Genomic DNA, 57671 nt, shown 5'->3' on the forward strand with positions numbered 1-57671 from the left:
GAACACGGCCTTCACGCCTATCATCACTCATAAAAGCGCCGCGTCTTATGGCACCTTATCGGGCCTTGTTGCGTTGAAAACTAAAAGTGCTGAAGACGCTCAAGCAACCAAAGACTTCATTGAGTTTATGTACGATCCAGCCAGCTACATCACCTTCTTGCACATGGCGCCGGGTGGCATGAACCCTATGTTAAAAGGCATCGCTGAAGACCCAGCGTATTTAGACGATCCAAACGGCGTCTTCAAACTGTACGGTGCAGATAAAATGAAACAGATCGTTTCTGGTTTTGACGACATTCGCTCCTTTTCCGTTGTACAAGGCAAAACGTTTCCAGCATCGGGAGCCATCTTCGCCAAGTCCGTCATCCCCCGCATGATTTACGATGTCACCATTGAAAACAAAGATCCGCAACAAGCACTGAACAGTGCAGAAGCAGAAATGAAAACCATCATGGGTAAGTAAAGAACACACCCTGAGCTTTTTTCTATAGGGAGCTCAGGGGTTCTTAGTACCCTCATGAATAGTTTTCAAAGAAGGATGTAAACATGTCTTCAATACTGGTCAAAAACGAAGCCCAACTTGGACTTAAGCTTGTCGCGCCCGCTGTTGGTATTATCGGCTTGCTGGTAATTTACCCCATCTTATTCAACATTTACCTCAGTTTTTTTGATGTGCAACTCAATGGCAGTAAGACCTTTGTCGGGTTGGATAACTACACCGATTTACTTGGCAATCCGCGTTATTACCATTCGGTCGGTGTATCTATTGTCTATCTGATTGGTACGGTCGTTGGTACAACGGTGTTGGGGTTGGCCGCGTCGATTCTGATGAATCAAGAATTTCGATTTCGGAACCTCGCCCGTGGTTTGATCCTCCTGCCCTACTTTGCGCCCGTCATCAGTGTGGTGTTTGGCTGGCAGTTTATTTTTGATCCCGTAAACGGTATTTACAACCATGTGGTGGTCGATGTGCTGCATTTAACCAACGAGCGGGAAAACCTAATTGGCAACCCTGATTCCGCTTTGTTTGTGGTGATCTTATTCGATATTTGGAAGCATTTTCCTATCGCGTATTTATTGTTCCTCGCGAAGTTACAAAGCGTACCGAAAGACCTGTACGAAGCGGCCGCTATTGATGGACAAAATGCTTGGGGACGCTTCTGGCATGTGACTCTGCCCGAGCTCAGATTCGTCATCGCCACTGTGGTTTTATTGCGTATTATATGGAACTTAAATCGTTTTGAAGACGTGTACTTACTGGCACCAAACGTCGAAACTCTGCCTATTTTCACCTATTACCAAGCGTTTGCAGGAATCGTGGATCAAGGCGGAGCCGCGGCGATTTCGGTAATTCAGTTGCTGGTATTGGTTGGCTTAATTTGGTTATACGTTCGTAAAGTCCTCAAATGGTAGGAAAGACTTATGATGAATAAACGCACTCCCATTCAATCTGTGATCTTGTATTCTTTGGTACTCGCTTTGGTGATCTTTTGCGTATTCCCCTTTTTACAGATCCTTTCCACTTCCCTTAAACATCCTATCGATTGGGGCAATCCATCGCTGATTCCTCGCGTGCTGCATTTAGACGCTTACAAGGAATTGCTTGGTTTAATGCCAGCCAAAGAAATCGAGGTTCCCGCCAGCATTCAGCGCTTATTGGATAATCCAGCCTTATCAGAGGAAAAGAAACAAATGCTGCTGGCGAAGTTTAGCTCTGGTGGGGATGTCTTCCCATTTGGGCGCTATATGCTTAATACCTTTGTAATCTCCTTTATTACAGGTATTTGCTCCACTTTCTTAGCGTCGCTCGCGGCGTACGCCATTGCCCGATTACGTTTCCCTGCGCAATCACTAATGGCCAACGGCGTGCTGTTTGTCTACATGGTCGGTGGCGTTTTACTGATGGTACCGCTCTACCAAATGAGCGTAAACGTAGGCTTGGCATCGAGTGCTGGCGGCACAATTCTCAGTCTGTTTTTGATCTACCTAATCCAGACTTTACCCGTCGCCATGTACATGCTGGGAAACTACTTTCGTACCATTCCCTTCTCGCTGGAAGAAGCGGCGATGATGGACGGTTGTTCAAGGGTCGAAGCTTTCTGGCGCATCATCATGCCCTTGTCGAAACCCATGTTATTTACCGTGTTTATCTATTGTTTTGTGATCGCGTGGAACGAATATTTATTCGCGTCCGTCTTCTTAAAACAATACCAAGATTTCCAAACCTTACCACTGGCATTACAGACGTTGTTTACCTCCAAAAATGCCATATGGGATCGCATCATGGCCGCCTCCATGCTGACTCTACTACCCGTGGTGATTTGTTTCATGTTGGCGAATAAGCATTTGTCGGGCGGGCTGACTGATGGCGGCGTGAAAGGCTAGTAACATACATTAATAACAAAACGTAACGAGCGAAGGTCAGACAAGGAAAAAGTGAGCGAAAAAGCAGAGTTTATAGTTATAAATGAGCATTTTGAGCGAGCTTTTGACGAAGTATCACCGAGCGCAGTAGTTTTGAGGAGAAAGATATGAGTTCTGTGATCTTACGAAACGTCAACAAATCCTACGGCAACTTGCCGATAGTAAAGAACCTAAATTTGGAAGTAAAAGACGGTGAGTTTGTCGTGCTGGTTGGCCCAAGTGGTTGCGGCAAAAGCACCACTTTGCGCATGGTCGCGGGACTGGAAGACATTACTCAAGGGGAAATCCAAATCGGCGAGCGCACCATTAATGATTTGCCGCCTCACAAGCGTAACATCGCCATGGTGTTCCAGAACTACGCCTTGTATCCGCACATGTCGGTGCGAGATAACATTGTTTTTGGTTTGAAAAAATCTGGCGCAGACGAGGCAACGATGAAAGCGAAATTGGCCGATGTGTCGGACATGCTCAAACTCAATGAATACCTAGATCGTAAACCCGCTGACTTATCTGGTGGCCAGCGTCAACGGGTTGCCATGGGGCGTGCCCTTGCTCGTGATGCGGATGTGTATTTGTTCGACGAACCCTTGTCTAACCTAGACGCCAAGCTGCGCCACCACATGCGTACCGAAATCGCCCGCATTCAGCACCAATACAACATGACGGCGATTTACGTTACTCACGACCAGATTGAAGCCATGACCTTAGGTGACCGGGTCGTCGTCATGCGCGATGGCATCGTAGAGCAAGTAGGCACACCGATGGACATTTACCTGCAGCCCACCAACAGCTTTGTAGCCACCTTTATCGGCTCACCGGCCATGAATCTATTTGAAGCAAAAGTCCAAGGGGAAGAGTTAGTGTTCGATCACTACCGCATTCCAGCCTCAAAAATAGCCAATGTAGACATGCATGATCTCAGCTCTCATGACACGGTATTGGTCGGTATTCGTCCCGACTTCTTTGAAGACAGCGCTTTATCTTTAAAGAGATCACCCAGTGATCACTTATTTGAATTCAATAATATACAAGTCGATCTAGTGGAAAACCTCGGCTTCGATAAAGAAATCATGTTCAAACTCGGCGGCGAAGACGCCAAAGCCAGACTCGACCTACGCTCCCACGTAAAACGCCAAGAACTCATCTCCTTATCCGTGGATTTAAACCGCGTTTTGCTGTTCGACACCAGCACACAAGGCATGTTGATTAATGCTGGGGAGGTTTAAGGTATAAAGAATCAATATCGAAATACTCTATAAAAAGTTATTCTAACTTCAGTACTCAACGATTTAATTGGATTAGAGTTACAACAAGGAATTTATATGCATCCGACTTCGAGACTTATAGAGCAACTTCTGCAAGACGATTCATTTCCATCGATGGCAATACTTGATGGAGCATGGGGGGAAGGCAAAACTCATTTCGTCCGAAACACACTCTTAAAAGAATTAGAGAAAGATGACTACAAAACACTCTATCTGTCCTTAACTGGAATATCTAATATTTCAGAGTATCGAGACCGACTGCTATCTGTATCCTTCGAAAAATTGGAATCAACGAGTAGGTTTGTTAAAAATAATACCAAAACACTTAGTTCGCTGATTGACACAATATCTGAGCAAAAAAATAGCGGACTGATTGGGGGATTACTTTCAGGAAGCGCTGGAATTGTTAGAGAAAAGCTCCTTCATAAATTGGACAATATTAGATTTATCGTTGATGACCTAGACCGTATTGAAGACGAAAAAGTTGTTAATCTAATTGTTGGAGAAAGCCTACAGTTAGCAGACTCTGAATTTAAAAAAATACAATTTGTTTTTGTGGTTAATGAATCAAAATCTTGCTTGAGTTCAGACTTAAGAGAAAAGGCATTTAGTGGAAAAACTAGTCTGGATATGAAGGTTGAGGACCTTATTGGCATTGCTTTTAAAGATAAAGACATTAATAATCAGTTACTTAACTCTATAACTGAGACAGTGAAAGAAAAGGAAATAAAAAACCTTAGAGTACTTAAGCGAATAGCAAATAAGTCGATCAGAATTAATGAAATAATTGTTAATGACGATAATGTGAATCGGGAGTTATCTTTCTCATATCTTGGTAGAAATATCACCCTAATTTGTCACTACCTTTATGAAAAAGGTTATACCAGCGAAAAGGTTTGGAAGTCCATAAATGAGTCATCTCTTTTAGAGTACATTAAATCAAAAGATAATGAAGAAGAAAAAAGTCCCCATAGAGACTTACAGGAAATAGACAGTGGAATAAGTGAAATATTAGTCAGGTATTGCGCGTTTGAAATATCAGATAACTTAAAACTTACAGATTTAGGTCAACTACCTATTCAAACTTCAAAAATAGACACACTTCTTTTTTCGCCTGCAGGGAGCTTTGAAAAACAAGAATTTGAACAGCTAATTATTGAACTAAAAAAGTTCATATTTGATGATAAAAATGTTCCTTTACAGAAATGGTTTAAGGCATGCGACTACTACGATAAAAAACTTAGACATGATTATATTGATGGTGATGCGGATAATTTTATTGAAAATTTTGAAAAGCTCTGCTCAAAAAAACAGTTTTCTAGATCAGAGCATGAAATTGTTTGGCAAGAGCCAATTTTAAAAAGTGAAAATGATGTAATTCGTAATAACTATGAAGAGTTTTTTTATAGAAAAAAGGCTCAAGAACAAGAATCATCTAATGAAATAGTTGTAAAAGACATGGTCAATTCATGGAAAAATGTTGATATGAAAATTTATAGAGGCCATCACTTGAAACCTTTTTTTAATTTTATAGCTACTGAAACCTGGAACCAATGTCTTAACAATTGGACACCACATGACCTTGAGTGTTTCGCTGACTTTGTAAACAATAGATATAAAGAGTCGAATGTAAAACACTATCTAATGGACGAATACAATTCCCTAAATACTTTCAAAGGTCTAGTTGTATCTAAACTTCAAGGTAAACCTGCCGGTCAATATAAAGGTAGTTTAACCTTAGTAAAGATTTCTCTAGAAAAGGCAGTTAAGGCTTTAGAGAAGCAATCATTGAATAATTAATCAGTTCTTGATGGTTCCTTTTGACGATGTTTTCAGACTCTACTTTAAAGCCTCGTTTTTCAAAGAAGGGCTTAGCAAGCAGGCTGGCGTCCACGTACAGGGTTTTATATCCGCTCTTTATCGCTTCTTTTCTGGCATAGGTAAACAGCGCGTTGGCTATGCCTTGGCGTTGATAATCGCGGTGTACATACAAACAATCGATATGGCCATCGGCTTCTAGCTCGATGAAACCCACGATAATGTCACCTATTGTTGCCACAAAAGGCTGAGTTCGCTCTACTCTTTTTGCCCACATAGAATAATCTGGTGGCGTCGGCGCCCACGCTTCTAACTGTTCTGTTAAGTAAATATTGGGGCTGATGGAATGCACGGCACCGTGAAAAAGATCCGCAATGCCTTTTGCGTCTGTAGTTTTAAAAGGTCGAATTATCATAACGGTTTTATTGCGAGATACCAATCAGTTAGGGTTTTGAATTGAACATTTACGCCGTGACAACTTCCTAAGTAGGCTTTATTTTGCATTATTAACTTCCTATTTTGATTATATTATCAGCGTATTTGACGTATTTTTATACCTTAAATATCGTTAAATCAACCTTAATAGGCAGAACACTAATGCTAACAATTTATAACAAAAACGTCTCGCTCAAAGTAAAACAAGATGAAACGTCACTTTGAGCTAATGACATCGGTGTTATAAATCTAATCCAAATGTTGATAAGGTCTGATCGAGCTCATTCATAAAAACCTTGATGAGTGAATCCTAATGTGCTCAGGACGTTCCAAATCACCTACTTTTGTCCAAAGAACGACATCTCGCCTTGGCCCTAATGCGGCCTGTAAAGGCCTCACTATCAGTCTTTTGACCAATAGGTTTACCAAGGAAATAGAGAGTCCGGGTTCGCATCCGCAACCATCCAATTTTTTCTAACACCTCCTTAGATACGGTTTGATCAGAGTGGTAAAGAGAAGACTTTTTATCGACAAAGACGATGAATTGATTCATACAAAAATTTCACTCGGCTAAACCTTGATATCAGCGTTTTAATACTTAGCTCGCCAGCTGATCCTGATTATTTTGATGCTTTTTTCGACTTTCACGTAAAGGAGGTACACCAAACACGCGTTTATACGCTCTTGAAAAGGCCGCTTCTGAGGTATAACCGAGATCCTCAGCTAACTCTATTAATGAAACGGGTGCTTCCATGATCCTCAGTCTGGCTAGCCCCATGCGCCATTCAGTTAGGTATTGTTTAGCCGATGTACCAATGACGTCAGTGAATCGCGCCGAAAATCCAGAACGAGACATCCCTACTTGTGCAGCTAAACTGTCCAGTGTCCAGTCCAGCTCCGGATGCGCATGCATGGCCGTAAGTGCTTTGCCTATTTTGGGGTCTTTAAGCGCACCTAACCAACCTTTGTTGGCTTCTGGTGCGGTATCCAACCAATAACGAATCGCCTTAATTACAACAATATCCGCTATGTTTGCAACGATTGTTTCTCCTCCCGCGCCTAATGTTTTTGACTCCTCAGACATCAGCTCGATGAGTCCTTGTAGCGCCTTTGTTCGACCCTCTTCAGCTTTTAAATGAATAAGTGATGGTAATTGGGCGATAAGCTTTTGCCCAATAACATTGTCAAAACTTAACACACCGCACGTGAGTAAGGTTTTCTCACCCCCTCCACCATATTGTATCGATTCAAACCGGTTAGAAATGTGCGTTACGGGTAGGTCAAAAAACGGTTCACATTGCGTTTTTTTCTCATCAGAGATTAAGTGACCTTCCCCTCTTGGGAGCAAAGCAATGTCTCCCGGTTGCAGATAGGTGTCAGGGTAATCGAGAAAGCGTAACCAACAAGCGCCTTGAGTAATAATATGAAACATCATATTCCCTTTTAAAGGAGGCATATCCATCCCCCAAGGCGCCTTCAATTCAGACGCCGCATACATAACACCATTCAGTCGTAACGAATACAGCGTCTCTCCAAGAGGGTCCTGAGGCGTTGGCATCTGCCGTTGATGTGTCGTTTTCATAACTAACGCCTTTTTTGGACGAACTGCAATTAAATATAGATTTTTAAGCATTAAGCATCAAGCTTTTAGGGAATAAACTTGCTCTCATTCCTTAGAAATCTGTAAAGAATTAACGTTTAACCAATCGAAAAGGTGTATTTATGAAGACGAACGTAATGGCCGTTGTCGGCTCAACGGGTAAAACTGGCGAACGTGTTTTATCTCAGCTGCAAGCCCGAGGCTATAACACTCGGGGACTCTCACGTAACAGTGAATACGCCTTTGACTGGAACGATCAAAACAGCTGGAAAATAGCATTAGAAGGCGTAGAAACCGCTTATGTCACCTACTTTCCTGACCTAGCCCTTCCCAAGGCAGAGCATGATATTCGTGCTTTTGTTGATTTATCCAAAACGCTGGGGCTAAAACACATTGTACTTTTATCGGGTCGAGGTGAAGACGGCGCTCAGCTAGCCGAAAACATTCTCATCAATAGTGGATTGGAGTGGAACATAGTCCGAGCCAGTTGGTTTATGCAGAACTTCAGTGAAAGCGTTATGCTTGACGGACTGAAAGCGGGTGAATTGGTCTTGCCAGAGCCAAAAGCGAATGAACCCTTTATTGATGTTGACGACATCACCGATGTTGCCGTAGCCGCACTAACCCGTGCAGACCTTAGAAATCAAGTTCTGGAAATTACAGGACCTGAGCTGCTTTCTTTCGCGAGCTGCGTACAATCCATAGCGGAAGCAAGTCAACGCCATATTCGCTTTCAAACGGCTTCTATTGACGCGTATCTTGCGGCAGCAAAAGCTCAGGGGGTACCAGAAGACATGGCGTGGTTAATGAATGAATTATTTGTCCATGTTTTAGATGGTCGCAATGAAAGCACAACAAATACCGTGGCCGATGTGCTTGGTCGCCCTGCTAGGAACTTCAAACACTATGTTGAAAAAATGGCTGCCACAGGCGTTTGGAATGAATCGCTTTAAAACACGACATTCACCAATTTAACGAGGTATTACATGATCGTTTTACTGATGGTCATCACCGGTATCATGGCGGGTATTTATTTTGCTTTCTCGGTATTCATAATGAAATCGTTGAGCCAACTGCCGAATATTGAAGGCGCTAGGGCAATGAATAGAATTAATGATGTGATAATTAAGACCGTATTTTTGCCTCTTTTTTTAGGTTCAACTTTTTGGTATGCCGGTTTAATCATATGGTCATTCGTGAATTGGCAAAGTGGTCAATCCACGTTAATCATAAGTGCTTCTTTGGTGTACATAGTAGGCATGTTTTTAATCACTGTCATTGGCAACGTGCCACTGAATAAAAAACTGAAAGTAAGCGAAAATGACGAAAAAGAACTGAGCAAAACGTGGCCGTATTACCTTCAAAAATGGACACAGTTCAACCATCTTAGAACATTAAGCGCCATGATATCGTTAGCGCTGTTAATTCTGTCACAGACGTAACTCAACAAACCAGAAACAGATTACCTTACCAACATCACCTCGACCAAAAGGCAGCCGAGGTGATGGTCTTACATTATGGTCATGCAAGATGCATCATGCTGTCGAATATAAAGTCGTAACCTAATCGGCTTTATAGAAGCGTCATAAAAAGAAATTGGTCAATCTCGCCTCCCAGCACAAGAACACTAACGTAATCAGGCTTGATATCAAGAATGGCGTTAATGCTTTGAATATCTGCATGGGTGTTGCGCCAGTCATGGAGGACGCAATAAACAAACCCGCTCCGACTGGAGGGGTAAGTAATCCTAATACCAAGGTTAAACAGACCACCACACCAAACTGATAGGCATCAATACCGAACTGAGTTTGAGCTATTGGCAGTAGAATAGGCACCACCAATATCAACGCAGCAATTCCATCTATCACCATACCGACAAGCAACAAGACTCCCATTACCATAAGCAAAAATACAAACGGGTCTGAAGTTTGTTGCGCAATCCATGCGGCCGCGTTTTGCGGCACTTCTTCAAAGACAATAACCCAGCCAAACACACCGGCCGCCGCAATCAGCATAATCACCATACCTGAATTATAAGCCGTACTTTTAAGAATACTCGGTAACTGGCGAAATCGTAGTTCTTTATAGATGAACTTTCCAACTAACAAAGCCCCTAAAGACGCCAAGGCGGCCGATTCGGTTGGCGTTGCTAATCCTGTCAAAATTCCACCAATAATAATCACAGGAATCAAAATAGCGGGCAGTCCCATTATCATGTATTGCTTTGCTATTTCTCTCGTTGGCCACTCACCCTTTGGGTATTCGTACACGAGCCCCATGATAGTGATCGCTAAAAAAAATAAAAAAGCCATGAGCAAACCTGGAATGATACCGGCTATAAACATTTCTGAAATCGGTACTTGCGCCAAAACACCAAACAAAACAAATAACATTGAGGGAGGAATGATTGGCGATAAAAGCCCACCAGCGGCGGTGATCGCGGCCGCATAAGGCTTGTCGTAACCTTCTTTTTCCATAGCGGGTACCATAGCACGTGACATAATGGCGATCTGCGAAGCCGCCGACCCCATAATGGCGGCCATCATCATGTTGGCCACAAGGTTTATGTATGCTAAACCGCCTTTAAAACCTCCGACCAAGATTCTTGCTAAATTGATCAACCGTAACGTCAGCCCACCTTCATTCATTAACTCTCCAGCTAACATGAACAAAGGAATCGCCATTAATCCATAGCTTTCAATTGCGCCGAATAGCTGTTGTAAATAAGAGTCTAAAAGCACCATGTTACCGGACGAGTAAATATACCAAAGCGCACTTAACGCCAGCACCAAACAAATGGGCACAGCCATAAACAAAAGCCCCAAAAATACAAGCATAGTCATAAAGGTGCTTCCTTTTTTATTGTCGTACTGAGAAAAAGTTGAAGAATATTTGTGAAAGAATGGAGTAGCAGCGAGACAGAGAAAATAGGCAAGATTAACCATACCCAAAACTTACTCATGCCCAATGTACTCGTTTTTTCAGAGTACATAAAATTGAAGGTTTCGCCTTGAAAAGAGACGATATCAAACTTCTCCTGATACAATTCTATAGGAGCAAACCAGCGATAACATAACCAAACCATAATCACAGCAAACAGCAAAACCATCAGGTCACTTAACAAAGTAAGCCATACCTTTACTTTGTCTGAAACCAAGTCTGTCAATATTGTTACCGCAATGCTGTCACGTTTTTTTAATAAAACAGATGTCGCAAAAAACGTCATCCAAATCATACTGTAAATAGCTAGCTCATCTACCCAGTAAATAGCGTGCCCAAATGCACGACTTATGATGTTAATTAAAATAAGCAACGTGACAATAGCCGCCATACTGGAGGCGAGAACAACTTCAGCTCGAAAAATGAGGTTAGATAAATGCTTTAACATGATGTCATCCAAAGAGAAGTCGGCACAGTAGGTACCGACAACATAAAGTTACTGAGTTCTCAATTCCGCTGCCGTTTTACGCAAAGCACCTAAAGAAGGCGCTTTTGGAGCCCAGGTTTTTTCCCACTCTGTTATCGCATCAGATACTTGACCTTTAGTGGATTCCGTTACAACCACATCTAAAGAACGCAGTTTTGTTTCTAAGCCTTGTTCTTGGCCTTGGAAACGATCAATCACCTTATCCAGATGGGATTTCATTGTTTCTTTAATCAAGACTCGGTCTGCTTTACTTAGGTCTTTCCAAACACGACCGGAAACGACACCGACCATAGGAAACATCATGTGATTGGAAATAAGCAAGTTATTCGCTCTTTCGTAAAATTTCAAAATTAAAATGGAATCAAAATCCATATCAATCGCATCCACTTGGCCGTTCGCAAGGGCATCGTATACCGCAGGTAAAGGCAAAGGTGTCGGCGCAGCCCCAATTGCGTTGTAGAAGTCTCGTATTGGTTCAAACGGCGTAATACGAGTCTTTTTCCCATCTAGGTCAGCGGGAACACGTATTGGGTCACGGCTCAGCATTTGACGCATTCCTGCCATACCATAACCGACTCCAATTAAGCCAGTGTGTTGTGGCAATGTATTTAGTAGACCTAACGCTGTATCCGACTTAAGTAAAGCCGCCGCTTCGTCAATGTTATCTACAAGGTATGGCGCATACAGTGCGCCAAATTCAGGAACACGATTGGATAGTTCAGCAATGGTCAAAAAAGCCATATCAAGCGCACCGGTTTGCATTTGCTGTACCATTTGAGCTTCATTCCCCAACTGTCTTGATGGAAACACTTTTACGACGTGCTCTCCATTCGATTTTTGGTTTAATTCATCTGCAAAATTTTGCGCTTCTTGGGTCCAAATATGCGGTACAGGGGTAATCAGACCAAGTTTAAAATCTCTCGCTTGTGCGGACACAGACAGGGCTAAAATGCTGACACCAGTCATTATCGGTAAGGCAATACGTTTTAAATAATTCATTAAATTCCCTGCTCTCTTCAATGTGATTTTTTATTGATGGTTTATCAAGGTCATGTCTGGAAGATTAGGGGTCTCCCACACAGAAACAGCGTCATATTGCTGATAAATTCATCTAATCAGAGCAAGACCTACTGCGCTATCCGGTTAACTAGGACACACTATCCACATAATTTGAGGGTGTAATGTCATCATCATACTTAACGAATCACCCACTACAACCAGATCGAATAGAAGCGCATCCTCTGCCTACATCATCACAAAGCCTTACACGATCCATTGTTACCTGAATAAAACGCGTTTGTGGACAGAGGCTCTTTGTGAGAAGTCGCTATTTTTGTGGATAGTGACAGACAACGATATGGCTATTTATTTTTTCGTGTCGGGCTTTAAATAGAACGAATCAACAAAATAGGTGTGTTACGAGGTGTATATGAGCAAAGATAAGACTCTCTCTGAATGGCAAAATTACATTAAAAATTGTTTGGATTTTCGCGCTACTGACTCAGTATTTCGAGTAGCAAGAGACATATTCACCGAACCTGAATTATTTGATTTAGAAATGGAGAATATCTTCGAGAAAGTATGGATTTATGCTTGCCATGAAAGTGAGATACCGAATGCAAACGACTATGTCACCATGCAAGCTGGTCGTCAGCCAATGATCATCACCCGTGATGGCAAACATAATCTCAATGCCTTAATCAATTCCTGCCAACACAGAGGAACAACACTGACACGTATGTCAAAGGGCAATCAATCGACTTTCACCTGCCCTTTCCACGCTTGGTGTTATAAAAGCGATGGCCGCCTTGTTAAAGTAAAAGCCCCAGGGGAGTACCCAGAAGGGTTTGATAAAGCAACACGAAACCTTAAAAAAGCCCGTATTAAGTCATACAGAGGGTTCGTTTTCATTTCGTTAGATGTTCAGGGTACAGATTCACTCGAAGACTACTTAGGGGATGCGAAAATTTTCCTAGATATGATGGTAGCTCAATCGCCAACAGGTGAACTTGAAGTACTACCAGGAAAATCGACCTATTCCTATGAAGGTAACTGGAAGTTACAAAATGAAAATGGTCTCGATGGCTATCACGTGAGCACTGTTCATTATAACTATGTTGCCACAGTGCAACGCCGTAGCCAGCTTGATAACGAGAAAGGTGGTGTAGAAACCTTGGATTACAGTAAATTAGGTGCAGGAGACGCAGAAACAGACGATGGTTGGTTTGCTTTTCATAACGGTCATAGCCTTTTGTTTAGTGATATGGGTAATCCAACTGTTCGCCCAGGATACAGCGAGGTCATGCCGCGTTTACGAGAAGAGTACGGCGACCTCAAAGCCGAATGGATGATGCACCGTTTACGCAATTTAAACCTTTATCCTTCGCTGTTTTTTATGGATCAGATCAGCTCTCAACTGCGTATTATTCGTCCTGTTGCTTGGAACAAAACCGAGATTGTCAGCCAGTGTATTGGTGTCAAAGGCGAGTCAGCTCAAGCAAGAGAAAGTCGTATCCGCCAGTTCGAAGATTTCTTTAATGTTTCTGGTATGGGAACGCCTGACGACTTAGTTGAGTTTCGTGAAGCTCAACGTGGGTTCCAAGCGAAATTAGAACGTTGGAACGACATCAGTCGTGGTTGTCATACTTGGACATCAAAACCCACAAAAAACACCCAAGATCTCAACATATCCCCAGCGATGACAGGGGTAGAGTTTACCCATGAAGGACTATTTGTAAATCAGCACAGTACTTGGCAAAAGCTTATGATAACGGGCTTAGATAAAGCGGAATTAACATTAAAGGAGGTTGAATAATGTCTGAACTTCAACATCAAATAGAACAATTTTTATATTATCAAGCCGCTCTTTGTGACAACAAAGAATGGGATGCTTACCTGGATACTTATACCGAAGACAGCACTTTTTGGATACCTCAGTGGGAATCTGAATACACTTACGTTGCTGACCCCAAAAAAGGGATGTCACTCATCTATTATGCATCTCGCTCCGGATTAGAAGACAGGGTATACAGACTGCGCACAGGAAAGTCGTCCGCATCGAGTCCTCTACCTCGTACTCAGCATCAACTGTCTAATGTTAAGTTGAGTGATATCAGAGATAACAGCTTGGAAGTGACAGCCGGTTGGCAAACTAACTATACCCGAATGGGCCGTACAGAAATGCTTTACGGTGAAGTTAAGCTGAGCTTAGTAAAAGTCGACCTTGATTGGAAAATCAAAAGAAAACACTGCGTGGTGAACAACGACATTATTAATTCTGTCATGGATTTCTACCACGTTTAATTCTGCATTATATATTAAATTTACCACGAATCGGCATGCTCTTGCTTTGCCGATTGATGTTTGGAGAGTAATCCTATGAATCATCGAGTTGCTTTAAACTTTAGTGACGGTAATAGCGTTTTTTTTGAAGCAAAACACAATGAATTATTGCTAGATGCGGCTTTTCGCAACGGCGTTGCCCTACCAGTAGATTGCCGAGAAGGGGTGTGCAGCACCTGTAAAGGTCTATGTGAATCTGGCAAATATGAACAAGATTATATCGATGAAGACGCGTTATCAGAAGAAGAGATTGAAAACCGTTATATCCTTTCTTGCCAAACACGCGTTCAGTCACCCGCTTCGTTTTATTATGATATAGACTCAGGTCTTTACTCTAACCTTAAATTAACCCGCTTTGAGGCTAGAGTGAGTAATATAGAAAACGTATCAGACAGCTCAGTTAATCTGCATTTAACCCTCTCAGACCAGAGCGTAAAATTGGATTACCTAGCAGGACAGTATGCCAAAATACACATTCCTGACACCGATCAAAAACGTTCTTACTCCTTTGCTACATCCAGTAATAATAATGGGGAGTTACAGTTTTTGATTCGCGTTCTCCCTCAAGGAATCATGAGTGATTATGTTAAAAATCGCTGCCAAGTGGGCGATACACTAACCTTAGACGCGCCGCTCGGATCTTTCTATCTGCGCGAGGTACAGCATCGCCTCATCATGGTGGCCGGTGGGACAGGTCTGTCTGCTTTTCTTTCCATGTTAGATGAACTGATTACGGCAACAAGATTCAACCCTGAGCTAAAAAACGTTCCGGTTGAATTATTTTATTGCGTTAGCCGTGAAGCGGACTTGTGCGAGTTAAGTAGACTGGATGCTTATAAAACCTTACTACCTAAATTCAGTTACCAGCTTATTATAAGTAATCCAAGCCGCACATTTACTGGACATAAAGGTCGAATAACCGATGTGTTAAATGCTCAAGACCTGCAATCTTCGACATTCGACATTTATGTTTGTGGACCCCCTCCTATGATAGAAGCGGTTAAAACATGGCTTACAGAGGAAGGCGTTAATAACGGAACATTGTATTTTGAGAAATTTGTTGCAAGCACTTAATCATACCCAATGAAGGTATGTTAAGCACTGTTAAAGCGCACTGTAAGGATTATATTGCGCCTTGCAATGCGCTCACTTACCCCACTATTCAAGTAACACAAACGCCCTGATTACTTAATGACTATCCAGTTAATAGATAAAAGCACTTTCTACCACCATTTAAGCAAAAAAATGAATCTGGTATAAGTATTGCTTTGTTTTACTACTAATTGATTATTAAGAACGCGCTACTGTCGGCCATCGAGCTTTATTTAATGTAGTTTGAGCAAGATGAAGCGTATCAGTATTACAACTCAATTTTTTAAGTTTATAAATATTCAATGTTCCTCTTTCCTCTGGAGAACAGCATGTTGTTACCTCAAATTGAGCTAGAAACCCACTGTTCTAGTGCAAAGTATGCCAAACAATGGATGGATGATATTTGTGGCCCCCACGCACTGGATATATGGGGGAGTAAACCTTTAGACTTTCACCACAAGGGCCATCGCCTCCCGAAACTTGGCATAGTAGCAGGGTCTCTTTCCTATGGAAGCAACGTTACTATTGGTGTCGATTCTGATAATAGCCTCAAAGGGTACAGTATTAGCTTGCCTCTACATGGCTATCAAAAACTTCGCTCGGCCGGATCAGAATTCTATTCCAATGAAAACAATGGGCTCATTGTTTCACCAACATCTCAACAAGAACTCGAAATTAATGATAAATGTGAGAAGCTCCAATTATTGATTCCCTCTAAAGCCATGACCAGTGTCGCTGAAAGGTTAATTAAAGAGCCCATAAATGACTCAGTTCAATTTGATCCAGAAATGGATTTAATGCGCCCAGAAATGAAGGCATGGTGGTGCATGTCACAAAAAATAGTGGAAGATTGGGGCTGTATCAGTGCACTATACAGCCAGCCAACAATGATAGATCACCTCGAATCTATGATTATAGAAGGATTGCTATTATCCCAACCAAATAATATCAGTCAAAAAATTCAACACGCCGAACATCCTTTCTCTCCAAGTATACCGGCCTATTTATTAAGGTCCTGTCATTGGATGAAAAAAAACGCACAATCAAAAGTCACCGTAGACGACGTAGCGGCTCACGCTGGCGTAAGCAAGTTCACCTTATTTGCGGGTTTTAGAGAGCATTTGCAAACCAGTCCATTAGAGTGGTTAAAACACCATCGAATGCAACAAGTGAGATACGCCTTAATGCAATCCAACAGTCGAACTAAGGTTTCCAGTGTCGCCATGGAGTGGGGGTTTAATCATTTTGGTCGTTTCTCTCAACAATATCAGCAGGCCTTTGGAGAACTCCCATCTGAAACGCTGGTAAAAAGCCGACCATAGCAGCAAGACACCTTGTCAATCGAGGTTATCATCAAGCATTAAGCCGCACCTATGCTGATTATTTTTCATACTATTTATTAAACAGACTGTTTTCTAGATAAGGATATGAAACAACTAAAATCCATTCACTATCACTGTGGCCTGCTCTCTCTCCAGACCACTATGAGTTTTCTATACTCCAAAAATTAATTGTCTTCACACTCATTTAAACAACATTCCTCTTTAAGAAACGAGATAAGGCTATCCAGTTCTTGATATTGAGGAACACAGTAGAGCGTTCTACCGTCTCTTTTTTGGGAGACTAAACCGACCGATACAAGACGCGTAATATGGTGAGATAAGGTGGACCCTGGGACATTTAAAGAGGATTGAAGCTCACCAACAGGGACGCCATTTTTTCCACCACGTACTAGATAACGAAAGATGTTTAAACGTGTTGCATGCCCTAATTCAGCTAAGCATTTTGCCGCTATTTCTGTTTCCACAATGTTTCTCCTTATAAAAAATTAATTCCATAATACTAGAAATATATTGACACAACAAACAGTGCGGAGCACTATATTTCCATATTATTAGAAATATAGTGAGAATTTTATTATGGTCACCTACTTATCAAGCTTAATTGAGAACCCTGATATTCAAACAATGCTAATTGACACGGCAGAAATGTTCATGCAACTGTTTGTTGAATTGACTCTGCTTTTCCTCATCATTAGCTATGGGGTTGCGTTAATAAACCAAAAGTTACCCGCAAAAAGAATTCAAGCCCTTTTAGGAGGGCGAAAAGGACGGGGTTACTTAACCGCTGCGGGGCTGGGGGCCATAACCCCCTTTTGCAGCTGTTCAACGATTCCGATGCTGATTGGATTATTAAAGGCGCATGCTGGGTTTGGCCCCACTATGACCTTTTTATTCACATCACCACTGCTGAATCCGATCGTAATTGCGCTCTTTATTCCTGTCTTAGGCCTAGAAGTCACCCTGTGGTACGCCGGGTTAGCATTAACAACATCTATCTTTGCAGGCGTTGCATTACAACACTTTGGTTTTGATCGATATATCAAACAGGAAATGCTGGCGACGAAAAAGTCAACTTGCAACACGGGTTGTGACAGTGTTCAAGAAACATCGTGTTGCGGCAGCGCGGTTAAATCAGAGCCAACAATATGGAACGAAGCCTGGAACGAAAGCTGGACGCTATTTCGCTCTATGTTCCCTTATATGTTCATTGCCATGTTAATAGGCGCTTTTGTTCATGGCTTTGTGCCCGCCGATTTCTTTGCCGATGTCGCCAGTGCGGACAACCCAGCCGCCGTACCGACAGCCGCATTAATAGGTATACCACTTTATATTAGAGTGACGGCACTACTTCCCTTGATGGCCTCTTTTATCGCTAAAGGAGTAAGTATTGGGGCTATTATTGCACTGGTTATTGGAAGTGGTGGTGCGAGTTTACCTGAAATGATCTTGCTGAAACGCTTATTCCACTGGCCACTTATGTTTGCATTTTTGATGGTAATTTTTAGTATGGCGGTGATCGGTGGCTATGCTTTCAACCTATTCCTTGGATAAAGATCCATTAACTTATTTGCACTTTCTACACAAAGCCAAGGCCTCTTCTTTTAATACATTAAGACAATGCTTTGGCGTATTTTCCTTCCAACTATGCCATTTTCGAATACACTTTTGAAAAAACTTATTCGGCTTCTAGGACTCAATCTTCTACTATATTGTTGGATAGCTAAACAATAATAAATAAGGAACCCATCAATGACTCCACTATCATATAAACGTAACCTACTCGCTGTCGCGATCGGCGGTATCGCTTTTTATAGCCATGTTGCAAATGCCTCTTCTCCTTACACTCTTCCGCTTATTGGAGAAGCTAAACCTTCAGTTCTGACTACTCAATGTGAAGATATGTCGTTACGACTAACAGCAAATCACACCGTCATTACCTCGGTTGAAACGATCAAAAAAGGCACTCTTACTCTGGGCAATAATGAGATTGAGGCGCATTGCTTAGTAAAAGGAAAAATGCATGAACGCATTGGCGAGGTTGATGGAAAGCCCTATTCGATAGGGTTTGAATTAAGGTTGCCTAAGCATTGGAATGGCCGCTTTCTTCATCAAGGCAATGGTGGTTTAGACGGAGCCGTAAGAACCGCTGAAGGGGCATTGGGCGGAGGGCCATTGACAGGAGCATTGATGCAAGGGTTTGCAGTCATCAGCTCTGATGCTGGACACGATCGCGGCTTACCCACATTTGCTTATGACCCACAGGCACGTTTGGATTACGGTTATCAAGCGGTCGCTAAATTAACACCTATGGCAAAAGGACTGATTAGTCAGGTGTACGGAAGACAACCTGATAGCAGTTATTTTGCTGGTTGCTCGAATGGAGGTCGCCATGCGATGGTTGCCGCAACGCGATACGCTAACGATTATGATGGCATTTTAGTGGGGGCACCGGGCTATCGCTTGCCATTAGCCGCCGTCGCCAGTATTGCAGGTGCTCATGTCTATGCCTCTGTACCTGGTACAGATAAATCGAACCTCGAAAGCGCCTTTACATTGGCTGAGCGCAAAACGGTTTCAAAAGCCATTCTGGCACAATGCGACGCACTTGATGGACTAAAAGATGACATGGTTCAGGATGTAAAGGCATGCCAAACGACCTTTAATCTACACAAAGACGTTCCAACCTGTGAGTCAGAGCGCACAGGCCTATGTCTAACCCAGCCGCAAAAAGACGCCATTGCAACCATCTTCAACGGTGTCACCACCAGCAAGGGGACGCCCTTTTATTCTGCCTTCCCATACGATGCGGGCATCAGTAACAAAGACCAATTAGGTTGGGAATACTCGGCCCCCATTAAACGTGATTCTGGCGCAGTTGCAATGATTTTCAATACCCCACCAGTCGACCTGAAAGGCTACAGCATACGTAACTTTGATGGTGCACGTTTCGTTTGGGAAGCAAACATCGATGAGCTAGTCGATCGTGTCAACACGGTTGATGGCGTTTACCAAGAGACAGCCATGTCTTTCATGGCACCACCTTCCCCCGAGAATATGTCAACCTTACGTGATCGCGGTGGTAAAATAATGGTCTATCATGGTGTGTCTGACGCCATTTTTTCGATGGAAGATACTGAAAAGTGGTACCAAGCGTTAAACGAAAAAAATATGGGCCGAGCGGATGAGTTTGCGCAATTTTATCCTATTCCAGGCATGGGACATTGTCGTGGTGGCCAAGCGACGGACCAATTCGATATGCTAACGCCATTAGTCGCATGGGTTGAGAAAGGAGAGAAACCGCAGCAAGTCGTTGCATCAGCTCGAGGAGAAGGTAACCCGGGAGGAGTCAATGATGAGCTCCCCGATTCTTGGAGTGCAACACGAACTCGTCCACTGTGTCCATATCCCTCCACAGCAACCTACAATGGTAAAGGCGACATCGAAAAAGCGACGAGCTTTGCTTGCAGAATGCCTGCGAAATAACATAATTAATTTAACAGTATTGACTTAATAAACCATAGGGTAAAAGTAAGTATTCACAAATAATATTATTAGTCTACGCAAGAAAAATAAAGCCAGCCTAAAACTGGCTTTATTTGGTTAGGCGTACAAGAAAATAGGCCTCCGTCATTCTGCTCATACAGGCTTAACGGTCGTTGTTTACTTCAACTTTAAACGACGTATCTATTTAAAGTCAGCCCCCCCATTTCTTAGAGAGATATTCCATTTTTTGGAACGACAACCTTATTAACATGACTAAATAGCTAGTTCACCAAAACATCAAAAGTTAGATTCATTAAGGTGCTCAGCTAAAGTATTACCTTGATATTCTCGTCGAAACCAACCTTGCTCGGCTAAAACGGGAATAACGTTTTTGAAGAATAAGTTTGCCGAATGTATGCTACCACCAGGAATAGCAATGAATCCGTCAGCCCCACCTCCTAAGAGTCTTTCTATAATGCTATTAATGGCATCTTCAGGTGTCCCAATAACCAACCAATGGGATGAATTACACACCTCAGGTCGATTCATAAAGGTATCCACACTCGGATTCTCCCGACAAATGTACTGTTTCATTAAATTGCTATGGGTTTGACTCCGCACTTGCCTGTCGAGTTTAGGAAGATCATTTTCTGTCAACATTCTATTTTTATCGAATTGCCTTAGATTTAACCCAATCGCTTCTTCTACATAAGCATAACGACGCTCCCAGTCTGAGTTAGAATGAGTCTCTCTATAAAGCTCTTCCGCTTCTGATTTTGTATCGGCTAAATAAAGGTTTAATCCAGGTAACAATTTAATGCTATCTGGGTCCCTTCCCTGTTGCTTAGCTTTGGTTCGTAAATCGTTTCGAAGCTCAATACCAGACGCCATATCGGGTGTAGCAGCGAAAACAGCCGAAGCAATTTTTGCTGCAAATGTACGTCCAGCCTCGGATGCCCCCGCTTGAAAAAGTGGAATTTCACCAAAGGGTGTTTGAGGCGTACTAAGAGGCCCTTTGACTTTAAAAAAGCTTCCTTGATGATTGATTGGCCGAATTTTTTCTATATTAGCAAACGCCCCCTTTTTCTTATCTAAGATCAAACTATCACTAGGATAGCTTCTCCATAGCTGCTTCGTTACAGACAAATACTCAGCGGATTTCTGATAGCGCTGTTTTGCGGGTAATAATATGTCTTCCCCAAAGTTCTCTTGCCCTTCAATCGCCGTGACGAGATTCCACCCGACTCGCCCCTGACTCAGCCAATTCAGTGATTGCAGCTGTCTGGCTACAACATAAGGCGGCAAAAAGGTAGTTGACGCGGTGGCGACTAAACCAATTTTTTTGGTATGACTGGCAATGGCAGACAATAAGACAAAAGGGTCGAGATTACTAAAGCCTGGCTCAGTGGCTAAAGGCTCAGTTTTTAAAAAAAGCGTATCGGGGCGAAAAACGAAGTCGAGTTTCGCTTGTTCAGCTTGTTTGGCAAGATCAAGATACGGTTGGAGATTGAACAGTTGCTCGACTTGACTATCGTTACGTCGCCAGCCATTAGCGCTTAGCCAGCCCATGACTAAGGCTAGACCGATATGAATGTTAGATTGACTCATAATGCCATTATCGGCCTCATATTTCCCTATGAGACCGATACCTTAGTAATTAAAATTGATAGCGGATAGTGGCTTTTGCTGAACGCTCTGCACCAGGAATATTGAATTGCCCAGAATCTCCAACGCGAGCGTAATACCTCTCATTGAGTAGATTATCGATATTCAGCTGTGCGCTTAGTTCAGGAGTAAATTGATAAGACATCATGGCGTTGACCACTTTGTAAGCACTGGCATCAGCACCGGAATCGTTTTCGATTTTACTCAAGGTGTTCAAGCCAAGACCCATATTTACTGTCTCATTTACTTGATAGCTTCCCCATAAATTGAACATATGTTCAGGCATATAGCTAATCAGCACGTCATATGAGCTTTCTTCAATAATGTCCGTATCAATATAGCTGTACCCAGCGATGACTTTAAAGTCCTTGGTAATCTGACCAATGACTTCAACTTCAGCACCTTGCATGCGACGCTTACCTGTTGCAATGAATTCACGTGAAGAATTGACGCCCCACGCATTTTTATCATCAATTTGATATAGACTGATTCGTGCCTGTAACGCATCGTTTAAGTAGCTCGATTTGATGCCCAGCTCGACTTGCTTACCTTCTCGTGGGTCAAGTACTTCACCGTTTCCATCAACATATTCTTGAGGAATATACAATTCGGAAACACTGGCGTATAGGCTATATGAATCATCCAGATCGTATACGGCGCCACCGTACCAAATGGCTTTATCATCACTCCGTGTCGTGGTTGAATTGGTTCGTTTATTGATAGTAGTAATGTCCCATTGACTGGCTCTGGCGCCTGCAATTAATGCTAAATTTGAGACAGGACGAAGCGTTATCTTGCCGTATAAACCCGTTTCCTCTCGCTCGACATTACTATACGAACTTGAACCATTGGCTGAGAAAATGTCGTAGTAGGCGATGTTACTGAGATTGGATACTGAGACAGAAGTACCAGTACGGCTTTTGTACTCACGTCGGTCATCTTCAAATCTTTTATAATCCGCCCCGAACACAAATTCAGAGATGCTTCCCATAAAATCAAAGGGTTGGCTGTAGCTTGCATCGGCGACAAAGGCTTTTTGTGCAACATCGCTAGCGTAAGGCAACATGATTACTGAGTCTGTCGGGCTGATGGCAGAACCAGCATACATGTAGTTCCAATCACTGCTATTTTCTCGGTAACGAATGCCGACCTTACCGTAGCCACCGTTTGTAAAATAATGACTTAAATCAGCAAACAAGTCATCGCTTTGCATATTAAAGCGGTTCCAGCTGGGGGCGTAGTAATCGTGATTTGGCAGGCTTAATAAATTGCCCTCAGAGTCTAACGGAAGCCCATTATTCGGTGTAAGATCTCGTTCTTGATGTAAAAAACCCAAACCCAAGGTTGTGTTGTTGTCTAAATCCACATCGAAAGCCGCGTAAACAGTTTCGTGGTGCTCAGCCTTGCCCGTTTCCTCAGGGGTTTCACCAAAACCATTAATAACCAGCCGACCACGAATGCGGCCGTCTTCATTCAGTGGTGACCCTATATCAAGGCCAGCTTCATATTGCTTATTTGTTCCTAGACTGACTTCTGATTTGCCTTGAAATTCATCTGTGCCACGCTTTCTAATAAGGTTAATAATGCCACCCATTTCCCCGCTTGCATCGAATAGACCAGAAGGGCCCCGCATAATTTCGATACGGTCAAACGCCGCTAGGTTTGGCATGGTTCCTAATCGGCTTTCCATCTGTGCAGGAAGACCGTCTACATTGTATTCAGAATATTTATAGCCACGAGCAATGACCGATGAACGGCCTCTTTCGTTTGGAAGCATTCTTAAACCTGGGGTATTTTCTGCGATTTCTTCCAAGGTATCGGCATTTTGATCTTCAATACTCTGATGGGCAACGACACTCACAGATTGAGGAATATCGCGTAAGGTTGCAGGGGTTTTACTGCCGACTGTCGCGCCATCCATAGTATAGGATTCTGATTCTTCTGAGGCGGCTTCTTGATAAAGCTGATTCCCCTCAACGCTAAGAGTTGATAAGCGAATCTGGTTTTCGGCCCAAGAAAATGAGCTAAAGGCCATACACGAGAAAAGCGTAGTAAATGCAAACTTAGGGTATCTTGACATTTTGACTCCTTATAGAGTTTTCATTGTAATTTATATTGATAATGAGAAGGGTTATCGTTTACATTTATTGTATGCCAAGTGCATTTTGGTCTGATGTCGAAATATTGCCAATCTACTTGGAAAACCTGCCAACACCTTTAGAAAGGGAACAACAGTGCTCTATACTGGCTCACAACACGATAATGATTCTTATGACGAGGCGCTAATTCGCGACTATTACTCAGGAGATTACCGCTTTGATTCGTTAAGAAGTGGTGTGGAAATTCATGGTGGACGCAACATTTATCGTCGTAGCGTGGATAACACCGTACAGGTAAATCCACACATCACCTTCATTTTTTTACTTAAAGGTGAGTTGCAATTCTCATTAGGAAGACAGGACTATCATTTTTCGACGGATCAAGGCCACTGCATAATGATTAGCTTAAATGACCAAACGTTGTTTCGTCGAGTAACATTTGCGGGTCAATGCGATGAGAAAGTGGTCTTGCGAGGGATGGAACGCTGGTTAAAAGACAATAATACACAAGACGCTTTACCTGTCGATGTTTACCGCCAAACGGTTAGAGATTGGCCTTTAACCCAGACAATGCAAACAGGTTGTGAGCAATGGTTAGCCGCTTGTGATGATGACAATTTACTGCATAAAGACATGTTAGGGTTATTGTTGCTAAACACAACATGGCAGCATTTTATGAATTTAGAGGAAGGTATAACTTCGGCGTTACAACATAGTCTAGAGCGGCTTTTAGATCAGGGTATTTTTGATATTCAGGCCATGGCTGAGACCTTACATATGAGTGTCCGTACCCTTCATCGCCGTGCTGTTGATCAATTAGGAAAGCCCCTAGGTAATTGGGTTACGGAACAACGTTTAGCTCGAGCAAAATGCATTATGGTAAAACAGAAAAAGTCCATTTCGGAAACCGCGTGGTTAGTTGGGTATCAACATGCCTCAAGTTTTATCCATGCTTTTCGTCGAGCTTATGGTGTAACACCAAAGGCCTATCTAGAAGCTCATCAGGGGCAGAGAAAATGTTGAATGATATAGGGATCAAAACATGTTTTTAACAATGCCGTTACGAGTGATTTTCGTTGTGTTAATTTTCGCCTCAGCGAGTTTGAACGCTGTTGAGATCAAAACTTATCGAGGACTCGTTGACGTACCCAAGAAACCGCAACGGATTGTCGCGTTTCCGGCTGGGGTCGTGGACACACTGGATGCGCTTGGCGTCAAATTAGTCGGAATGCCAAATGGAATACACCTCAACTACATAAATCAAAGCCAGGCCTCTGTGGTTGGAACCTTATTCTCCGCTGATTTGGAAGCGATTCACCGTCTGCGGCCTGACCTCGTTGTGGTTGGGACTCGCTCAGCAAAACAATTTGATTCGGTCGCCGAGTTTGCTCCCACAGTGGACTTATCTTTAACCAGAGGCAACACATTTCAAGCCGCCATTGAGCGTATGAACGATTTAGCGCGGCTATTTGATAAAGTGGCGCAGGCTAAGGCAATCGAGCATGAATTAACACAATTGCGCGATGAGGTTGCGGCATCCATATCAAATACGGGCTCTATCATGGTCGTGATGGTGATTGGACGTTCATTAAATATGCTAACCACTAAAACTCGCATAGATTGGTTTCAGACAGAATTAGGTATGACACTAGTCGGCGACGACAGCAAACAATTAGGGGAGTTAGCGCCTATTTCCTTCGAGTATATTCTAGATAAAAATCCAGACTGGTTAATTGTTCTGGACCGTGATGCCGCGGTCGGCAAGCCGTCTTCAAATGCTCAGCAACAAATGAATAACGCTTTAGTGATGGCTACGACGGCCGCTCGAAAAGGACAGATTGTGTATTTAGATGGTGTCGGAACATTGAATGCTGTCGGTGGTGTGAAAGGGCTGAAAAACACATTACAACAGCTTAAAAAAGCCTTTAGCTCCCCTTCCCGATGATAGATTGATTGATAAATGAGTAAAGGAAGATGTTAAAAAATATTAGGATTGAAATCCCTCTTAAGCCACCGTCTTCCAAAGTCGTAAGGGGAATGGACCTTTCACCAACGATAATACGCGTTAGATTGCAAAGTCCTGAGCTAGAAGGCTTTGGTATGCACTTATTATCGTCTAAAGCGCATGTCATCACACAAATTAAGCGTCGCTTGATGAACGTAAATTCGATCATTAACCCTGCAGCCTATCTTGATGTAGTGTCTTATTGGAAAACCAACTTATGACAGTGTTCGATGGTTTTAAGCCTGTATCTTTGGAGCCGTATGAAGTCATTTAGTTATGGTTTTTTGGCGCTTTCAAGCTTGTTGGCACTGACTCTTTATAGCCTGTTGGTTGGTGCCTATTCCCTCTCGATAATGGACATTTGGCGTCAGCCTGACATGACAAACGTGATGATCTCGAGCCGAATAGCCAGAACGCTATCCGTGTTAATTGTGGGCGGCATTTTAGGCATCATAGGCTGCTTATCTCAATCGGTCATGAACAATCATTTTGCAGAGCCAACCACCTTAGGTACACCTCAAGGTATTGCTATTGGATTGTTACTCTCCCATGTTATTTTTCCTGAGATGGGGCTGGTTGGACACATGCTGCTTGGTGCCAGCATGGGTTTTTTGAGCTTGTTGCTGTTCTTCGCATTATTACAAAAACTCACCTTATCAGACCCATTGCAACTGCCGTTAATTGGTTTGGTTTACAGTGCCATTCTTGGTGCAGGTGTGACATTTTTAGCTTTTGAGTTTGATCGAATGCAAATGCTAGCGGTATGGCTCAACGGTGACTTTGCCACCATTATTCAAGGACGTTATGAACTGCTATGGGGCGCTTTAATCATTGGCATCATGGCTTATTGGATGGCCAATCAGTTTAGTATGCTAGGTATGGGTGAAGATCTGGCGAGAACATTAGGTGTGCCTTATCGCGCGCTAGTATTCATGGCTTTATCCATGATTGCTCTTGCCACTTCCTTAGTCGTCGCCACGGTCGGCATGATCAGCTTTCTTGGGCTCGTGATCCCGAATATCGTAAGGCCGTATTGCGGGGATAATTTACAACATAGCTTACCATGGTGTGCCTGGATGGGTGCCAGTTCTTTGCTGATTTGCGATGTCATTGGTCGCTTGCTCACTCACCCATTAGAAGTACCGGCTAACTTAATATTTGCGGTATTCGCTGGGACGATTTTTTTAGTAATGTTATGTCGAGGCAATCAACGTGCCCTCTAACCCGTTGCAGAAGCGTGTATTCAAAGGCGCCATCAGTGTTTGGCTTTTGTCTTCTTTCTTGTTTATCACTTGGGGATTAACGCCAGATGATCATTTCTTTCTCGTTTTGCGTTTTGAAAAATGGCTGGCTCTCAATGCGGTCGGTGTGGCCGTAGCCGTATCAACCTATATATTTCAAACCCTGACTCACAGTCGCATCTTGACCCCATCGATTATGGGACTAGATTCCATCTATTTATTGATTAGCTTAGTTATTATCTCAATCTTAGGCACAGGGAGCTACTTAACTATTAACGCCACTCATTTGTTTCTGATAAACAGTATTGTGATGATGGGGTTTGCATTACTTATTTTTGGCGGATTGATCCTGCACTTCAGCCAAGATATGAATAGATTACTATTAATTGGAATTGTGATTGGGTTATTAGTACAAGCGGCCAATGAGTTTCTCGGCCGGATGATGTCGCCTGAAGACTTCGTTGTTTTTCAAGGAGCCGCCTTTGCTAGATTCGATCTGCTTGATCGCCAAGTACTTTGGGTTGCTATTGCCTTACTATTCATTTGTTTAAGCGTTGTTTGGCGCTTTCATACTGTATTGGATATTTTCCGTTTGGGACGCTGTCATGTGATCAATTTAGGGATCGCATATGTGCCAATGACCTGTTTATTTCTGATGCTTGTGTCTGCATTAGTAAGCCTTTCAACAGCACTGGTGGGGCCAATCTTATTTTTCGGTTTATTGGTTGTCGCCTCAGTCCAACAATATTTTCCTGCTAGCAAATCTGGTGATCACTTATTAATGGTGTCTATTGTGGGGGCATTGATTTTGGTGGCAGGGCAGACTTTTTTTGAGCATGCCTTAGCTATGAAGGCAACGCTGAGCGTGGTGATTGAAGTCATTGGCGGTAGTGTGTTTTTTATTCTGTTATTAAGGAGAAGTCGGCCGTGATACAAATTCAAGATGTGAGTTTTAAACGAGCAGAAAAAACCATATTAAAAACAACTCAACTTACATTAGGAGCCAAGCAGAGCATCGCATTGATTGGCCCAAACGGTGCTGGAAAATCGACCCTGTTATCTATTATGGCCCGCTTGCTACCTTTGCAAACGGGTCAAGTTAGCTATGACAACCTGGACATATCAACGACACCTAGCCAAATAATGGCTAAGAAGGTGGGGATTTTACAGCAGCATAGCCACTTTATGAGCCGACTGACGGTAGAAGATGTATTGCTCTACGCGAGGTATCCATATCATAAAGGCAGACCAAAGTCGGAGGATCACGAAGTGGTTGAACAAATGCTGGCGTATTTTGAACTGTCAAAATTCCGCGCTACTTTTTTGGATGAATTGTCAGGCGGTCAGCGTCAAATGGCACTGGTTGCCATGATTTTTTGCCAAGGAACAGACTATATCCTTCTGGATGAACCTTTAAATAATTTAGATATGTATCATGCTCGACATTTGATGACGACTTTACGGCGAGCCATCGTTGATTGGAACAAAACCATTATTGTTGTATTACACGATGTCAACTATGCCAGTCACTATGCCGATAGGATCATCGCGTTAAAGCAAGGATCTATATTGTTCCAAGGCACACCGGAGGAAGTATTAACACAAGAAAATATTCAGGTTCTGTACGGGGTAGAGGTTGATATACTTGAACACCAAGGAAAACGCTTCTGTCAGCATTTTTAAGGCATGAGGTCATTTAAAAGAATCATATTTGAATTCGATTTCGGCCAGATTGTTTAGCGCGATACATTTTCTGGTCTATTTCGACCAAAATACTCTCTAAAGAATGGTTTGTTGTAAACTCTGAAAGACCGAGGCTAACCGTCACATTAATGTCCAATGGGAAAATATGTGACTGGATAGCTGAAAACACTTTTTCAGCGATATCTAGCGCCATTTTGTGGTCTGTATTTGGACACACAATAACAAATTCTTCGCCACCCCATCGTCCTAATGTATCCGTTTTACGAATAGCGTCTTTGACAACGTCAGCAAGCCTCATCAGAACCTGATCACCCACTTCGTGTCCGAACGTGTCATTAACACGCTTAAAATGATCTATATCAAACATAAGCACACTAAAGGGGTGATTGTGTCTTTGGAAATTACTGACTTCAGCATGAAGCACTTCCATCATCTTGCGGCGGTTTGCGATCGAGGTTAACTGATCCGTATGGGAGAGAGCACTGAGCAAAGCATTCTTGTCTTTCAATTCAATGGTTTTCTGAATTAACGCTTTTTCAGTAAGTTTTTCAATGGCTTCTGAGATCTTACCGATTTCATTATTGGGAAAAACGTATTTGCCTAACTCATCTTTCCCTTCGGTCAGTTCTTGTACTCTTTTTTGTAATTTTTTTAGTGGTAAAATCAGTTTCCTACTTAAGATGTAACTCATCAACCAGGTCGTAAATAGAGACCCTAAGATGATCATCAATAACGTTGATGTAATGGTTTTTACTATCGGTTGTCGAATATCCGCCAAATTTACCTCGGTAACAACAGTCCAACCTAATGCATCAATTCGATTAAAGTGGGCCAATTTTTGATGCTCTCCATCTCTGTAGGAAAGGCTTCCCGAAGTATTCATTTTCGTTGGTAAATGAGAAAAAATCTGTTGGTTAAGTGTATCGGGGAGCGTTTCATCAGGATGAATAAGTACCTTCCCCTGAGGATCCATGACAAAGTTGTATATAGTCGGATATTTTTCATCTTGAACGGCCAGAGCTTTAACAATAGCATCCATTCCTGCATCAATGGATATGACACCAATAACCTCATTATCGGCGTCTAATAATGCTTTCCCAAACGAAACCAACCACTTTTTAGAATTAATATCTTGATAAGGAACCCCATCCGATATCGATGGCGACGATTTGATCGCCGCTTGATACCAAGGCCTTATGACAGCATTAAAATCGGCAGGTGGAGTGTAATCATTAATCAACAAAGAACCGTCTTCATAACCAGAAAAAATGAAATGTATGTTAGGTATTGTGTTTTGCAATATATCAAACAGACTTAGAATTTTTTCTTGTGTTTCTGGTTCTCGAAAACGACTATGGTCAAGGGTTGCAGTATGGCTGCCAGTGTATTCAACCGCTTTGCGTAAAGGCGCAACATACCCTTCGATAAGCGTTGTGACAGATCTATTTTTGTTACGAAGCACTGACTCCGCGTTATCTATCCCCTGTGTATACAAAAGAGCGGCAATACAGACACTGATAATAACAATGGTTATCAAAGCTAACGCAGTGGTAATAGAAAAAATTTGGCGCTGTAACTTTGAAAACTGTTTCATATGAAATGTCAAACAAGCTCGATCGTTTGCTTCAAAAATAAAGCGTTATTTATAGGATCATTCGATTAAAAATCGATCGATTTTATCAAAAATGACTCAAGTTATCCACTCAATCTTTCAAGTGACTTAATTGTTTCAGCTATGTTCACACTTTTAGGCACTTAGTTGAAGCGACTAAACTTGGCGCCTATTGATCAACCTAATCCAATGTTACTAGGTGACTTTTTCAATTAATACTTAATAATGTTCTTATAAAAATTGGCTCTTTGAAGGACAGAGATGAAGTTATAGGTGTTTTAGACTCATGATTCATACAATCCGGTTATCTAACCACTCTCTCTGAATTTCAGTAACGTATAAGGTTTTTTGTCATATTCTGAGCTACCTTAGTAAAGGTAGCGAGATCCTCCGCTTCAATACCTTGAGTCATTTTACTTTCCATTTCATCAGAAAGTGTTCGTAATATCTCCTGTAGCGCTTGACCTGATGAGGTCAATTCCAGAAGTTGACTTCGCTTGTCATCAGGGTTCGGCTTTCTTTGCACAATCCCTTGGTCAATCAGCTGATTAATTAAGCGAGTAATTTGAGCTTTATCGCGCTTAAATAGCTCTGCAATCTCTTTTGCTGTAGAAGCGTTTGATTTACCAATAACCTTTAGGACTCTGACGTGCATAGAAGCAATCCCAAGATCTTGGCTTTCCAACTGATGGCTAAGTTGTTGCTTGATTGCGTGGGCTAAATGAAAAGTCGCTTCGACTGTGATGGCATTGAACATAGAAAAACCTCAAATTAAAGTAGTTGACATTATCAATTAAAATCATTATAGTTGCAATTATCAATCAAGTAACTATCAAGTTCAATCTTTAGAGAAAAAACCTATGTCAGATAGCGTCACAAAAATGAATACACCTAAACACCCCCTGTATCAGAAAATACTGATATTAGTTTGTCTTATCAGCTTCGTTGTTGGTTCTTTAACAGGGATCATGACTTACATGAATGTAGGCTATAGAGAAAGTTTCTGGTTAGATTGGCTTTCTTCATTTGCAATTGCCGTATTACTCATAGCGCCAATTGGTCTATTGTTTATGACACTCATGACTAAGCTCCTTAAGAGAGTCTTGCCTAATGGTCATAAAATTCTCCATCAAATTATTACTGGCGTTTGTATGGCGTTCTTTATGGAGTCAATATTAGCAGCCAGTACTACAGTAAATTTAATCGGATTTACAAGCTCGGCCGCTTTTGTCAGTGCATGGCTACCCGCTTTTATGGCGGCTCTGCCTTTTGGGTTATTCATGGCATTAATGATGTCACTGGTGCTAAAACCTAAACTTGAAAAATTTATGGTTAGCTAAGTAACGTCCTGCGGATAAAACCTATGTAAAAGATGAGGATGACACAAGCCAACCCATTTTTGGATTTGATTGTGTCAGTTTGGTTAGTATTACCAACAAAGTTTCAGAAGTATCCTGCCGTTCTTATCAGCTCATAAGACGGCCAAACCTGTAAAGAAACAACCTATATAAGCGATGAAGGCCTTCTAGTAAAGCCGTCCGATTCTCTTTATCGTTTCCATCATTTCTTTTGGTAAATGGCGATAGGCCAGTGCTGTAGAGAGTTTAATGGGAACTTTAAACGAGATCGAAAGGTATTTTAAGCCACTCTCTTGTTGAATGTATGATTCAGGTATCAACGCCACCCCTACCCCTAACTTTACTAACGCTTGAACTTGTAAGTCATGTATCGCTTTGCCTTTGTAGGTAATCGTAATTTTATTTTCATTAATAAGGCGTTCAAACGCTTTCTGATTGGTACAGTAAGGTCGGGCAATAAAAGTAAGTGTCTCGAAGTCGTTTAAGGTAACTACTTTTTGCTTTGTTAAAGGGTGATCCGGCCTAACCACCAGCTTATATTCTTCTTGAGAAAGTAATTTGAATTGAAACTGAGCAGGTACACTGTCTTCATCAATGATCGCTAATTGGGCTTGCTCAATCTGATTAACGATCACTAGGTCGATGAAGGATGACGAGCCTCGTAACAAATCAAAAATTTCCTGGTAGCGCTCAATGTTTATATCGGATTGTATGTAGATTGAGATTTCAACTCTATTATCTGGCATGAAAGCAGATTCTATTTGTTGGTTCTGTAAGAGAAAATCTACGGCTAACTTATAGAGCTTTTTTCCTTCTGATGTGGGCTTTATTCCTTGTTTGCTTCGTTCAAATAACGTTGCCCCCAAGCGAGTTTCTAGTGATTTAATCGCATGAGTGATTGATGGCTGGGCAATGAAACAGCGTGAGGCGGCCGCCGTGACAGACCCTTCTTCATAGGCCGCCACAAAGTAGTAAAGAGGTTTTACTTCTATCATATAATTTATCTATAGATGAATAATAAAAACCATATTATATCTTTGGACTGACAATCGATACCCTAGATGCATAAAATGAAAAAACATCAGGTTTAAAGTCAATGCTAAATGCAAGGAGTCAGAATATGTTTGATCGTTCCAGTGATATTGCCATTCATCGAGTGCTAAATTTATTTGAAGCAGGAGATATGACCTTGTTAACGTTTTTTGCTGATGATATAGATCTACGTATTGACCATTATAAAGAGACTACAGACACCCGTTGGCAAAGCTGTAAGACTAAAGTGGAGTTGATGACTGTTCTTAGCCGTTTAAGCAAAGAGGTGTTTCCTAAAGGTACACAAGTCACCCGTCTCACTTCGGAATTATTAGGCGACGGTTGGTTTATCACAACATTTGAACAATCTTTTTGGTATGGGTTAGAAAGGCGAGATGTGGACAGCCGTACTTACATTCTGTCTCATGAATCGAATGGCCAGGTCGACTACTTTAGAGAAAACGTCACGACTCTGGTTTATCGATAGTAAATGAAAAAAGAGGATACCTTTTTTACAATTGCTATGTCCTTCAAAGTTTTTATTTGCCTGTCCCATGGTTTTATCTAACAATGGTTTTATCTAACAACACTTAGGACTAAAAACCCGGCCCGTACAAACATGGTCAATATGAGTTTGTCGGGCAATGGTTTCACTTAACGCTCGGATAAATCAGCGTAGTATGACTTTGACACAGCAATCAAAGGACTAAAAAGCAAGTGTCACCACGCCAAATGACACGACACCGCATAAAGTGGGCAAGCCCATAGATCGAGTACGGGTCCAGACTCCAAAAGTAACCAATATACCGATGCCAGTTGCTAACCAAGACACAGTATCAGGTTGAGTCGGTACTAAAGACGTACCAAACATGGCCGCAATCATGGTTGGCCCCAGTATGGTTAACCAAGTAGGCATTGAGCCCACACCGTCCTCGGTTTGCCTTTTAGCCAAACGTCGCTTCATCCACAGATACGGTACAAGACGCAGTAAATACGTGCCAATGGCAATACTGACAAGCGCCAGCCACATAGAGATATCCATACTTAGTATACTCCCAAAACGCGTTGATTTTTCAAGATGTAAAACAACACCGCGCCACTCATAGCCGCCAATGGAATAGCCATATTAGGGTAACCAGACATTTTCAAAATAACAGCGCTAACAGCGGATAAAGCAATGGTCAACGACCACAAACGATTATTACAACGTGGAACAATTAAGACAAAAAACAGAGCCGGTAACGCAAATGGCAAAATATCATTGATTAACGGCCAACGCCGTGTCAATTCTCCGCCAGCAATAGCACCCACTGCCGTTCCCGCAACCCAACTCAACCAAGCTAACACCGCCGCGCCTGTATACCAGCCTATCCGAGCCTGATCTGGCAATTGAGGCAAACGGACATGAGCCAGCGCAAAAATTTGATCCGTCAAACCATGCATTAATGGAAGCCACTTCTTATCATGGTTTAAGTAAGGAGAAAGGTTGGGGCCATAAACGACATGTCGAGCATTGATTAACAGCGTCATGATAACCACCAACCAGAGCGGAGCTCCAGAAGCCGCCATGGCAACAAAAAGAAACTGTGACGCGCCAGCATAGATAAAGACAGAGATAAGAACAGTCTCTAACACGCTAAAGCCAGACTGTACGGAAATCAAACCAAAAGAAATGGCTACCGGAATGTATCCACCAAGCAGAGGAATCGCGTCTTTTACGCCTTGTTTCCAAGGTGTTCCAGCAAGGGATTTCGCAGAAGTACTCATAATGAAACATCCTGTTTAGTATTGTCTTGTTTAACACCTGTCTGTATAGCGGAGTCATTTTTAACATAGGTAATGACCACCATTAAAGTCGCCCATGAATCATCGGTTTGATAACTGTGCGGCACATCGGCCGCAAAAGTGTGTGCTTTTCCAATGCTCAAATGATGCAGATCATTATTTTCACCCGCTAGCAACTCCCCACTGATTAAAGTAATGGTCTCGGTTGTGCCTGCAATATGGGGTTCCGATTGCTTAATCGTGTTCGGTGCACAAGACATCCAATACACATCGACGCGAGGATTGTCCCCTCCTTGATCGATCAGCCTTACCTGAACACCGTTTTCGCCGAGTGGAGATTCGACCGTAGCAACAAGATCCCCAAACGGGACACCCAGTTGTACCGCCAAACGCCAAATCGTCTCTAACGTCGGATTGCCCTCACCCTGCTCAATGCGAGACAAGTTAGACTTCGCAAGCCCTGCATCCTGCGCAAGCTGAGACAAAGACAAGCTCTTTGACATACGCAACTTTTGTATATTCCGCCCCAATGAACCGAAAATGGGTTTATTCATTATGCACCTATAATTGTTCTTTATATAGAACGTTCTATATAAAGAACAACCAAATGTCAATAAAATTGTAGAAAATAGAGGCTCCTCGCTCTATCGGCTAGCGTAAAATAAAAAGAAAACGAGTTATTAACGATTGAATAGTCACGCTAAAAAGTCAGTGCTTTAGATGGGGTTACTGGTTGTCTTTGCTAGCGACGGCTCATTAAATGGCTAATATGGCTTCCTGAGCACTTGAAATAGATGAATTAAGAATAGGGAAGCTTATATTAGAATAGAGCGCATCGCGCTATTGGTTAGTTTTATTCATGTATAGGTGTATTTTTTGTCGTTTGTCTTTTGAAGACTCAATTTTTATTATATACCCATCGAAGCGAAATCAGTTTTCTAAGAGGAAAAATCATGAAAAACACACAAGCAATGTCTCAAATGATGGATAAAATTGATGCAGCGTACATTTCAGATGCAGAAAGATATGAAGCTATCGCACGTGCTGAACGTGGTGCATATATCCTTGAAGGTATAACGTCTTTAATTAAATCAGTTGCCCATCTAGCGGCTAAGCTAAAATCTTCATTTGCATCGTCACCAGCTCAACATGCTTAATTAACTGGTAAAACAAAATATTTTTGAGTAAGCATCTACTTTAGTAAAAGCAGACAGTGTGGCTTACTCTTACTGCGATTGAAGCGCATTTTTTCTTTTAAGTAACCATTGTCACGCATTTCATTACCATCATGTAATGTCCCATAATAAAACCTCCTATTTATACTCATTTTTCATTTATCAAAATAAATCGAGCAACAACTCTACGAGCGGCCTATATTTTTATTCAGACAGAGATTTGAATCGCTCCTAGTTTCCTAAACAATGTTTTTTTCTGTATTTTACGATTTTTCTAAAGAATGAATTCTCTCTAAAAAGCAGGTAGTCTTGGATCAATAAGATCAACAAGTAAAAGACAAAAAAGGAAATCATTATGTATTTAGGTGAATGCCTATGTAAGGCGGTTCAAGTTCAAATTAAAGGTGAAATCCGTAATATTATTCACTGTCATTGTTCACTTTGTCGTAAAAACAGTGGTACGGCATTTGCGACAAATGGCTTTATTGACACCTCTGATTTTCAAATAACCAAAGGAAAGCAAGTACTCAGTCGCTTCTCATTTAAACCAGGGAGATATAGACACTTTTGCTCTCAATGCGGTTCACCAGTTTATAGTTCAAGCGAAGATAATCCAAATCAACTGAGAATACGTTTGGGAATCATCGACTCAGACATTGATGAGCGCCCAATGTCACATAACTTTATGGGTTCAAAGGCTAACTGGGAAGACCTTGATGCAGGCCTACCTAGATACGATGGTTTTGAACCCGGAAGGATGATTAATAACAAAAGTGAAACTAACCGTTAGAACCCTATTCAATAAATAAGCTCACTGTTTATAAGACTGAATTCAGATCTAAATTCAGACAATCAATGAGCTTATAAGGATTAAGATTAGAATTTAATATTCAGCCCCAATGAAATAGTATCAGCCGAGAGAGAATCCAACTCAAATCGTTGATACTCTAACGCAAGACCAATGTATTCCCCCACTCGATAAACGGCGCCAATACCAGCACTCACATCATGACCATCTTTTCTTATTGAAGAACCAGCACCATCATTTAAGCTTGAGTCCCAATTAAATACACCCAGCTTGCCAAACAAATCCAATTGGCTATTTAAGGGTATAAAACCCACCACAGCAAGATTGAAACCTTCCACATCGAAAGTCTGAACTGTCGATGAAACACGGCGCTCCAAACTTCCTAAATCATAATAAGAGAGTTCCACTCCAACATAATCGTTGTATTTATCCGCTATAGTAACGCCGTAAGACGTATCCTCGAACCCCCAATTTTCATAATCAGTTTGCCCTATGGACGCTCGAAGGTAGCTATCAGCGCTTGCAACTGTAGCGAATGCAATCAGTGATGACGCTATTACTAATTTTTTAAACATACAAAATTTCCATTTTTTAATGATAGTCGCTTTACTAATTAGGTAAAGAGATCAACGAACTTACACACATCGAATACTAGTTTAGTAGAAAATACGTTTATTAATCAATGGTTAGCCATGGCCGTATTAAAACCGATTGACGACCTTTTACGTGCCACCCATTGCCCCCTAATAAATGCAGCCGACGACTTATCTTATTTCATGCAACAAAGGATATATCTAGAAAATAGCAAATTTTTTAAGCCATACTCTTACTTACACGGTATAAGTAGTAAAGAATTACACATTGGTTTTTGCACCATCACTTACTAAAATCCATTGTATCGGATCAAAGGCGATAAAAATGCATACTCTCAACGTTGTTGTTGGTTCAACAAACCCAGTCAAAATAAATGCCGTCAAACAGGCGATGTCTCAGCTCTACCCAGAGTCTGATATTGATTGCCAAGGCATGAGAGCGCCTTCCGGCGTGCCCGCTCAACCGATGACAGAAAAAGCCACCCGTGATGGTGCATTAAATCGAGCTCGCTATTGCAAAGAACAATCTCATGCCGAAGAGAATATTCACTATTTTGTTGGGTTCGAAGGTGGCGTTGACTTGTTTGAAGACGGACCCGCGACATTTGCTTACGTGGCTATTTTAAACAACAGACATCGCAGTATCAGTTGCAGTGCCAGACTGCCTCTACCACTGAGTATTTACCATGACCTTTCCAATGGAAAGGAGTTAGGCCATGTAATGGATGCACGTTTTAATACACAAAACATTAAACAACAAGGCGGAGCGATTGGCCTATTAACCAATAACCACGCCACACGCACCAGCACTTATACTGAAACCGTCATTCTCGCTATGGCACCTTTCCTTCATCCCGACCACTACGAAACATGATCGATTACAGAAGTAGTACGCCCTAATTTGGCTTCTATAGCAAAAGGCTGAGGCAGATTATTCCTATAAACATTAGAATAGAATACAGGCCATACCATGAAATTATTCCCTTCACTCATAACAGTACTGATTAGCGCTCTACTAATCAATCAAGCGTTTGCCAAACAACCTGTAAGTACGGGATTGTGGTCAAATACGGCTATTGGTGGACATGATACAACGGCCTATTATGAAACTGTTGACGGTGGACACCCTCCTATAACAAAAGGAACGGCACGGTATACCGTAGAATGGGAAGGAGCCGAATGGCATTTTGCTTCACAAGCATCGGCTAATAAGTTTTCCGCATCGCCTGAAAAATTTATTCCCCAATACAATGGTCATTGTGCAAACGCTCTTAGCCTTGGAGAAGGCTTAATCAACACAGATGGTTCCGTTTGGGAGTTCTTTGATGACACTTTATACCTATTTTATGCCGAAGGAGGTCGTCAACGCTGGTTAAAAGGAGACTGGCACACGTTCCAAAATCAGGCCAATATGGCTTGGGCTCAAGAAATAAATTCAGCATTAAATTAACGGTATAGCCTACTGTAATACAGAAATGGAATTATCTTGTCTTTCTTGCTTTTCAATCGAATTGAATTGTGTTTTTATCAAATGTGGAACGTTAAAAACAAAAGAAAAAAGGAAGCGTAAAATGACATTACCTTTGAAGAAATTAGTAGCCAGTATCAGCTTCACTAGCCTCATATTAAGTTTATCTTCAGCCGTATTCTCGGCCGCTCAGACCGCGGATTCTGTGTCACCTGAAGCCGCGAGTGGCGTTATCGAAAAGCAACTTGTTAAGTCTAATAAATTTATGGTTGCGGCCGCTAATCCACTTGCAACCCAAGCAGGTTATGATGTACTTAAAGCTGGCGGCTCTGCAATCGATGCCTTGGTTGCAGTACAAATGATGTTAGGCTTGGTTGAGCCGCAATCATCTGGACTCGGTGGCGGTGCATTTGTCGTCTATTACGATGCCAAAGCCAAAAAAGTCACCACCTTTGATGGGCGTGAAACAGCACCTATGGAAGCAACGCCAGAATTGTTTCAAGATGAAAACGGCCATCCATTAAAGTTTTATGATGCGGTTGTTGGTGGTCGCTCAGTTGGTACGCCGGGAACAGTAAAACTCATGGGAGATTTACATGAAAAATACGGTCGTTTGTCTTGGCATCACCTATTGCAACCGGCGATGGAAACGGCCAAAAATGGCTTTTCAGTGTCTGCCCGTTTATCAAGCTCCATTGAAAGCAGTAAAAGTCGGTTAAGCCGCTATCCTGATACACAAGCGTATTTTTTTGATGCGGAAGGAAATGCATTAAAAGAAGGCTATCTTCTTAAAAATCGAGCCTATGCGGAAACTCTGGCTACGTTAGCAACACAAGGGGCAAACGCCTTTTATACCGGCTATATTGCTGACGATATCGTAAAAAAAGTTCGTGGTATTAGCGATAACCCAGGCATGTTATCCAAGGCAGACTTTACCACTTATTCTGTAAAAGAAAGGCCCCCTACTTGCCTGCCTTACAAGCAATTTGATATTTGCGGAATGGGGCCACCGAGTTCGGGAGCACTTACTGTTGGGCAAATTTTGGGGATCACAAGTCATTTTGACTTAGCCAGCATGGGACCAGATTCCGCTGAAGCATGGCAAATTATTGGTGATGCATCACGCTTAGCCTTTGCGGATCGTGGACGCTATATGGCCGATACAGACTTTGTTCCTATGCCTACAGGTCTTCTAGATCCAACTTATTTAGAAGAGCGCGCTAAGTTAATTACACCAGGCAAAGCGCTAGAGTCCGTTTCAGCAGGTGAGCCTGAATGGGCTAAGCCGATCGCAATGGCGGATGACATCTCGATTGAGTTGCCTTCTACCAGTCACATATCTATTGTGGATGCCGATGGTAATGCCGTTTCAGTTACAACAACAATAGAAAATGGCTTTGGCTCAAACGTAATGAGTAACGGCTTTTTGTTGAACAATGAATTAACCGACTTCTCATTCAAAAGCTATCAAGATGGTTACCCCATTGCTAACCGTATAGAACCCGGTAAACGACCACGTTCTTCCATGTCTCCAACGATAGTGATGAAGGATGGAAACCCTTATTTAGTTGTTGGGTCGCCTGGAGGTTCTCGTATAATAGGTTATGTCTCCAAAACCTTGATCGCTCATATGGAATGGAATATGGACGTTCAATCCGCCATAAGCTTACCGAATATGTTGAATCGTTTTGGTACTTATGACTTAGAAAAAGGCACTTCGGCTGAATCTTTTGAGGCGCCATTATCTACCATGGGATTCAAAGTAAATGTGCGTGATTTGAATTCTGGCATTCAAGGTATTTTAGTTCAAGACGGTACGTTATTAGGCGGTGCCGACCCACGTCGTGAAGGTATTGTATTAGGCGATTAATTAAACGCTTTAACAAGAAAAAACCGAGTGTATTCATTAAATCAATTCACTCGGTTTTTTTGACCTCTTTTAATTCATAACCCCAAAAAATGTCAATAAAAGACTCATTTCAGTGCACTTCATCAGATCATTTGTCAACAAGTTGTCAGATAAATTCTTAAAGTTGAATTAATTAATCAAGTTTAAGTTTAACTAATGCAATATAAAAAAAATCACATAAACTGTGAATGACATTCAATCGTAATATCATCCAAATAACCTACATTAATAATACAATATGACTTTTATAAAACATTACAAAAATACGAAAAAGCAATTTGGCTGGGGAAGCATACTTCTCCATTGGTTAATCGCCTTTCCTATTATCGGTTTGTATTTTCTGGGCGACTACATGATGGGGTTGACCTATTATGATTCTTTTTACGTACTGGCTCCAAAGATACACGAAGCAATTGGAATCACAGTTCTTCTACTGATGCTCTTCAGAGTGGTATGGAAACTGTTAAATGTTTCTCCTAATCCACCTGCAAGCAATTCAAATTTCATCAATAAAGCAAGTACATTGGCGCATTTATCCCTGTATTTTATCACTTTTGTGATTTTAATAACGGGGTTGCTGATTTCATTTGCTGGTGGACAAGGTCTTGAAATCTTCGATTGGTTTACCATTCCAGGTCCCGCAGAGCTATTTGAAAACCAAGCCACTCTAGCTGGCATTATTCACGAATGGGGGGCTTTAGGTTTAATAGCGCTTGTCGCGTTACATACTTTAGCCGCTTTAAAACATCACTTAATAGATAAAGACACCACATTAAAAAACATGTTAGGTGTCGAGGAGAAATAATGAAAACATTACTTAAAAGCACGTTATTAGCCACAATGATAGCGGGTAGTGCGATCGCTAGCGCAGCAAGCTACGTAATCGATGACTCTAAAGCGGGAGCGCATTCTCAAATTGACGTGAAAGTTTCCCACCTTGGTTTTAGTTGGGTAAAAGCTCGCTTTAATCATTTCTCTGGCACATTTGAATACGATAGCAGCAATGTTGACGCCTCAAGTATTGAAGTATCAATTGACACTTCAAGTTTCGACTCTAATCATGCCAAACGTGATAAGCACATCATGAGCGATGATTTTCTTGATTCAGGTAAATACCCTACTGCAACATTCAAAAGCTCTAACATTAAACGTTTGGATGATGGCCAATTGTCTGTTACTGGTGATTTAACTCTTCACGGTGTGACTAAGCCCATCACATTCGATGCCAACTTAATTGGTGAAGGTAAAACACCTTGGGGAGATTATCGTGCAGGATTTGAAGGCAGCGTAGACCTTAAGTTTGCTGATTTCAACATTGATGGTTCTCAAATTGGTACAGACGACTTCACTGTAAACATGTCTTTTGAAGGGATAAGCAAAGGTTAAGATTACCTAATATAATGAAAAAATATTGATAAGCGATATACTTCGCTTATCAATATTCTAGTTCTTCACGCCGTCTCTTATTAAAAACAATGACTTCTCAGACCTATAAATTTTGATTACTCACTATTTATTACCTTGGCCTATTTATTACCTTAGCTTGTTGTTTACGCCACTTCTGCGGCTTTATTAGATACAGAGGTACGAATTAAATAATCAAATGCCCCTAAAGACGCTGTCGCTCCAGCTCCCATAGCGATAATGATTTGTTTAAAGGGTACTGTTGTGGCGTCCCCTGCGGCAAATACCCCCTCCATAGAGGTTGCACCTCGTGTATCAATTTCTATTTCACCATGATGGCTTAATTCAATATCACCTTTTAAAAAGTCTGTGTTGGGTAGTAAACCAATTTGAACAAAAATACCCGCTAATTCAATCGAGTGGTTTTCACCGGTTAAACGGTCCTGATAAACCATGCCAGTTACCTTACGGCCATTGCCAAGGACTTCCGTCGTCATGGCATTTTTAATAATGGTCAGGTTATCGAGTGAATTCGCTTTACGAATCAAGACCTCGTCGGCTCTTAGTGTATCGGCAAATTCAAACACAGTTACATGCTCAACGATGCCCGCTAAATCAATGGCCGCTTCAATACCCGAATTTCCTCCTCCTATGACAGATACCCTTTTTCCTTTGAATAGAGGTCCATCACAGTGAGGACAGTACGCCACACCTCGTCCACGGTATTCTTGTTCTCCGGGCACATTCATTTCTCTCCAACGAGCCCCTGTAGCGACAATAATCGAGCGACTTTTAAGAATTGCGCCACTTTCCAGCTCGACTTCAATTAATCCACTTGCCGATTGGTCTGCTGAAATCACTTTTTTTGCTCGCTGATTTTTCACAAGATCAACATCATAATCCAATACATGCTGCTCTAAATTCGCCACTAACTTAGGACCTTCAGTCGCTTTTACAGAAATAAAATTCTCTATTCCCATGGTATCGCTCACTTGTCCACCAAAGCGTTCTGCTACAACCCCCGTACGAATGCCTTTTCGTGCAGAGTAAATAGCCGCGGCCGCACCAGCAGGACCACCACCCACAACTAAAACGTCGAATGCTTCTTTTTCAGACAGACTGGCGGCTTGTTTCTCACTGGCACCATCATCTACTTTATTGACAATGTCTCCTAAGCTCATACGCCCTTGTCCAAGTAGTTCGCCATTTAAGTAAACAGCAGGCACAGCTAAAATATTGCGTTCCTCTACTTCTTTTTGGAAGAGTGCACCATCAATCATAGTATGCTGAATGTTTGGATTAAGAACCGACATCAAATTCAATGCTTGCACAACTTCGGGACAGTTTTGGCAAGATAAAGAGATGTAAGTTTCAAAGACACATTCACTCTCCAATGCTTTAATTTGTTCTAAAATAGCCTGCTCTTCTTTAGCTGGATGGCCGCCTGATTGCAACAAGGCTAACACGAGCGAAGTAAACTCGTGCCCCATAGGTATGCCGGCAAAAGTAACTCTTGCCAGTTCACCTTTCGCACCAATACTCATTGAGGGCACTTTCAGTCCAGTATCATGAGTTTGGGTAAAAGCGATTTTTTCTGATAAAGAGGCGATATCCTCAGCAAGACTTAGCAACTCTTGTGATTTTGCCGTTGCATCTACGTTTACTTTTAGCTCAATAGGATTAACCAGTTTCTCTAGGTAATTACTTAACTGGGCTTTGATATTTGCATCTAACATCTGTTGTTCCTCATCGTCTGTTTTGTTTGTTATTTACTAAACTAGTAGGTTTAATAAATACCCTAACCAATGCAGTTATATTAATAAAAACAATCTAAATAATAAAATTGATAGTTTTAATGATTTAGATATAAAAAACCTATGATCATCCAGTAAACAGCCTTTTTTCAATTAAGCAGTAGCCAGTTCGGCAAAGTGTTAAAAGCAAAAAAAACCAGTATAGAATCGCTCCATACTGGTCTTCATTTCGCTCTTTTTTGTTTCAGGGTTTAGATTTTTCCGACTAGATCTAAAGAAGGTGCCAAGGTTTCTTCACCTTCTTTCCATTTGGCTGGACACACTTCTCCAGGGTGAGCGGCCACGTATTGAGCGGCTTTAACTTTACGCATTAAATCTTCTGCATCACGACCAATGCCTTCCGCGGTAATTTCCATTGCTTGAATAACGCCTTCTGGATCCACGAGAAAAGTACCACGATCGGCTAAACCTTGATCTTCGCGCATTACTTGGAAGTTACGTGTAATTGCGCCCGTAGGATCACCAATCATGGTGTATTGAATTTTACCAATAGTATCTGAAGAATCATGCCACGCTTTATGAGTAAAATGGGTATCCGTTGATACAGAATAGATTTCGACACCGCGCTTTTGGAACTCGGCATAATGATCCGCAATATCACCTAATTCAGTTGGGCAAACAAACGTAAAGTCAGCAGGGTAAAAGAAGAATACGGCCCACTTGCCCTTTAAGTCGGCTTCAGATAGCTCAATGAATTTACCTTCTTTAAAAGCGGAGGCGTTAAAAGGCTTAATTTCAGTGTTGATTAAAGACGTTGTCATAATTTTTTCTCCAATTCAGTATTTGATGTAACGATTCTATAAATAGCTAACGAGTATGTGATTGGTCTCGTTTCGACAAGAGAAATATTAACCAAAACAATTAAAATAATGAAATTGATAGTTGTTATGACTTCAATATAGCGTTCCTATCAGCGTTTAGCGATTAATGAACCGCGTAAAATCACGCCATTGGATGCGTTTAAAAAGTTTGCTTTTGAGATAATCTATAAAAAACGGGCTCAAATGAGCCCGTTATGATTACCAACGGCGAATTAGCCTTGCTTTTTTTCTATCCGGTATGCATGCAATAAAGGCTCTGTGTAACCCGAAGGTTGTGCTTTGCCTTTAAACACTAAATCACACGCGGCTTTAAAAGCAATGCCATCAAATTTGGGCGACATTTTTTCATACTCCTTATCCGCCGCATTTTGCTTATCAACAATCTCAGCCATTCGTTTCAAAGAAGCCATGACTTGTTCTTCAGAACACAGTCCATGTTCTAACCAATTAGCTAAGTGCTGTGATGAGATACGTAAAGTGGCTCGGTCTTCCATTAAGCCAACATTATTAATATCAGGCACCTTCGAACAGCCAACCCCTTGATCAATCCAACGAACCACATAACCCAAAATCCCCTGTGCATTGTTATCCAATTCAAACTGAACCTCTTCTGGCGTTAATTGTTCATCCTTTTTAAGTAATGGAATATGTAAGATATCATCAATACTTGCTCGTTCTCTAGTGGCCAACTCAGCTTGTCTTTCTAGCACATTGACCAAATGGTAATGTGTACTGTGTAAGACAGCGCCATTTGGGGATGGAACCCAAGCGGTATTTGCACCCGACTTCGGATGGCCAATTTTTTGCTCTAACATGGCCGCCATTTCGTCTGGCATTGCCCACATACCTTTACCAATTTGCGACTTACCCGGTAGTCCGCACTCAATGCCGACATCAACATTCCAATCTTCATAAGCTTGAATCCATTTTTGCTGCTTCATTTTAGACTTAGCAACAAAAGGACCTGCCATCATGGACGTATGGATTTCATCTCCTGTTCGGTCTAAGAAGCCGGTATTTATAAAAACAACACGCTCAGATGCCGCGCGAATGCATTCTTTTAGGTTAACCGTAGTACGCCTCTCTTCGTCCATAATTCCGACTTTTAAGGTATTTTTAGCCAAGCCTAACGCTTGCTCAATACGATCAAATAAGGCGACGGTAAAAGCCACTTCTTCAGGGCCATGCATCTTAGGTTTTACAATATTAACGCTGCCAGCACGGCTATTTTTGAGCTTAGTCTGTCCTTTTAAATCATGCATGGCCGCAAACGCTGTGATCATACCATCCATGATTCCTTCAGGAACGTCATTGCCCTCTTTATCTAAAATAGCGGGGTTCGTCATTAAGTGGCCAACATTACGTACAAATAAAAGACTTCTACCGTGCAGTGATATTGTGGATCCATCTAGGGCGCTATACACTCGATCTGCATTTAATGTACGTGTGACGGTTTTATCACCTTTCTCAAAAGACTCAGATAAGGTTCCTTGCATCAATCCCAACCAATTACGGTACACTTCGACTTTATCTTCCGAATCTACCGCTGCAACCGAATCTTCACAGTCCATAATAGTGGTTACGGCGGCTTCAACCAGCAAATCTTTCACACCAGCCGCATCGGTTTGACCAATCATATGCGTATGATCAATTTGAAGCTCAATATGAAGCTCATTATTCTTCAATAAGATTGAAGTGGGTGCCAAGGCGTCGCCTGTAAACCCTAAGCACTTTTCTGGTTCCGCTAAGCCAACCTCTTCGCCTGAAGCTAATGTCACGACTAAAGCGGCATTTTTAATTTTATAAGATACGACCTCTTTATGTGAGCCTTCAGCTAAAGGCGCCGCATTATCTAAGTGCTGACGAGCAAACTCGATTACTTTTGCGCCTCGATCCGGGTTATAAAAAGACATTTTTTCCAACCCTGTCGTTTCTGGAATCGCATCAGTTCCGTACAACGCATCGTATAAACTGCCCCAACGAGCGTTCGCTGCATTAAGGGCAAACCGGGCATTTTTCACCGGCACAACCAATTGGGGTCCGGCTTGTAGAGCAATTTCAGAATCAACATTGTCTGTCGTAATTTTGAAATCTGGCCCTTCTTCAACTAAGTACCCTATTTCTAATAAAAAACGCTTATAGCGTTCGGCGTCATGAGGCTCACCTTTACGATCAAGATGCCATTGATCAATTTTGGCTTGTAGCTGCTCTCGTGTTTCAAGCAAGGCTTTGTTTTTCGGAGAAAAATCGTTAATGATGGCTTCAAACTCAGACCAGAAATGGGCTATTTCGACACCAGTATGCGGTGCTATTTCTTCATTTACTAAAGCCCACAATGACTCAGAAACCTGTAACCCACCTTCTTGAATACGATCAGACATACACCTCATCCCTATTATTGATTGTTTAAAATTACACAAATGGCCATATGAGATATATTTGTATCAACAAATAAGAAAATGAAACCTTTGTATCTATTGATTTAATAGTGGCTGGATTCTGTCAAAAACACAATAATGCATCTTACTTAATCGACATATAAGAAACATTTTTTCCTTTCCCGATTCAACTGAGCTTATGACGAGTCGATTTTTTAGGCTTTTATAAAGAATCTAGCCCCTGTGAAGAAAGTTCCGTTAAGCCTTTTAGAGCCTTATCAGCGTCCCTTAATGGAACAAAGATATGATCATGGTAATAAGCCGCGACCACATTTGCGCTGATATTAAGCTGAGTTAACTTTGTCGTAACAGCGGCGGTTAATCCGATGGCATTCAGGCTGGAATGAACGCTTAAAGTGATGCATTTAAATACGCCTTGATACGCTATGTTAAACTCATCAGCGACCTTTTTTTCAATAATGACGGTCAAACCTTCTTCTTCAAAAAACGTTCCCATTGGCGCTAATCGAGACAAGCGCTCTATCGAAGGGCTGATTAATGTACCAAATACATATTCTTTATCTAGTAGCACGGGAATCATAGATAATATCAATTTTTGTAAATTCTTTTCACCAGACATATCAAGACCTTTTCAATAAAGTATTTTCCTATTTATAGTCATCATTGTAGGAGCGTCATTGTTTTTTGTCACAGCTATCAAGGCGAAAATCGCATCAAATAAGCCATTAACACCATTGAATGAATCGTTAGGACATTGAATATTTATTTCACTATCAAGCCATTAGTTTTAATTAATTGTATTAACCAAAAAAATAAGACTATAACTATTAGCAAGGTAAAGCGAATCAAACGCCAACCAAAAACAATCAAAGCGAACTAGGCTAGGAGAAAACGTGATGTCAAACGAAAGCAAGTGTCCATTCAATCATACAGCCACTGGGAGTAATCAATCTGCAGATCGAGGTACTTCCAATAAAGATTGGTGGCCAAATCAATTAAATTTAAAACTATTGCATCAGCATTCCGCTAAATCAAACCCTATGGGTGAAGAATTTAATTATGTGGAAGCCTTTAACAACTTAGATCTTGAAGCGGTTCGTCAAGATTTATATCACTTGATGACAGACTCTCAAGATTGGTGGCCAGCCGACTACGGCCATTACGGCCCATTTTTTATTCGTATGGCTTGGCACAGTGCAGGGACGTACCGCACAGCAGATGGACGCGGTGGTGCAACGTCGGGAACACAACGGTTTGCACCATTAAATAGCTGGCCAGATAACGTTAATTTGGACAAGGCACGCCGTTTACTTTGGCCTATCAAACAAAAATACGGCCGTAAGATTTCTTGGGCCGACTTGATGATCTTAGCAGGCAACTGCGCTTTAGAATCGATGGGCTTTAAAACCTTTGGTTTTGCCGGTGGACGCGCCGATGTTTGGGAACCAGAAGATGATATTTACTGGGGAACCGAAAAAACCTGGCTAGACGATACACGTTACACGGGTGAGAGAGAGTTAGAGAATCCTCTAGCCGCCGTTCAAATGGGCTTGATCTATGTTAACCCTGAAGGTCCTGATGGCAAACCAGACACCCTAGCGTCAGCGCGAGATATTCGAGATACGTTTGGTCGTATGGCCATGGACGATGAAGAAACGGTTGCTTTGATTGCGGGTGGTCATACCTTTGGTAAAGCGCATGGCGCAGGCGATGCCGCACAAGTGGGTGCTGATCCAGAGGCAGCAAGCATTACTGAACAAGGATTTGGTTGGAGTAATTCTCAGGGAACAGGCAACGGTGTAGATACCATTTCTAGTGGCTTAGAAGGCGCTTGGACGAAAAACCCAACGAGATGGGACAACGGTTTCTTTGACAACTTGTTCGACTATGAGTGGGAGTTAACCAAAAGCCCAGCAGCAGCTTGGCAATGGTCACCAAAAGGCCGTGCCGGTTCTAATAGTGTGCCAGACGCACATGATGCCAACAAACGCCATGCTCCAATGATGTTTACCTCTGATTTGGCATTACGTGATGACCCAATTTACGGGCCAATTTCTAAACGTTTCCACGAAAATCCGGATCAATTAGAAAATGCGTTTGCACGTGCATGGTACAAGCTAACACACCGTGACATGGGGCCTGTTTCTCGTTACTTGGGACCTTTGGTTCCACAAGAAGAACTCATTTGGCAGGATCCAGTTCCTAAGCAAAGTCGCCCTTTGGTAACGGAGCAAGACATAGCTGACCTTAAAGTCAAATTAGCCGCATCAGGGTTATCTGTCGCTCAGTTAGTTTCGACCGCTTGGGCATCTGCTTCAACCTACCGAGGATCAGACATGCGTGGTGGCGCTAATGGCGCTCGTATTCGTTTAGCACCGCAAAAGGATTGGCAAGTTAATCAACCTGATCAATTAGCTATTATCTTGGAAACCTTAGCAAGCATTCAAACTGAGTTTAACGGTCAATCCGATAGAAAAATATCGTTTTCTGATTTGATTGTGTTAGCCGGTTCTGTGGGAGTAGAAACAGCCGCTCAAGCAGCAGGTCAGAAAGTGACCGCTCCCTTCACTCCAGGTCGTACCGATGCCTCTCAGGAACAAACAGACATAGAGTCATTTTCAGTACTTGAACCGGTTGCAGATGGATTCCGTAACTTTCTGAGCGGTCACTACACAGTATCCACCGAAGAGATGCTAATAGATAAGGCGCAATTATTAACCTTATCAGCGCCAGAGATGACCGTCCTTCTCGGTGGTTTGCGTGTATTAAACGCCAACACGGCACAATCGGCTCATGGTGTATTTACCGAGCAGCCAGAAAGGCTAACAAATGACTTTTTTGTCAATTTGTTGGACATGAGCACCCAATGGTTTGCCACGTCAAAAGAAGAAGATGAATTTCAAGGCCGTGACAGAACGACTGGAAAAATCAAATGGACAGCAACCCGTGCTGATTTGGTGTTTGGCTCGAACTCGCAACTACGCGCTATTGCTGAAGTCTACGCTTGCGCAGATTCACAAGAACGTTTTGTGAATGATTTCATCAAAGCGTGGACAAAGGTAATGGAACTGGATCGATTTGATCTAGCTTAATTATCACTATGGCTAAATCGCTCTCCTAAGAGGAAATAGGAGAGCGATTCTCATACAGAAAAGCCATTATCCTAACGAAGCAAATGAATTATTCTCCGTCTGTATTTTCTACTAACTTAGCGTAAAAACCGCCTTGTTTAATCAAAGATTCATGCGTGCCTTTTTCAATAATGTTACCTTGATCAAGCACGATAATTTGATCAGAATGCTGAATAGTGCTGAGTCGATGAGCAATCGCAATCACTGTTTTTTCCGCAAAAACATGATCTATCGCTCGCTGTATCATATTCTCAGTGACTGAATCTACTGAACTGGTTGCCTCATCCAATAAAACAAGATCACTGCCACTCGCCATGGCTCGTGCAAACGCGACTAACTGAGATTGGCCTGCAGACAAGTTACCGCCATTAGCCGATAAAACAAATTGATAACCATTGGGTAATTTTTCAATAAATTCATTTGCATATACATAGTTAGCCGCGTCTCTAATGTCCTGATCACTGATTCCTTTACGCTGTAGCCCTATATTAAAAGCGATGCTTTCATTAAATAAATAAACCTCTTGCTGCATCAGAGAGAAGAAATTATTGACCAATTTTTTAGGTATATCCCGAAGTTCAATTCCATTCAATTTGATACTACCCTGATACTCTCGGTAGGTTTTGGTGAGCAAGCGTAGAATCGTTGATTTGCCAGATCCGGTGCTACCGACTAAAGCGATTTTATCACCTTTATTTAAATCAAATGTCACGCCTTTTAAAACATAGGCACCTGTGGGCGTATATCGGAAATAAACATCATCGAAAGATAAAGACGTAAATGACGTCAGCTGAGATGCCATTTTTGTCATTTCTTCTTGCGTTAAAGACTCTTCTTTATTATCTGTTTCTAATGGTTGATCGTATAAGGTTTGAATATTCTGTAACGCCGCTAGCGCCCTCTGAATAGACGCAATTTGAGACGTAAAATCTCTCACTGGGACAAAAATTTTATCCAATGTTTGAATGAAGCCAATTAACACACCGACAGATAAAGCCGCCGCCAAAATTTCATGGGCACCATACCAAATAATCAACCCCATACTAATAGTGGTGATGCCTTCGATAATGGCAAACAAGCCTGCGTCGATTAGGTTTGAGCGAGACTGGTAGCGATAAAATGCCATAGTAAAAAGGCTAAAACGTTTCTGCGTTTCGACCTCTGCGTTATAAAGCTGTACCGTTTTAATACCTTGCAAACTTTCTTGTAAATACCCAGTGCTTTGAGACAATACCCGCCGAGAAGATAGTTGTGATTCATGCAGCAAGCGTCTTAATAACGTCGTAACCCAATAAATGGGAGGCGCTATCATAAGGGTTACCAAAGTGAGTTGCCAGCTAATCGTCGTGAGGAAAATAAGCAATGCTAAGGTGATTAAAACGTCTCTTACCATGGACAATAAGCCCGATGCCAGAGATTCATTAATGGCTTCTAAGTCACTTGTTAATCGGGTCAACACTGACCCCATTGGGGTTTTATCAAAATAACTACGAGGAAAATCCAACACCCGAGCAAACATATCCAGCCGCATATCTCGCATCGAAAATAAGGCGGCTTTTTGCACAAAATACAAATAACTTGAGCTAGCCATGTAGTTCATGACCAGCACAAGAGAGATCAGAATCAGCCAAAACCACATTCCTTCCCATTGTTGATTGACTAATTGCTGATCCACAATTTGAATAATTAGCCAAGGAAAAGCAACACTGCAAAAAACGGATAAGGGTATGGGGAGAAAGCCTAAAAGATACAGCCTTTTATAGGGAAGAATGAAAGGAGAAAACTGCGTCCAATACGCACTTAAAGACCGTTTTTTGGCCTTGTTAAATTTAGGCATTACTTTCCCCTTCTGCCGTACCCGTTTGAAGAAACTGCCACGTTTCACGATATAAGTTAGAGGTTTTTAATAACTCACTATGACTGCCTGTAGCGGTAATTTCGCCGTCCTCAAGTAAAAGTATTTTATCAACACGCTCTAAAACAGCCTGTCGGTGAGACACAATTAAGCCGCTTTTTGCTTGTGCGTTGTTAAAAATTTGATTCAATAAAAAGCGTTCTGTCTCATTATCAACCGCAGAAAGTACATTATCGAGCATTAATAGATTGGCGGGAGTAAACATTCCCCGAGCCAAACTGATTCTTTGCTTTTGCCCACCAGACAATAAGATACCTTTTTCACCCACTAAGGTTTGAACGCCATCAGGAAAAGTCTTAACGTCTTTCGTCATGGCGCTTTGCTCTAGAGCCATTTCCATGGTTAAACGTGACGGCGCGTTCTCTGAACCAAATTGAATATTGTTTTCTAACGTATCGGAAAAAAGAAACGGCTCTTGCGTAATGGTTCTAACGGCTGCACGTACTTCTTTACGAGACAATTTAGTCACATCGTAACCATCAATAAAAACACTGTTTTCTGGTATATCATAAAAACGATTCAGACAATTCACTAAGGTGGTTTTACCGCTGCCCACGCGACCTAAAATAGCCACTCTTTCGCCGGGTTTAATAGTAAAAGAAATATTTTTCAAGGCGAATTCTTGTTTTCTATCTTCACCCGACTTAATAACGTGTTCACCGTTTTCATCTTTTAATTTGGGATAGGTAAAATGCAGATTCCTGACTTCTAGACCTTTGGAAAACAATGCACTTTGACTAAAAGTGGCTTTATCAGTAGGTGAAAGTGTGTTCTCGTCTGAAACGGGTTGATGCAAAATTCTTCCCATGCTCTTTAAACTCACCATCCCCATCTGAACAGTTGAGATTAATCGTCCTAAAGACATAAAGGGCATAGCCAGTAAGCTGGCATAAGCAAGAAAAGCGGTAATATCACCTAGAGACAACTCTGACTGCATTAAATACCAACCACCAACACCCAAAATGATGATTTTTAATACCGATTCCGTGAACTCTAGAATGGGCATAATGAAAGTACGAATGCGCAGTTGCTTTAACGAAACAGCTAATATCTCATCGTTACTATGATTAAATTTATCCAGTGCCCAAGTCTTAATATCATTGCCTTTAATCACCTCGACACCATTTAAAAAGGTAACGGTTTGAGTAGATAGGTTTTGTAAATAACGCATTCGTTGAGATAACAGTTTTCTCATGGTAGCAATAGCGTGATTTACAATTAAGAAAGAGACAATGACAGGCACCAAGCAATACAACATTAAACTCGGGGAAATCTGCCACATTTTTATTGGTGTCATAGAAAGTGTGAAGAATATGTTAAATACATTCATCATACCAACACCAGCCATGGCTCTGATGCCATTAATGTCATTATTTACTATGGAGATTAATCCTCCAACAGGGTGCGTTTCATAAAACCCCTGTTGCGATTGAGTCAATTTTTTAAACGCGTCATTTTTAAACTCTTTTTCCACCAGCCGACCTGGATTGAAAAATAGCATTCGAGACGCCGTTCGGCTAATCATCACACAAAAAGCAAACCCAATAACCCAATAAATCTTTTCGATAAGAGCGTGGTAATCCTGATCATCACTCCCTCCAAGTAGATCAATACTTTCCCCTAGATAAACGGGGATGGTGACGGCTAAAAGGTTCGTAATAAATAGACATATAACACCCAATAGATAAGAGTATTTATGCTGTAATGCATAAGAAAAAAATAAACGTAATTCGCTCAAAATAATAGAACCATTAGATAAAAATAATGTGGGCACAAAGTATACACGCTTAAGCTTGATGAAAGCGTCTCTAGAGGGGATTTTTAATTGAATAAAACGTTTGGTTTTTAATAGTGTAAATAAAAGAAGTATGACGTCTAAAAAAGAGTAAGCGATCACTTACCCTTTAAGGTAAAGATTAATTAGATTCTATGATGTAACAATGAGGCTCTGAAAAATGAGCGTTACGACGGCATTGATTAATCGCTTTCTTTTGGGCCATGATCTCAGTTGATGCCATCCCACCACCTAATATTCCCGTTTTATTACCAGCCAAAGCCTTGTGCCCTTTTTGTTTTTGGTAATAGTCATAGTGTGCAACATCTGGAAATCCAATTACTTCAGGTGGATAGAGAGAGGCATCAATGGCTTTTTCAGTACTGGCCTCAAAATGCTCGATAGTACAACCAGAATTCACTTTAGCATAGACATGACACAACCTCAGGGCCTCAGAAAATGCCAACTCTTTCGTTAATTTTTCATCGGAGAACCCGGTTGCAACCAATTCTCCACTCAACCAATAAGTCGCAAAGGCTTTATTACCCGCTTGCTCTTGATATTGTCGAAACTCTCTTGCCACCCAAGGAGTGACTTGTAATTCATACTTAAATGCTTCAGATATTTGAATAGACTTCAGCTCAATTTCGTTAAAGGGTTCTGGCGTATCGAGTACGCTGCATCCTACCAGCGCATGTCCAATCAATGAACTTAATATTGTGGCTTTCACAATTGACGAGTGTTTACCCATGTTCCTTCCCTGCTTATCCATAATAACAAACATTGAGATTCATCTCTCAATGCATTAAATTTACAACGAAACAAAACGAATTAAAAGGGTATTCATAAACCAATTAGGAAACACTCTACACTGACGATGCGAGATTTATTATCGATACGTTCTTACTCAAAAATATTACGCAAACATAAGCACTCTTATTATCAACTAGTCCTCCCCTTACAAGGGTTTATCGAAATCACAATACAAAATAAAACCCTTCGAATTCGATTAGGGGATTGCTGCGTCATTAAAAGTGAGCAGTTCCATTCCTTTAAAGCCGATGAGGAATCTCGCTTTATTGTCGCCGACTTAGAGCAATTGCCGCCGCATTTTATAGAAAACAATGTGTGTGTGTTTTCTATTTCTTCTCCGTTAAAAGCGTACCTCTACTTTTTAGACAGCCAATTACAGCACCGTATTAATGACGAAATAGAAAAGCAAAGTTTGGATTTATTTAAACGTCTATTAGAGAGACAAAGCCTAAATCATCAAAAAGACGATAGAATAGAAAAGGTATTACATGAAATACAGCAAGATCTTTCTTACAAATGGACAATTAAGGAGTTTGCTAACCTAGCTTGTTTGAGTTTGAGCCAATTTAAGGCGGTTTTTCAAAACAACCTAGGCATGTCTCCTATGCAATATTTGACCATAAAACGAATGGAAAAAGCGCAAGCGCTGCTTGTTCATACTGATACGCCGCTCTCTATCATTGCAGAATTAACTGGCTACAAGGACACAGCGACATTCGGTAGGCGCTTTACCCTGCATTTTGGCCAACCCCCAAAAACCTATGCTAAAAATCATAAGTCCTAACAAGCCATAAGCGCTAGCAAACCATAAAGCGTGTCTAAAAATCCAATTACGGACTCTAGAAATGTGTCATACCAATAAAGGAATGACGCTTCTTGTCGACGTTAATTTCAGGACGATTAGATTCAGTCTATTTTTCTTTCGTTAAATGCAGAAAGATACCCAATGAAGAAAGCAATAACGCCGTACTGGAAATGATCGCAACAGGGTAATATAAGTTCCCGGCTAAATCTAACTGACTATATTTAATCACCATAATCAGCCCCTCTAAAGACAGAGCAATGCATACCGTTCCAATGAACCTTGGAATGGTTCTTCTCAAGCTTACTACAGCATCTTCATCGTCCTCCTCACTGGAATACTCTTTATTAATCACCAAAGCAAGCTCGAATACAGCTAACGCAATTATCCCTGTATTGATGCTTTTAAGAAAAATCTCCATTACATCCTGACCATTCATAATGCCAACAACAAGTGAACTCACTAATGAAAAAACAATAGCAATAGCCAGTCCAAAAAAGGTAAAAGCGAACAGCTTTGCAAACACACTGCGTATAATTAAAGTAATATTATCGTTCATATTTTTCTCTATAAGATATGACCTTAGCTAATGACTGACTAATGTCGACTTGTATAAAATTTAAATTTCAGCAGATGATTTTATACTGAGCGTAGATAAGATGTCCCGATAAACCATAGATTTCCCCAGAGTTTACAAAAAAATGACCCTACTCTTTAAAACGATGCCGCTAACACACAGAGACGCATAGTGCACAGTTTTGATTCCAATTCTTTCGCATCCTGATGAAATAAATTAAACAAAAAGCAATGAACTATCACCTTAAATTCAGGCCTTTTATTAATCTCAATCAAGACTTATATCAATCAGGGCTTAGTGCCTGGGATGCTCTGCCAACATATAAATTTACAATATCGGCTTTACAGATTTCAATATCGGCTTTTTAGCCTATTTTATCAATTTTTAATAGATACAATTTCATCATTCATTATTGAGGATTTTATCGTGTCTACATTCTTAGGTGTACTGGCTCTACTACTGTGGGGCCTATTAGCTTTATTAGGAACATTAACGCTTGTTATACCTGCTTTTCAGCTGTTGTTTATGTGCTTTCTTATCTCGGCCTTTATCATGGTTTTTAAACGTTTCATTCAGCATAAGCCTCTGTTTACGCGTCCTTCGTTAACCGGTCCACAATGGTTTATAGGTATTATAGGACTCTTTGGCTTTCATTTTTGTTATTTCATGGCGCTGCAGTTTGCTCCAGCCATTGAGGTCAGCTTAATTGTGTATTCGTGGCCGTTATTGCTGACGCTTTTCGTCTCAACCAGTGCCTCTCGCCTCAGTGCGTTAGTTGGTGGAATACTTGGCTTCCTTGGCATTGCTTGTATCGTGCTAAAAGACAGCCAAATTAATATGGAAGAAGCGTTTTTGTGGGGCTATTTGCTCTCCGCTATTTGTGCAGGAATTTGGTCTAGCTACTCTTGGTTTTTATCAAAATCCAAAAGCCATGTTGACGATATCGGCTGGCTATCCCTCGGTGTTGCCATGTTAGCATTTGCGGCTCATTTGCAATTTGAAACGGGTCAATGGGAGTTAACTTGGCACCAATGGGTTGGGGTTTTATTACTTGGATTGGGCCCTGTAGGTGGCGCCTTTTATCTATGGGACATGGGGCTAAAGTACGGTAACCGATCTTTACTGGCATCCTTGAGCTTTAGCACTCCTGCTTTATCCTCTTTTATTCTTTCAACGGCGGGACTCAACCCTTGGTCTTTTAATATTATTATTGCATTAAGTTTGATCGCTATTGGCGCCATTATCGCGAACAAAAATCTATTGGGCTTCTTACAACTAAAACGAATCCACTATTAATAGTAGTAAGACACTTCTTTGAAAGAAAAATACGTTTTCTCTCGATGTAAACCCTCTTATTTTACCTTATCGAGTAGCAGAAAAACTCCTTGTAATGACACAAATTGCTTTTGAGTTTTTCTGTTTTTTTTATATTAATTTGGGTAGTGTACACAGCCTCTGATGGGCTCTTTATAAGGCGTTCTAGCTTCCGCTCAATTATCATCTTAATTTAAAAATTTTAGATTTAATTTTTAATCTTT

Annotated in this window: 54 protein-coding genes (1 of these 54 cut by a window edge); 31 read left to right on the top strand and 23 right to left on the bottom strand. The window is 41.5% G+C overall.

The genetic code is table 11. From position 1 onward, the window contains the following. The 5 genes from IEZ33_RS15065 to IEZ33_RS15085 form a co-directional block, all read left to right on the top strand. A protein-coding gene (locus IEZ33_RS15065; protein WP_191600844.1) for an ABC transporter substrate-binding protein crosses the window boundary here: on the top strand, positions 1-463 show its end. Its footprint begins 887 nt before the window's first position; the window shows 463 of its 1350 coding nt (coding positions 888-1350); the start codon falls outside the window, past its left edge; the stop codon is at positions 461-463. Positions 464-546: 83 nt separating this feature from the next. After that, positions 547-1413: a carbohydrate ABC transporter permease gene (locus IEZ33_RS15070; RefSeq protein WP_191600845.1), complete on the top strand. Its 867-nt coding sequence runs from the start codon at positions 547-549 to the stop codon at positions 1411-1413. Positions 1414-1422: 9 nt separating this feature from the next. Next, positions 1423-2385, top strand: coding sequence for a carbohydrate ABC transporter permease (locus IEZ33_RS15075; RefSeq protein WP_191600846.1), 963 nt, complete (start codon positions 1423-1425; stop codon positions 2383-2385). Positions 2386-2531: 146 nt separating this feature from the next. Beyond that, a complete protein-coding gene (locus IEZ33_RS15080) occupies positions 2532-3650 on the top strand; it encodes an ABC transporter ATP-binding protein (RefSeq protein ID WP_191600847.1) in 1119 nt (372 codons plus the stop codon). A gap of 96 nt (positions 3651-3746) precedes the next feature. Further along, a complete protein-coding gene (locus IEZ33_RS15085; RefSeq protein ID WP_191600848.1) occupies positions 3747-5489 on the top strand; it encodes a P-loop NTPase family protein in 1743 nt (580 codons plus the stop codon). Here IEZ33_RS15085 and IEZ33_RS15090 read toward each other — a convergent pair. Together IEZ33_RS15090 and IEZ33_RS15095 are read right to left on the bottom strand one after the other, a co-directional pair. After that, the gene (locus IEZ33_RS15090) at positions 5455-5922 is read right to left on the bottom strand and encodes a GNAT family N-acetyltransferase (protein ID WP_191600849.1); all 468 of its coding nucleotides are present in this window, start codon (positions 5920-5922) and stop codon (positions 5455-5457) included. The two genes, IEZ33_RS15085 and IEZ33_RS15090, sit on opposite strands and share 35 nt — an antisense overlap. 618 nt (positions 5923-6540) lie before the next feature. After that, on the bottom strand, positions 6541-7524 hold the full coding sequence (locus IEZ33_RS15095) for an AraC family transcriptional regulator (protein ID WP_191600850.1): 984 nt from the start codon (positions 7522-7524) through the stop codon (positions 6541-6543). Between the two features lie 140 nt (positions 7525-7664). On the opposite strand from IEZ33_RS15095, the gene IEZ33_RS15100 reads away from it, so the two are divergent. Further along, on the top strand, positions 7665-8495 hold the full coding sequence (locus IEZ33_RS15100; RefSeq protein WP_191600851.1) for an NAD(P)H-binding protein: 831 nt from the start codon (positions 7665-7667) through the stop codon (positions 8493-8495). A 33-nt stretch (positions 8496-8528) separates the two neighbouring features. Next, positions 8529-8984, top strand: coding sequence for an anthrone oxygenase family protein (locus IEZ33_RS15105; RefSeq protein ID WP_191600852.1), 456 nt, complete (start codon positions 8529-8531; stop codon positions 8982-8984). Between the two features lie 141 nt (positions 8985-9125). On the opposite strand, the gene IEZ33_RS15110 is transcribed toward IEZ33_RS15105, so the two are convergent. From IEZ33_RS15110 to IEZ33_RS15120, 3 genes are read right to left on the bottom strand one after another with little or no spacing between them, the layout of a single operon-like run. Beyond that, positions 9126-10385 (bottom strand): TRAP transporter large permease, encoded by a 1260-nt coding sequence (locus IEZ33_RS15110; RefSeq protein WP_191600853.1) that lies wholly within the window; start codon positions 10383-10385, stop codon positions 9126-9128. Continuing rightward, a complete protein-coding gene (locus IEZ33_RS15115) occupies positions 10382-10930 on the bottom strand; it encodes a TRAP transporter small permease (protein ID WP_191600854.1) in 549 nt (182 codons plus the stop codon). The genes IEZ33_RS15110 and IEZ33_RS15115 overlap by 4 nt, the downstream gene beginning before the upstream one ends. Positions 10931-10978: 48 nt before the next feature. After that, on the bottom strand, positions 10979-11968 hold the full coding sequence (locus tag IEZ33_RS15120; protein WP_191600855.1) for a TRAP transporter substrate-binding protein: 990 nt from the start codon (positions 11966-11968) through the stop codon (positions 10979-10981). Positions 11969-12398: 430 nt separating this feature from the next. Here IEZ33_RS15120 and antA point away from each other — a divergent pair, with 430 nt between their 5' ends. The 4 genes from antA to IEZ33_RS15140 all read left to right on the top strand — a co-directional run bounded on the left by antA (position 12399) and on the right by IEZ33_RS15140 (position 16725). Then, a complete protein-coding gene (gene antA, locus IEZ33_RS15125) occupies positions 12399-13784 on the top strand; it encodes an anthranilate 1,2-dioxygenase large subunit (RefSeq protein ID WP_191600856.1) in 1386 nt (461 codons plus the stop codon). Then, complete coding sequence (locus IEZ33_RS15130; RefSeq protein ID WP_191600857.1) at positions 13784-14272, top strand: aromatic-ring-hydroxylating dioxygenase subunit beta; 489 nt, start codon at positions 13784-13786, stop codon at positions 14270-14272. The genes antA and IEZ33_RS15130 overlap by 1 nt, the downstream gene beginning before the upstream one ends. 75 nt (positions 14273-14347) lie before the next feature. Beyond that, entirely contained in the window at positions 14348-15385 is a 1038-nt protein-coding gene (antC, locus tag IEZ33_RS15135) for an anthranilate 1,2-dioxygenase electron transfer component AntC (RefSeq protein WP_191600858.1), read from the top strand. Between the two features lie 347 nt (positions 15386-15732). Continuing rightward, positions 15733-16725 carry an AraC family transcriptional regulator gene (locus IEZ33_RS15140; RefSeq protein WP_191600859.1) on the top strand — a complete coding sequence of 331 codons (993 nt, stop codon included), beginning with the start codon at positions 15733-15735 and terminating at the stop codon, positions 16723-16725. Positions 16726-16910: 185 nt separating this feature from the next. On the opposite strand, the gene IEZ33_RS15145 is transcribed toward IEZ33_RS15140, so the two are convergent. Beyond that, positions 16911-17210 (bottom strand): ArsR/SmtB family transcription factor, encoded by a 300-nt coding sequence (locus tag IEZ33_RS15145; protein WP_191600860.1) that lies wholly within the window; start codon positions 17208-17210, stop codon positions 16911-16913. A 112-nt stretch (positions 17211-17322) separates the two neighbouring features. On the opposite strand from IEZ33_RS15145, the gene IEZ33_RS15150 reads away from it, so the two are divergent. Both IEZ33_RS15150 and IEZ33_RS15155 read left to right on the top strand, forming a co-directional pair. Next, a complete protein-coding gene (locus tag IEZ33_RS15150; protein WP_191600861.1) occupies positions 17323-18297 on the top strand; it encodes a permease in 975 nt (324 codons plus the stop codon). Between the two features lie 198 nt (positions 18298-18495). Next, entirely contained in the window at positions 18496-20229 is a 1734-nt protein-coding gene (locus tag IEZ33_RS15155; protein WP_191600862.1) for a tannase/feruloyl esterase family alpha/beta hydrolase, read from the top strand. 297 nt (positions 20230-20526) lie between these two features. Here IEZ33_RS15155 and IEZ33_RS15160 read toward each other — a convergent pair whose 3' ends face one another. Then, positions 20527-21837: an NtaA/DmoA family FMN-dependent monooxygenase gene (locus IEZ33_RS15160; RefSeq protein WP_191600863.1), complete on the bottom strand. Its 1311-nt coding sequence runs from the start codon at positions 21835-21837 to the stop codon at positions 20527-20529. A gap of 49 nt (positions 21838-21886) precedes the next feature. Further along, positions 21887-23974: a TonB-dependent siderophore receptor gene (locus tag IEZ33_RS15165; RefSeq protein ID WP_191600864.1), complete on the bottom strand. Its 2088-nt coding sequence runs from the start codon at positions 23972-23974 to the stop codon at positions 21887-21889. Positions 23975-24128: 154 nt separating this feature from the next. Between IEZ33_RS15165 and IEZ33_RS15170 the strand changes: the two genes are divergently transcribed. From IEZ33_RS15170 to IEZ33_RS15195, 6 genes are read left to right on the top strand one after another with little or no spacing between them, the layout of a single operon-like run. Then, positions 24129-25016 (top strand): helix-turn-helix transcriptional regulator, encoded by an 888-nt coding sequence (locus IEZ33_RS15170; protein ID WP_191600865.1) that lies wholly within the window; start codon positions 24129-24131, stop codon positions 25014-25016. Between the two features lie 19 nt (positions 25017-25035). Further along, positions 25036-25938 carry an ABC transporter substrate-binding protein gene (locus tag IEZ33_RS15175; RefSeq protein WP_191600866.1) on the top strand — a complete coding sequence of 301 codons (903 nt, stop codon included), beginning with the start codon at positions 25036-25038 and terminating at the stop codon, positions 25936-25938. A 29-nt stretch (positions 25939-25967) separates the two neighbouring features. Beyond that, positions 25968-26219, top strand: a complete 252-nt coding sequence (locus tag IEZ33_RS15180) for a hypothetical protein (RefSeq protein ID WP_191600867.1) — start codon at positions 25968-25970, stop codon at positions 26217-26219. Positions 26220-26258: 39 nt separating this feature from the next. Next, positions 26259-27221 (top strand): iron chelate uptake ABC transporter family permease subunit, encoded by a 963-nt coding sequence (locus tag IEZ33_RS15185; protein ID WP_191600868.1) that lies wholly within the window; start codon positions 26259-26261, stop codon positions 27219-27221. Then, positions 27211-28170, top strand: coding sequence for an iron chelate uptake ABC transporter family permease subunit (locus IEZ33_RS15190; RefSeq protein WP_191600869.1), 960 nt, complete (start codon positions 27211-27213; stop codon positions 28168-28170). Before IEZ33_RS15185 ends, IEZ33_RS15190 begins: the two co-directional genes overlap by 11 nt. Beyond that, a complete protein-coding gene (locus tag IEZ33_RS15195) occupies positions 28167-28922 on the top strand; it encodes an iron ABC transporter ATP-binding protein (protein WP_191600870.1) in 756 nt (251 codons plus the stop codon). The genes IEZ33_RS15190 and IEZ33_RS15195 overlap by 4 nt, the downstream gene beginning before the upstream one ends. A 22-nt stretch (positions 28923-28944) precedes the next feature. On the opposite strand, the gene IEZ33_RS15200 is transcribed toward IEZ33_RS15195, so the two are convergent. Together IEZ33_RS15200 and IEZ33_RS15205 are read right to left on the bottom strand one after the other, a co-directional pair. Beyond that, on the bottom strand, positions 28945-30537 hold the full coding sequence (locus tag IEZ33_RS15200) for a sensor domain-containing diguanylate cyclase (RefSeq protein WP_191600871.1): 1593 nt from the start codon (positions 30535-30537) through the stop codon (positions 28945-28947). Between the two features lie 346 nt (positions 30538-30883). Continuing rightward, positions 30884-31312 carry a MarR family winged helix-turn-helix transcriptional regulator gene (locus IEZ33_RS15205; protein WP_191600872.1) on the bottom strand — a complete coding sequence of 143 codons (429 nt, stop codon included), beginning with the start codon at positions 31310-31312 and terminating at the stop codon, positions 30884-30886. Positions 31313-31415: 103 nt separating this feature from the next. Between IEZ33_RS15205 and IEZ33_RS15210 the strand changes: the two genes are divergently transcribed. Further along, positions 31416-31895: a DUF2798 domain-containing protein gene (locus IEZ33_RS15210; protein ID WP_191600873.1), complete on the top strand. Its 480-nt coding sequence runs from the start codon at positions 31416-31418 to the stop codon at positions 31893-31895. Between the two features lie 185 nt (positions 31896-32080). On the opposite strand, the gene IEZ33_RS15215 is transcribed toward IEZ33_RS15210, so the two are convergent. After that, positions 32081-32908 carry a LysR family transcriptional regulator gene (locus IEZ33_RS15215; protein ID WP_191600874.1) on the bottom strand — a complete coding sequence of 276 codons (828 nt, stop codon included), beginning with the start codon at positions 32906-32908 and terminating at the stop codon, positions 32081-32083. Between the two features lie 125 nt (positions 32909-33033). Here IEZ33_RS15215 and IEZ33_RS15220 point away from each other — a divergent pair, with 125 nt between their 5' ends. Continuing rightward, a complete protein-coding gene (locus tag IEZ33_RS15220) occupies positions 33034-33432 on the top strand; it encodes a hypothetical protein (protein WP_191600875.1) in 399 nt (132 codons plus the stop codon). Positions 33433-33651: 219 nt separating this feature from the next. On the opposite strand, the gene IEZ33_RS15225 is transcribed toward IEZ33_RS15220, so the two are convergent. From IEZ33_RS15225 to IEZ33_RS15235, 3 genes are read right to left on the bottom strand one after another with little or no spacing between them, the layout of a single operon-like run. Next, on the bottom strand, positions 33652-33987 hold the full coding sequence (locus IEZ33_RS15225) for an AzlD domain-containing protein (RefSeq protein ID WP_191600876.1): 336 nt from the start codon (positions 33985-33987) through the stop codon (positions 33652-33654). 2 nt (positions 33988-33989) lie between these two features. Next, complete coding sequence (locus IEZ33_RS15230; protein ID WP_191600877.1) at positions 33990-34712, bottom strand: AzlC family ABC transporter permease; 723 nt, start codon at positions 34710-34712, stop codon at positions 33990-33992. Then, on the bottom strand, positions 34709-35284 hold the full coding sequence (locus tag IEZ33_RS15235; RefSeq protein ID WP_191600878.1) for a helix-turn-helix domain-containing protein: 576 nt from the start codon (positions 35282-35284) through the stop codon (positions 34709-34711). The genes IEZ33_RS15230 and IEZ33_RS15235 overlap by 4 nt, the downstream gene beginning before the upstream one ends. Before the next feature lie 399 nt (positions 35285-35683). Here IEZ33_RS15235 and IEZ33_RS15240 point away from each other — a divergent pair, with 399 nt between their 5' ends. Together IEZ33_RS15240 and IEZ33_RS15245 are read left to right on the top strand one after the other, a co-directional pair. Next, positions 35684-35887 carry an RSP_7527 family protein gene (locus IEZ33_RS15240; protein WP_191600879.1) on the top strand — a complete coding sequence of 68 codons (204 nt, stop codon included), beginning with the start codon at positions 35684-35686 and terminating at the stop codon, positions 35885-35887. 373 nt (positions 35888-36260) lie between these two features. Then, positions 36261-36695, top strand: a complete 435-nt coding sequence (locus IEZ33_RS15245; RefSeq protein ID WP_191600880.1) for a GFA family protein — start codon at positions 36261-36263, stop codon at positions 36693-36695. An 86-nt stretch (positions 36696-36781) separates the two neighbouring features. Here the strand turns inward: IEZ33_RS15245 and IEZ33_RS15250 are convergent, their stop codons facing one another. Further along, positions 36782-37288 carry an outer membrane beta-barrel protein gene (locus tag IEZ33_RS15250; protein ID WP_191600881.1) on the bottom strand — a complete coding sequence of 169 codons (507 nt, stop codon included), beginning with the start codon at positions 37286-37288 and terminating at the stop codon, positions 36782-36784. A gap of 343 nt (positions 37289-37631) precedes the next feature. On the opposite strand from IEZ33_RS15250, the gene yjjX reads away from it, so the two are divergent. The 5 genes from yjjX (at position 37632) to IEZ33_RS15275 (ending at position 42069) form a co-directional block, all read left to right on the top strand. Further along, positions 37632-38180, top strand: a complete 549-nt coding sequence (yjjX, locus tag IEZ33_RS15255) for an inosine/xanthosine triphosphatase (RefSeq protein ID WP_206696862.1) — start codon at positions 37632-37634, stop codon at positions 38178-38180. Between the two features lie 96 nt (positions 38181-38276). After that, positions 38277-38756, top strand: coding sequence for a YHS domain-containing (seleno)protein (locus IEZ33_RS15260; protein ID WP_191600882.1), 480 nt, complete (start codon positions 38277-38279; stop codon positions 38754-38756). A gap of 121 nt (positions 38757-38877) precedes the next feature. Beyond that, positions 38878-40644, top strand: a complete 1767-nt coding sequence (gene ggt, locus IEZ33_RS15265) for a gamma-glutamyltransferase (protein WP_191600883.1) — start codon at positions 38878-38880, stop codon at positions 40642-40644. Positions 40645-40921: 277 nt separating this feature from the next. Further along, positions 40922-41488: a cytochrome b gene (locus IEZ33_RS15270; RefSeq protein ID WP_191600884.1), complete on the top strand. Its 567-nt coding sequence runs from the start codon at positions 40922-40924 to the stop codon at positions 41486-41488. Next, on the top strand, positions 41488-42069 hold the full coding sequence (locus IEZ33_RS15275; protein ID WP_191600885.1) for a YceI family protein: 582 nt from the start codon (positions 41488-41490) through the stop codon (positions 42067-42069). The genes IEZ33_RS15270 and IEZ33_RS15275 overlap by 1 nt, the downstream gene beginning before the upstream one ends. 164 nt (positions 42070-42233) lie before the next feature. Here IEZ33_RS15275 and ahpF read toward each other — a convergent pair whose 3' ends face one another. From ahpF to IEZ33_RS15295, 4 genes are all read right to left on the bottom strand, one after another. Beyond that, the gene (gene ahpF, locus IEZ33_RS15280) at positions 42234-43823 is read right to left on the bottom strand and encodes an alkyl hydroperoxide reductase subunit F (protein WP_191600886.1); all 1590 of its coding nucleotides are present in this window, start codon (positions 43821-43823) and stop codon (positions 42234-42236) included. 269 nt (positions 43824-44092) lie between these two features. Beyond that, positions 44093-44662, bottom strand: a complete 570-nt coding sequence (gene ahpC / locus IEZ33_RS15285; RefSeq protein WP_191600887.1) for an alkyl hydroperoxide reductase subunit C — start codon at positions 44660-44662, stop codon at positions 44093-44095. Positions 44663-44934: 272 nt separating this feature from the next. Next, the gene (locus IEZ33_RS15290) at positions 44935-47103 is read right to left on the bottom strand and encodes a malate synthase G (RefSeq protein ID WP_191600888.1); all 2169 of its coding nucleotides are present in this window, start codon (positions 47101-47103) and stop codon (positions 44935-44937) included. 220 nt (positions 47104-47323) lie between these two features. Beyond that, positions 47324-47740, bottom strand: coding sequence for an ACT domain-containing protein (locus IEZ33_RS15295; protein WP_191600889.1), 417 nt, complete (start codon positions 47738-47740; stop codon positions 47324-47326). Positions 47741-48017: 277 nt separating this feature from the next. Here IEZ33_RS15295 and katG point away from each other — a divergent pair, with 277 nt between their 5' ends. After that, complete coding sequence (katG, locus tag IEZ33_RS15300; protein ID WP_191600890.1) at positions 48018-50213, top strand: catalase/peroxidase HPI; 2196 nt, start codon at positions 48018-48020, stop codon at positions 50211-50213. Between the two features lie 88 nt (positions 50214-50301). On the opposite strand, the gene IEZ33_RS15305 is transcribed toward katG, so the two are convergent. The 3 genes from IEZ33_RS15305 to IEZ33_RS15315 form a co-directional block, all read right to left on the bottom strand. Then, a complete protein-coding gene (locus IEZ33_RS15305; RefSeq protein ID WP_191600891.1) occupies positions 50302-52089 on the bottom strand; it encodes an ABC transporter ATP-binding protein in 1788 nt (595 codons plus the stop codon). Next, positions 52082-53941, bottom strand: a complete 1860-nt coding sequence (locus IEZ33_RS15310) for an ABC transporter ATP-binding protein (protein ID WP_240009552.1) — start codon at positions 53939-53941, stop codon at positions 52082-52084. The genes IEZ33_RS15305 and IEZ33_RS15310 overlap by 8 nt, the downstream gene beginning before the upstream one ends. 142 nt (positions 53942-54083) lie before the next feature. After that, positions 54084-54692 carry a hypothetical protein gene (locus tag IEZ33_RS15315; RefSeq protein ID WP_191600892.1) on the bottom strand — a complete coding sequence of 203 codons (609 nt, stop codon included), beginning with the start codon at positions 54690-54692 and terminating at the stop codon, positions 54084-54086. 126 nt (positions 54693-54818) lie between these two features. On the opposite strand from IEZ33_RS15315, the gene IEZ33_RS15320 reads away from it, so the two are divergent. After that, on the top strand, positions 54819-55538 hold the full coding sequence (locus tag IEZ33_RS15320; protein WP_191600893.1) for a helix-turn-helix domain-containing protein: 720 nt from the start codon (positions 54819-54821) through the stop codon (positions 55536-55538). A gap of 127 nt (positions 55539-55665) precedes the next feature. Here the strand turns inward: IEZ33_RS15320 and IEZ33_RS15325 are convergent, their stop codons facing one another. Further along, positions 55666-56115, bottom strand: coding sequence for a hypothetical protein (locus IEZ33_RS15325; RefSeq protein WP_191600894.1), 450 nt, complete (start codon positions 56113-56115; stop codon positions 55666-55668). Positions 56116-56559: 444 nt separating this feature from the next. Here IEZ33_RS15325 and IEZ33_RS15330 point away from each other — a divergent pair, with 444 nt between their 5' ends. Then, the gene (locus IEZ33_RS15330) at positions 56560-57429 is read left to right on the top strand and encodes a DMT family transporter (RefSeq protein ID WP_191600895.1); all 870 of its coding nucleotides are present in this window, start codon (positions 56560-56562) and stop codon (positions 57427-57429) included. The last annotated feature ends 242 nt before the right edge of the window (positions 57430-57671 follow it).

It is taken from the genome of Marinomonas algicola (assembly GCF_014805825.1).
GTDB classification, from domain to species: Bacteria; Pseudomonadota; Gammaproteobacteria; order Pseudomonadales; family Marinomonadaceae; genus Marinomonas; species Marinomonas algicola.

Bases quoted from the DNA above. Each gene is read 5' to 3' on its own strand.
- IEZ33_RS15205 (WP_191600872.1), bottom strand. From the start codon at position 31,312: ATGTTCAATGCCATCACAGTCGAAGCGACTTTTCATTTAGCCCACGCA.
- antA (WP_191600856.1), top strand. From the start codon at position 12,399: ATGAGCAAAGATAAGACTCTCTCTGAATGGCAAAATTACATTAAAAAT.
- IEZ33_RS15085 (WP_191600848.1), top strand. From the start codon at position 3,747: ATGCATCCGACTTCGAGACTTATAGAGCAACTTCTGCAAGACGATTCA.
- yjjX (WP_206696862.1), top strand. From the start codon at position 37,632: ATGCATACTCTCAACGTTGTTGTTGGTTCAACAAACCCAGTCAAAATA.
- IEZ33_RS15150 (WP_191600861.1), top strand. From the start codon at position 17,323: ATGGTCACCTACTTATCAAGCTTAATTGAGAACCCTGATATTCAAACA.
- IEZ33_RS15140 (WP_191600859.1), top strand. From the start codon at position 15,733: ATGTTGTTACCTCAAATTGAGCTAGAAACCCACTGTTCTAGTGCAAAG.
- IEZ33_RS15115 (WP_191600854.1), bottom strand. From the start codon at position 10,930: ATGTTAAAGCATTTATCTAACCTCATTTTTCGAGCTGAAGTTGTTCTC.
- ahpC (WP_191600887.1), bottom strand. From the start codon at position 44,662: ATGACAACGTCTTTAATCAACACTGAAATTAAGCCTTTTAACGCCTCC.
- IEZ33_RS15245 (WP_191600880.1), top strand. From the start codon at position 36,261: ATGTATTTAGGTGAATGCCTATGTAAGGCGGTTCAAGTTCAAATTAAA.
- IEZ33_RS15105 (WP_191600852.1), top strand. From the start codon at position 8,529: ATGATCGTTTTACTGATGGTCATCACCGGTATCATGGCGGGTATTTAT.
- IEZ33_RS15175 (WP_191600866.1), top strand. From the start codon at position 25,036: ATGTTTTTAACAATGCCGTTACGAGTGATTTTCGTTGTGTTAATTTTC.
- IEZ33_RS15070 (WP_191600845.1), top strand. From the start codon at position 547: ATGTCTTCAATACTGGTCAAAAACGAAGCCCAACTTGGACTTAAGCTT.
- IEZ33_RS15075 (WP_191600846.1), top strand. From the start codon at position 1,423: ATGATGAATAAACGCACTCCCATTCAATCTGTGATCTTGTATTCTTTG.
- IEZ33_RS15120 (WP_191600855.1), bottom strand. From the start codon at position 11,968: ATGAATTATTTAAAACGTATTGCCTTACCGATAATGACTGGTGTCAGC.
- IEZ33_RS15235 (WP_191600878.1), bottom strand. From the start codon at position 35,284: ATGAATAAACCCATTTTCGGTTCATTGGGGCGGAATATACAAAAGTTG.
- IEZ33_RS15210 (WP_191600873.1), top strand. From the start codon at position 31,416: ATGTCAGATAGCGTCACAAAAATGAATACACCTAAACACCCCCTGTAT.
- IEZ33_RS15260 (WP_191600882.1), top strand. From the start codon at position 38,277: ATGAAATTATTCCCTTCACTCATAACAGTACTGATTAGCGCTCTACTA.
- IEZ33_RS15110 (WP_191600853.1), bottom strand. From the start codon at position 10,385: ATGACTATGCTTGTATTTTTGGGGCTTTTGTTTATGGCTGTGCCCATT.
- IEZ33_RS15305 (WP_191600891.1), bottom strand. From the start codon at position 52,089: ATGCCTAAATTTAACAAGGCCAAAAAACGGTCTTTAAGTGCGTATTGG.
- IEZ33_RS15275 (WP_191600885.1), top strand. From the start codon at position 41,488: ATGAAAACATTACTTAAAAGCACGTTATTAGCCACAATGATAGCGGGT.
- IEZ33_RS15220 (WP_191600875.1), top strand. From the start codon at position 33,034: ATGTTTGATCGTTCCAGTGATATTGCCATTCATCGAGTGCTAAATTTA.
- IEZ33_RS15240 (WP_191600879.1), top strand. From the start codon at position 35,684: ATGAAAAACACACAAGCAATGTCTCAAATGATGGATAAAATTGATGCA.
- IEZ33_RS15160 (WP_191600863.1), bottom strand. From the start codon at position 21,837: ATGAGTCAATCTAACATTCATATCGGTCTAGCCTTAGTCATGGGCTGG.
- IEZ33_RS15155 (WP_191600862.1), top strand. From the start codon at position 18,496: ATGACTCCACTATCATATAAACGTAACCTACTCGCTGTCGCGATCGGC.
- IEZ33_RS15230 (WP_191600877.1), bottom strand. From the start codon at position 34,712: ATGAGTACTTCTGCGAAATCCCTTGCTGGAACACCTTGGAAACAAGGC.
- IEZ33_RS15130 (WP_191600857.1), top strand. From the start codon at position 13,784: ATGTCTGAACTTCAACATCAAATAGAACAATTTTTATATTATCAAGCC.
- IEZ33_RS15180 (WP_191600867.1), top strand. From the start codon at position 25,968: ATGTTAAAAAATATTAGGATTGAAATCCCTCTTAAGCCACCGTCTTCC.
- IEZ33_RS15315 (WP_191600892.1), bottom strand. From the start codon at position 54,692: ATGGGTAAACACTCGTCAATTGTGAAAGCCACAATATTAAGTTCATTG.
- IEZ33_RS15090 (WP_191600849.1), bottom strand. From the start codon at position 5,922: ATGATAATTCGACCTTTTAAAACTACAGACGCAAAAGGCATTGCGGAT.
- IEZ33_RS15185 (WP_191600868.1), top strand. From the start codon at position 26,259: ATGAAGTCATTTAGTTATGGTTTTTTGGCGCTTTCAAGCTTGTTGGCA.
- IEZ33_RS15100 (WP_191600851.1), top strand. From the start codon at position 7,665: ATGAAGACGAACGTAATGGCCGTTGTCGGCTCAACGGGTAAAACTGGC.
- IEZ33_RS15270 (WP_191600884.1), top strand. From the start codon at position 40,922: ATGACTTTTATAAAACATTACAAAAATACGAAAAAGCAATTTGGCTGG.
- antC (WP_191600858.1), top strand. From the start codon at position 14,348: ATGAATCATCGAGTTGCTTTAAACTTTAGTGACGGTAATAGCGTTTTT.
- IEZ33_RS15165 (WP_191600864.1), bottom strand. From the start codon at position 23,974: ATGTCAAGATACCCTAAGTTTGCATTTACTACGCTTTTCTCGTGTATG.
- IEZ33_RS15250 (WP_191600881.1), bottom strand. From the start codon at position 37,288: ATGTTTAAAAAATTAGTAATAGCGTCATCACTGATTGCATTCGCTACA.
- ahpF (WP_191600886.1), bottom strand. From the start codon at position 43,823: ATGTTAGATGCAAATATCAAAGCCCAGTTAAGTAATTACCTAGAGAAA.
- IEZ33_RS15200 (WP_191600871.1), bottom strand. From the start codon at position 30,537: ATGAAACAGTTTTCAAAGTTACAGCGCCAAATTTTTTCTATTACCACT.
- IEZ33_RS15295 (WP_191600889.1), bottom strand. From the start codon at position 47,740: ATGTCTGGTGAAAAGAATTTACAAAAATTGATATTATCTATGATTCCC.
- IEZ33_RS15225 (WP_191600876.1), bottom strand. From the start codon at position 33,987: ATGGATATCTCTATGTGGCTGGCGCTTGTCAGTATTGCCATTGGCACG.
- IEZ33_RS15215 (WP_191600874.1), bottom strand. From the start codon at position 32,908: ATGATAGAAGTAAAACCTCTTTACTACTTTGTGGCGGCCTATGAAGAA.
- ggt (WP_191600883.1), top strand. From the start codon at position 38,878: ATGACATTACCTTTGAAGAAATTAGTAGCCAGTATCAGCTTCACTAGC.
- IEZ33_RS15290 (WP_191600888.1), bottom strand. From the start codon at position 47,103: ATGTCTGATCGTATTCAAGAAGGTGGGTTACAGGTTTCTGAGTCATTG.
- IEZ33_RS15320 (WP_191600893.1), top strand. From the start codon at position 54,819: ATGCGAGATTTATTATCGATACGTTCTTACTCAAAAATATTACGCAAA.
- IEZ33_RS15325 (WP_191600894.1), bottom strand. From the start codon at position 56,115: ATGAACGATAATATTACTTTAATTATACGCAGTGTGTTTGCAAAGCTG.
- IEZ33_RS15095 (WP_191600850.1), bottom strand. From the start codon at position 7,524: ATGAAAACGACACATCAACGGCAGATGCCAACGCCTCAGGACCCTCTT.
- katG (WP_191600890.1), top strand. From the start codon at position 48,018: ATGTCAAACGAAAGCAAGTGTCCATTCAATCATACAGCCACTGGGAGT.
- IEZ33_RS15080 (WP_191600847.1), top strand. From the start codon at position 2,532: ATGAGTTCTGTGATCTTACGAAACGTCAACAAATCCTACGGCAACTTG.